We start from the raw sequence: 52,365 nt of genomic DNA, 5'->3' as shown, positions 1-52,365 counted from the left end.
AATCCACATTGCATGATCATAAAACCCATTTGTGCAATTGTAGAACAGGCTAGCTTTTGCTTTACATTCACTTGAATTAATTTAGTAAACTGAGCCACTATGGCTGTTAATCCACCTATGATTAATAGAACGTTATGAGTTTCTGAAACAAAAATAAGTGACGCAAATAGCGCAAGTAATATCCCAGAGCCATTTACAAAACCAGCATGCATTAGTGCAGATGCTGGCGTAGGCGATGTCATGGCAGAAAGCAACCACCTGTGAAATGGATAAATAGCAGACTGTATGATCGCTGCGATAATGATACAAATGGCTGCAATAAGTACCACATAATACGGTAACTCATTTAACTGAAGTATGATATCGCTCAAATAATAATTCTCTAATTGAAAAGCGAGCAAACACAATCCTGCAGCTAGAAAAACAGTGCCTGATACAAAGTAAGTTAAGGTAAACTTTGCAGCCGCTCTAGCTTCAGCCCATTGCTGGTCCACTCCTATTAATCGAGACATTAAAAAACCCATAAACAACCAGCTGGTGATAATTAAAGCAACATGATTAGACATCACAAATAGCATAACCGACAAGGTAAAACCTAAGCAAAGCAACTTGAACTTGCTCGCGTACCTAAAACCTGTTAGATAATTTTGAGAATAACTACTTATCAAGGCACTAAAAAAAGTCACAGTTGCCCAAATTAAAATGGTAAAACCATTAATTTTTAAAACATTGTGCAAATTCCACTCTGGTGTATCTGGAAAAAAGAATATTAGAACTCCTATATTAACAAGACATGAAAGCCATAAAACAACATTTAATACCCTTGAGAGATGCTGTGTACCTGTTGCAGGACCGTTTGCTTCAGAAATGATAGAAGCATCTGTGAGCAAATTGTTATTTGAGATCATAAGAAGATTTTAAAACATCAGTTCTATTATGCGTGCAAAGATTAAAAAACTTAAAGATAAATTTCAATTTATAATACATATAGATAACATAAATAAAAGTTATGCAAAAAGTTGGTCAATTGTTTCTTTAAATGTCCGTTCTGTGAACCAAAATAAAAGATAAATTTCTAATATCATGATATAAATTCCGCTTTCGCGAAAGCGATATAATTCAAAAACCATTTATAGAAACAGCTGTTAATTTACAAATTAATGGGTATAATTACCCAAATATCAATAGGTTACTAATAAAAAAGCGCGTTGTTATTCTTTCTTTTTATAATTTAGAACCACTAATCAAAATCCACAACAATGAAAGACGTGCAGCATACTGTCCTACTGCCTAATGAACTATTACTATCAGTAATTTGCTTTTATTAGGTAGTGTAGTTTCACCACAAATTATGCAAAGCAATTACTATAGCAACCATCAAAGCTCTAGCCATTCCTACGGTCTAGGATACTTATATAGCTCTTGATACGGTGGTATTAGGGTCAATCAAATAGGGAACATTTCACTTTCGCAATAGCGAAATCAAATTATAAATCAATACTACTAACCATCTCAAAAAACAATTATGAGTACTTATTTAAGAAACAATGCATGGAACAATCAAGGTACATTTGATAACTCAGACCTATTATGGTATGCAAAGGCTGTAGGAGCACTTCAATCGAGAGCCCTTGATGATGAAAGCAGCTGGTGGTTTTTTGCCGCTATGCATGGAGAATACATTGAAGAATCCACATTTCCAGGTTGGGGCACCATTCCTGGTCCGCCAGTGGTTCCTGTAGCTCCAGTTCCATCTGCATCCGTGCAGGGGAAATTCTGGAATCAATGTCAGCATCAAAGTTGGTATTTTGTGCCATGGCATAGAGGTTACTTAATCGCTTTAGAAGGTCATTTACGTAAAGCAGTGATTGATCTAGGAGGTCCTGATGATTGGGCACTACCCTATTGGAATTATTTAGGAGGTGATGGACAGTATAAAATACCACCAGCTTTTACCCAAAAGAACTTACCTGATGGCGCTGCAAATCCTTTGTATGTTAACGCGAGGTTTGGTCCTAAAGGAGATAGAAACATTTATATAGAAATACCACCTATATCTGGAGATTGCCAGAAAAACACCCTTTATACCGGTAGTAATTCACAAACGACTAGACCTGGATATGGTGGTCCTAAATCAGGTTTTTCTCATGGAGGTAATGTGAGCGGTAATCTAGAGAGCAATCCGCATAATAAAGTACACGTTCAAGTAGGTGGACAGGCAAATGATATATGGGGACTCATGTCGGATCCTGGTATAGCCGCTCTAGATCCTATATTTTACCTGCACCATGCAAATATTGATCGCATGTGGGCTGCGTGGAATGCATTAGGAAACAGCAACCCTACAGACCCTAACTGGTTAAAAGGTCCTACAGCCTCAGGAGATAGAAAATTCATGATGCCTATGGTAGATGGCACGACATGGAATTTTACACCTGCTGAAGTGGATAGCCTTTCTAAACTGGATTACACTTATGAAGGCTTAGATACAGAATCAGAACCTTTACTGGCTGATGCTTTGACAAAAAGATTTACTAAATTAGGAATCAACACCGATAATCTTACAATTGATGCTGCCATGGATAAAGGAGAAACGTCTGAATTAATAGGAGCAAATGAAAAAGCACTCCATCTACAATCTGATGGTGTGAAAGCCAATGTCAAATTAAGTAAGCAACCTTTAAAAACAGTACGTAACAGTTTAAAAAGCGCGTCTATTTCTAGTATTCCAGATCATATCTATTTACAAATAGAAAACGTAAAAGGAAATATAGATGCAAACATGCTATCAGTGTCAGTAAACGACACTTATGTAGATCATGTTTCCTTATTCGGTTTGCGCAATGCCTCAAAGGCAGATGGTCACCATGGCGGTGAAGGATTAACCTTTATATTAAACATCACAGATGTTTTTGATGATTTACATATCAATGATGCCTTAGATATTAATGAACTAGATGTTAAAATCGTACCAGATAATGATATTGCAGCGAGTCACGACATCACTATAGGTCGTGTAAGTATTTATCGAGAACAACAAGGATCATGAGAAATACCGCAACAGTAAGAAATAACATCAGTATTTCTATTATAATGATAAGTGTGTTGCTTTGGGTAGTATTACTTTTTAATCCAGGCAACATCATGACCGTAGAGCATTGTCACATTTCTATGGGTGGCTATTCTAGTGCGTCCCTACAAATGATCTTACAAATGAACCCTATCTCAGACATGATGATAGGATGGTCTCTTATGGTCTTTGCCATGATGTTACCTAAGTTGATCGTACCTATTCAGCACATCTACGACCGTAGTTTTAAGAACAAACGCTTGTTCTTATCTATCCTATTTGTTTTAGGTTATGCCATCGTATGGATATCAGTAGGTTTTATTATGAATGCCATTATCATAGGAGCAAATTTGTGGTATCCTATGTCCTATTTTCCCGCACTGCTTATAGGTGTGATAGCAGTAGTATGGCAGTTTTCACCGATTAAGCAACGCTTTTTAAACCGCAGTCATAATCATAAATCTATCGCTGCGTTTGGTTTACCAGCAGTGCGTGATGCTTTCACTTTTGGTGCAGAGCATGGCGCGTGGTGTGTAGGATCTGGATGGGCACTCATGCTATTTCCTATGCTCCTACCTCAAGGTCATAACATAGCGATGTTATTAGTTACATTCATAATGGTAGGAGAACATATGGATCATCCGCGCATCCCGAGTTGGAAAGTTGACTTTCGATTAAAACTATTTAAAATATTTATCGCTCAAACAAGAATGCGGTTGCGATAACACATAATTCATTTGCATTTTTTACAGCCACTATCATAATAACAGTATCATTTGAAAACTTGAGCACTTAAATTAAGTATAAATTATAGATAGGTGTTAATATTTAGATATCAATAAGTTAATGTATAAATGCTAGATATTGTATTAACTTATTTTAAATTTAAGCTCTAGATCAAGCAGAAAGTCTTTAAACTAAGTCTCTCATTTCCCAGAGATTTGAACCATCCTATCTTTTTTAAGTAGGGTGGTTTTTTGGTTTTATTTGTTCGCTTTCGCGAAAGCGGAAACACATCATACCACTTCCTAAAAATAAAACCAAAGAACATATAAACATCCAACTTTAAATTAACGCTAAATCCCAATAACAAATATCACAGCTACTACGCCACTATTTCAATTGATCAAGCTACAAACTATGGCGGTAAATACCCAATTTTATATAATAGGTAAGAATAAGCGCACGTATTACAAGTTCTTTTTATAGATTTAAAACATAAGAACGCCTAAAGATTACGGTTTCCCGTAAAAGAAGTTGGAAGTTAGCTTTTAAATTGGGTGTTCTTAAGTAGAGATTTAAATACGTTTATCCAGTATTGAGAAGTGGATAACGTATTTGATTGAGATGATATAACTAGTTGTGTGCCATTTGACCAAAACCGAGAATTGAATGAAAATATTTGATATTACCATTAAAAATTTCAGAGGAATTTCTGAATTAGAAAAATTAAAAGTTGGAGAAATAAACTCATTCGTTGGTAAAAATGATGCAGGTAAATCAAATATTCTAAAAGCACTAAATACATTTTTCAATGAAAAATTTGACACTAACGATATATTTAAAGGAATTCAAGAAGGATGCAAGACAGAAATAGCTTTAAGATTTGAGCCAAGTGAAGAAGTCAATTCACTAGCATTAGATTCAGATGGTAAAATTCATCTTAAAAAAACCTTTGAATTTAATTCTAAAGGAAGAGTCGTAAAAACGGTTACGTATATCTGCAATGATTTGAATAGTCCAGACTATTCAAATTGTTGGGGAATCAAAGAATCAGAAATTAACGCTTATTGTTCATCGTTAGGAATTGATTACTCACGTTCAGGACGTGGTGTTACTAACCTTTCAAAAATTGAGTTAATTAACGATAATACGACTGATTTGGGTCGTGTTGAAAAAGAACACGAAGCGTCTGACTTTTTGAAAAATATTAAAAAACAATATGATTTTGTCGAGCTACCTGTGTATTCCTTATTTGATGCAGAACAAGATTTAAACATTGGTTCAACAACATTTCAGAATCAATTCAAACCAATCGCTACAGATTCTTTAAACAATAGTGCAAATCTCAAAAATCAAATAGAAACTAATCTGAAAACAGATTTAGAAACTGAATTTTCAACCATCACGACATTAATGCAGAAAAACGTCCCTGATTTGGAACGAATTAACACTTCGCCTGTTTGTAACTGGGGAAATCTTGTTAAGTTTGACCTGTCTTTAAAGTTCCGTTCAGATAATTTTGATATTCCTATTTCCAATAAAGGGACTGGTTTTAAAAGATTATTGATGGTTGCTTATTTTGAGTATCTAGCTCAAAAAAACACTAAAAAATATCAGATATTTGGTATTGAAGAACCTGAAACATTTCTTCATCCTGAATTACAACAAGATTTACTTACTTCAATAATTGAACTGTCAGATAATAGTCAATTTTTTATAACAACACATTCACCTGTCTTTGCAGGCTCAACAAGAGATTCAAATATTGTAGTTGTAAAGAAAGAAAACGAAGTATCAAATTATTATAATTTCGAGAATGAGCACGAAATATTAGATATAGTAATTAAAGAATTAGGTATAAAACCTAACTATAATCTACTAAATGACAACTACCGAAAAGCAGTTTTTGTCGAAGGAAGTGGAGATGTCAAATTTTGGGAAATTGCATTTGAAAAAATTAATGGAAGTTTACCAGAAGATTTACTTTTTATTCCTTGTGGAGGTGACCAAGTGGACTTTTTTGTAAACGCTAGTTTATGTCAAAAAATAAATAGAAGATTTGTTGTCATTTTAGATTCCGACAAAGGAGCAGTTGATTATGAAAATAAATTGGCAAATAAAGCAAGCTTAATAGAAAAGGTCGAAAACCTTGGAGGAGAAGTTTTGATTTTACACAAAAGAGAAATTGAAAATTATTACTCAAGAGATGCTATTCAAAGAATTTTAGGAAATACTTTTCAATTACCAGCTGAATTTCAAATTGAAGATTATTCAGATATAAAAGAAGAGATAAAAACACATATAGTTGGAGTAAACTTTAAAGCAAAAAACAATCTAAATGTGTTTAACGAAATGACTAGGGATGAATGGATTCAATCCGCAGTTTCTGTGGATGGTACAACAGATATAGAATCAATAATTAATACAGTAATTGAATAAAAAAACGGCACACAACAATGGCTATAAGTAATTGCTTGTTCTCGCCTACTTCTGAAAATCCTCGCGGATTTTCAGTTTGGTGTGTACTTGCAAAGCTAAGTGCTAAACCACGCAACTACTCATAGCCGAGACCGTCGTACACCATTTAAGAAAACGCAGAGTTGAATCAAGAAATTAAAATATCACGCTCGGACTTAATCGCAAAATGCGACCAATATCTGAATGGAGAAATTGAAGAAAAAGATTTTGAAAATTATGCGTGGAATTTAATAACCGAAGAACATTTTGATTGGGAAGATGATGTAATATCTGACATTATTTATCAATGGGACAGTCCAGAAATTAACTTTCCGATTACGAAACAAAACATAAGACTTTGGAAACATCAATTGAAAACTGATGAGGATTTATTGGCGGATTATAATTTGTGGAACGTACATATCGACCGACAAAAAAAGATTTGCGAAAAGTATGAGTCTAATTGGAACCCAATCAATAAAAAACTGAAAATCGGAATTGGTTCTGACCTGAATGCTGACCCAATTCACGGATTGAGACATCCAAAGGAAAAAGGAATTACAGGTTGGTACATTTGGACAGGAGAATATTCGGAATCTGATGAACTTTTCCGACCAATGTGTGCGGAACATTTACTTCAAATCCGACCTGAATTAATTAAATATTTCGGACTTGATGTTGGCTATCGCTTTTTAATTGACAAAAACGGATACGAAGATGTTTGGTTTGACGAAAAAATAAAAATAACGGAATGAAAAAAAGATGTACAACAATGGCTATAAGTAATTGCTTGTTCTAGCCTATTTCTAAAAATCCTCGTGAATTTTCAGTTTGGTGTGTACTTGAAAAATTAAGTGCTAACCCACGCAACTATTCATAGCCGAAATCGCTATACTGCATTAAGAAACCATAAACATTTAATGAATAGATCCTACTATAAAAACTCAATATCAGAATTCATATCTGAAGATAATAACTCAATTCTTGGAAAGTTAAGTTTTAACCATTCCAATAGACAATTAGAAGATCTTCAAAAAAACGCTTGGGTTAAACAAATCGAAATTTTAAAAGATCAATTATCTGGATTAGAGGGTAAAATTTACTTTGAATTTGCAATCCCTCGAATGGGAAAAAGAGTCGACAATATTGTAATTATAAAAAATTCAATATTTGTAATAGAATTTAAAGTAGGAGATGGCGGATATGAAAACTATGCACAAACTCAAGTATTAGATTATACATTAGATTTGAAAAACTTTCATGAAGGAAGTCATAAGGCAGAATTGATCCCTGTTTTAGTAGCTACTAAAGGAACGGATGAAAATTGCAACATTCAAAATGTTTTAGATCACAACGAAGTAGTAAAATCAAATAAAAATAATTTAAGATATTTTCTGCACCAGTTTACAGAAAATACAACAAATACATTTGATTTTATAAGCTGGGAACAATCTATATACAAACCTACTCCAACAATAGTAGAAGCTGCACAAGCTCTTTATAAAGGTCATAACGTTGAAGAAATATCAAGATCTGATTCTGGAGCTATAAATTTATCAAAAACAGCAAGTTGCTTAAATAGAATTATTGAAGATTCTAAATTGAATCAGAAAAGAACTATTTGTTTTGTGACTGGTGTTCCAGGTGCAGGTAAAACATTAGCAGGATTAAATATTGCAAATGACCGAATAAAAGCTGATGAAGATGAACATGCAGTTTTTTTGTCAGGAAATGGTCCATTAGTAGAGGTTTTAAGAGAAGCATTAGTTAGAGATTTGGTCTTGAATTCTAAAATTGAGGGAACACCTATCAAAAAGGAAGATGCTAAACGAAAAACAAATGCTTTTATACAAAACATTCACCATTTTAGAGATGAATATTTAAAACACCTAGTTGAGCCAACTGAAAAAGTGGTTGTTTTTGACGAAGCTCAACGAGCTTGGAATAAAAAACAAGTAAGTTCCTTTATGAAAAGGAAGAAAGGTATTGAAGATTTCGAAATGTCTGAACCGGAATTCTTAATTGATGTAATGAATAGACACCAAGACTGGTGCACGATCGTTTGTTTAATAGGTGGTGGACAAGAAATTAATACTGGTGAAGCCGGTCTAGAAGAATGGATAAACTCATTTCAAAGAAAATTCAAAGACTGGAATGTTCATTATTCAAATTTAATTACAGATAGTAAAAATTATATTAAAACAGTAGAGCAAAGAAACTGGTTAGTTGAAAATGCTAAATCTGAACCTGAATTACATTTATCCGTTTCTGTAAGATCATTTAGATCAGAGAAACTTTCAGCTTTTGTGCACGAATTGCTAGAGTTAAATATTGAAAAAACAATGCTACTGTACTCGGAAATTAAAAATGACTTCCCTATACTAATAACAAGAGATTTGTCAAAAGCAAAAAGTTGGATTAGAAATAGAGCTAAAGGTAGTGAAAGAACTGGTTTAATTGCTTCTTCTGGTGCTCGTAGGTTAAGACCATTAGGAATTGATGTAAAAAACGAAATATCCGCACCAAATTGGTTTCTGAATTATAAAGAAGATATTAGGTCATCTTATTTTTTAGAAGAAATCGCAACAGAGTTTGACATTCAGGGCTTAGAAATAGATTGGTCTTGTTTAGCTTGGGGAGCGAACTTTCATTTAAAAGACAACTCTTGGAAGTATCAAAGTTTTAAAGGAACTAAGTGGATGAATATTAATCAAGAAATTAGCAAAGAATATTTAAAGAATACCTATAGAGTTTTATTAACAAGAGCAAGACAAGGGATGATAATTTATATCCCAAACGGTTCAGAAATTGATCATACTAGACCAAATGAATTTTATGATGAAACTTGGAAGTATTTTAAAGACATAGGAATTGAAGAAATATAAAAATGGTCTAAAACATAGTACTGAGGTAAAAGCAACCTTTTTGTTCACCTCATTTGGAGACTATTTTTTGAGGCTTAGAAGTCAGTAATTTGATTTCTAAGCTTTTTATTTTAACATATTTTATAATTAATCTCATCATATAAATACCAATCTATTCTACCTTTAGAACTTTAGACCTATACATCTTACACATGAAAAAAGCTGTCTTCTTTGATATGAATGAAACTTTATTGAACCTAAGTCTTCTGGAGAAGCAGTTTGATAAACATTTTGAAGATAAGTACGCGCTTAAGTATTGGTTTACCAAATTATTGCATAGTTCTACCGTGATGGGAATTATGGGAGTTTATAAAGATTTTGGTGAGCTAGCGGCTGTAGCATTAGAACAACTGTTTTATGAGAATGAGTTGGCTTTAAGTCAAGAAACTAAAAACGAAATTTTAGGCGCTTTCAAAAAATTACCAGCCTATGATGATGTGCGACCTGCGCTGGAATTGCTCAGAGCAAATGACATACGTGTCGTGGCGCTATCTAATTCTTCTCTAGAGATGATTAAGGAACAACTTTCTAATGCAAGCATTATGGATCTTTTTGATTCTTATTATTCTGTAGATGATGTGAGCAAATACAAGCCCTTTGAAGATATTTACCTTTCTGTTGCGCAACAAGAAAACCTCACACTAGAAGACATCTTTATGGTAGCGACACACGATTGGGATTTATTCGGAGCCAAAAAAGCTGGTCTCAGCACGGCTTACATCAGTAGAAAAAGAGAAATCTACCATCCATTCTACACTCCAGCAAACTTTACCGCTACTGATATGACAGATTTAATGCGACAAATATTCAACTTTAAAAGTTAGTCCTTTCTTTCTCTTCCTACTGCAAGGGTTTTTTCTAATCTTCATATATCCTACTCCATTCCTATTATTTATAAGTAAGTTGTTGTATCTCGCTTTCGCGAAAGCGAAACAATACCATCCATTATTCTATTCACTAAAGGCAACGTTTATTAAAAGGTTGACTCATTATTAAATAGTAAAATTTATGTTTAAGTATTATGATTTTGTTGCTTTTGCAAAAGCGGAACAAAAAATTAAAGAGAATAAATCAAGAAAACAATAACTTTACCATTGAACACTAACCTAATTTCTCATGGCTATAAATTATACATTTGGATTACCACAACTTCACAATTTTGCTGAGTTCATCTATTATCAAGGTCTTTTTTTACCGCACGAGATAGATAGAATCATCGATTTTTGGGAGGATGATAAAACGATCAAAGCCACGTTAAGTGGTGATAAAAAGTACAATGATGCATTACGTAAAAGCTCGGTTATGTTTATTGATAACACACATGAGAACGATTGGATTTATAGCAAATTAGGAGCTTTGGCTATCAATTGTAATCAAGAACGCTTCCATTTTGATTTGTTAGGTTTTCATCAAGAGTTGCAACTCACTAAGTATTCTGAAGGGAATTTTTTTGACTGGCACCTGGATTTTGGAGCTGGAGAAATCTCAAATAGAAAATTGAGCATGACTATACAACTATCTGATGAAGAAGAATATGAAGGTGGCGATTTACAGTTCATGATTAATAATGAAATTGTGAATGCCCCTAGAAAAAAAGGAACTATAGTTATATTCCCTTCTTTTATCATGCACCGCGTCACTCCTATTACTAAAGGGACCAGACAAAGCATCGTAGGTTGGGTTTCTGGACCACCGTATCGTTAAATCTTTAGATCAATTGATTTACACAAAGAACATCATTGATAAAATAGTCGCTCTTAAAAATAATGATCTAGCAATGCGTGATCGTTTATTAAAAGAGGGAAAGCTATTTGACGGCTATAACAAAGAAATGGAAGAGCTGCATATTTCTAATGCTCATAGGCTCAACGAGATTATTGATCAATATGGATTTCCAAGCCTCGAAAAAGTAGGTAAAGAAGCTAGTAAAGCTGCATGGCTAGTTGTACAGCACGCCATAAGTTTACCTAGCTTTATGAAAAAATATCGTGATATGATCATGTCTACTAAAGACTTAGGGCAACATTCTAGAGAACAACTCGCATACCTAAGCGATCGTATAGCGGTTTATGAAGAACGACCACAATTATATGGGACACAATTTGATTGGGATAACGCTGGCAAATTGAGCCCGCAAGTGTACGACGATCTTGTTAAAGTAAATAAGAGGAGAAAGAGCATAGGATGGAACTCTCTAGAAGAACAAACGCAAATAATTAGATTACAAGCTCAGAGAGATAACAACCACTGCCCTACTGATCTTGAATCGCATAGACACCAGATCAAATTATGGAAATATAAAGTAGGCTGGTTAATTAAGCCTTAGTCTTTCTTTGAGCTAGTTTTTTAAAAATTCTTTACTCTTTTTATCTAGTACCGCGAGAAACTCCAGCTCATTACCATAATTGAGCAAGTTGAAATCAAAGCTTTTTGATTCTACATAGCGTATGAACTCTTCTACTCGATGCTCTGGAATGTTGAAGTTATTTACCAGAAAAGAAGAACCTAGGTAATATTTAATAGATTTTGCCGGTACTTCAGGAACTCCAGCAGCTTCTTTATCTGGCACTTCTGACCTAAAAAGAGGAATTAATAATTGATCCACAACATTTGTTAAGTTCAAACTATTAACAACTTGCGCAGACTGTGATTGCACGCCTATTTCTTCAATTTGTTCCTTGTTATTTCCGCCAAAGTCTTTGATATCTTTCTTTACTCCAAAGTAAGCTGCGTTGGAATTTAAAACATAAGGCTTGGATCTAGTTACATCTTGCTTTAAGTCTCCAGTCAATTTGTTGGCGGAAACGATGATTACCTCGTCTAGTTTTTCAATTTCTTCAATTAAGAATACAAATAACTTTTTAGAATCTAATTGTGCTTGATTGATACGTAAATCGAAGTTTTTGTACTCTATAGCTCTTACCTCGATTAAATCATTCAACGCCACTTCAAGTGTGAACGCGCCTTTAGCATCCGTAAGAGTTCCTTTATTAGAATCAGTATTATAAATGGTGATACCATAAACATCACTTCCTTCTACTATGATTTTACCATCGACCTTGGTTCTAGTAATATCTTGAGCAAATGAGGTAAAACTTAAACAACAAGAAATAAATAGACAGATATTTTTCATGGGCTTCATTTTCTTTAAAGATAATCTCAAACTGGAACAACTGTTAGAATCAAATAGATAACTTTCTGTTAAATAAAGTGCTATAACTAGGGACTATGTGAGCATTGAAAAGGTCTTGTTAAAGCTTTTCTATCGGTCTTAATAAACCCTATTTTTGTATTCCATAACTAATGATATGACGCAAAAAGCAAGAAGTATAAATTTTATTAAAAAAGTCTTAGATCATCAACCAGCAGGATGGATTGATATCACAACACATAGATTAGACATTTACAATGAGAAACTGGCCAAAACCCAGTTTCTTGAATATTTTGAAAATTTATACAACGATGATGTAGCAGACCTTGCCGCACTAGAAAATCTTCCTACGGCCTACGACTACATAAGATTAGGTCATCCTTTATCCTGTGTCCTAGAATGGGGAATTGCAAAACAGTACGACATCAACGCAGAAAACGTGATCAGTTTTGCCTCGCAAACTGTGCCTGTTTTAGCCGTACTTAGAGCTAATTTATTCTTGAATAAAAGAACCCAAATTAATTATTTAGGTGAACTCCCTAAATCTTTTAAAGATGAGTTAGTTAAAGAAGTTTACGGCTATGATTTTGAGTTAAATAAAGTATCCAGTATAACTGATATAAAAGAATTTGATGGTAGCACAATTTTTATAGCTCACAAGGATCAAATAGATGCTGTAGAATTAAATTCTAAGGTAGATTTTTCTATAAGTCTCCATGATCGATTAGGAAGTATTCTTGTCATCAATAGCAAGGATAAAAATGATTACGTAGCCGATATTCAACATGTGCGAAGAAGAGAAACAGTTGCCATGACACCAGCAGACTCTCTTACAGCGTTACAAGAATTTATAGGTGAAACTGTTGATTCTAAAGATGAAAACTTAGATAGTAATAAAGAAAGTGTTCTAGCCTCTATAAAAGAAATAACTGGGACACAAATCAATCCATTAGTAGGTTCTAGTGGTTTATCTGTTCAATACGCGATCATGATGGGATTGATTCACGACGCACAAGAAAACCATCAAGGAAAAGCCATAAAATTTATTGTGCCACCTAATTGTTATGGAGGTACAAACGATCAAGCTAGACGCGTAGCTGCCTGCTTAGATCATATAGAAATTGTAGATTTACCTGTGGATGGTGATAATGATATGGTGCAAAGTATTGATCGTGTTTTAGAACAGATCGCACAGCAGGACGCCATACCCTACATTATTGCAGAGATACCGACTAATCCACGTGTGGAAGTTCCAGATCTAGTAAAATTAAAAGAAGTACTAAGTAGAGAACGTAAAACAGTCGCAGGTGAGACAGCAATAGATCCTGTATTTATATTAGATCAAACATTTTGTCCTAATGTGCACTTTCTAGGAGAAAATAAAATGCTTAGCACAGTAAGAACTATTGCTTATGCTAGTGGTTCAAAATTCCCTAGTGGTGGCCGTTGTACCGCAGGATACTGTGTAGGAAACAATAAGACGCAACGATTGATGGATAAAATCGCGTTGCACTTAGAACTTTGTGATAATGAAGCTACACAACTTCAATATGAGATACTTGCCGAGCAACTGCCTTCAATGAATCAACGTATTGCAGATGCGTATACTAACACTCGTGAGTTTGTTACATTCATTGAAGAAACCTTGCCTAGTGCCAAAATCAATTTTGTATCAGAACAACTAGCTGAAGAAGGCTTCACTCCTTCTGTATTTTCTCTAGATCTTCCTACTAAAGGAAACACTGAAGAAGAAAAGGAACAGTACAAAAGAGAGCTTAATCTTAAGTTGATTAACCTCATGATCAAAGAGATCCCTGATGAAAGTAAGTTTTGTGTGAGCTATGGCCAGTTAAAAGGCTGTTACTGGACTATTCCAGCCACATCTACACAAGGAACTACTAAGGAAGGTGATAAGGATTACATCGTACGAGCTTCTCTTTCACCAGATCTTGATTTAGAAAAACATAAAGAAGTTTTTAGAGACTTTGTAAAAAGTATTTAATACAGTACTTATCATTAAATTAAAAGCTCTTAAAAGACTAGTTACTTTTAAGAGCTTTTTTATTGTTGTTATGATCTCGCTTTCGCGAAAGCGGATTTCAAAAATTCTATGTGCTAGACAAGCCACAACCTATAGGACTACCATCAGGAATACTAGGCAACGGCTTTACTTTGAATAGTTCTGGATGTGCGTTGAAGTGCTGTATTTGAGATAAGAGTTCTCTTTCAAAGGCTTTTCTTTTGCTTAAATCGTTTTCTATCTTATCGAGTTGTTTTCTTGCAGCAGCCTTAACTTGAACAATTGTTCTAGTGCTCGCGATTAAATTCATGAGGTGAGTTAAAAACAGCTCTTGACTTCTTTGATTAATGGCCGTAACATAAGAATCGTCAGCATTTCTATCAGTAAATACTTGATCGGCTACATGAGAAAGAATTACGTCTAGTGTCATTGCAGCGCTATCAGGATCTGCATTATTTTGTTTATGTAAAGCATTTTGAGTAGCAATTCTATTCACACGTTGTGGATGAAATAGTAAATCCAAAGTCATGTCTACACTAGTCGCAGCCGCTGTTAATGCATCAAATGTAACGCCGGTTTGTGATTTAAAACTTTCTCTAGTTCTACCATAACCATAAGCTCGTGGAGGAAATAAATCCAATACATTCTGTGGAATTTTAAGCGTGGATGGATCAATAGATTTTAGAATTGCGCGCAAAGCTTCTTGTTGTTTACCAGTAGCAACCTTCTTAAACTCAGCATTTGTTCCATCTTTTGTTTCATACTCATATGCTACTCCACCTATTAACTTTACGGCTGCTTCTACCTGGTAGCGATGGGCAAAATAAACTGGTACAAAAACATCTTCTAAAACACTCAAAGGTTCACCAGACTTGATATTATGAATAGAGAATTGATTCATAGCGATCTCTCTTACTTTTAAAATATGATGTAATTCTTCTGTAGGACTAGCGCCATTATCCCAAAGATGTGCACTTGCATTTGCTCCACCTGTAGCTCTGGCATCGCTGTCTGAAATGAATTTGTGATTAGCTGTAGTTGCTTTTTTAATGATTGATTTTAAATAAGAATCTTCGGTTTGCTTGCCCACTGGATTCCCATAAGAATATTGCACGGTTAAATTATCCCAGCTTCCTATTCCTACAGCATAGGCATCTTTTAAAGAGATTTTACCATCTACAATATCATACTTAGGATGTGGATAATCCATAACACTCGCACGGCTTTCAGTACTTGCAGCAAAATTATGCGCAAAACCTAAGGTATGTCCTACTTCGTGAGCACCTAGCTGTCTTATTCTTGCTAGTGCCATTTCCATCATCGCATCATGATTATCATCATTTTCTTTAAATGGATCTTTTAACAAACCTTGGGCGATCATAAAATCCTGACGGATGCGCAAACTTCCTAGACTTACATGACCTTTAATGATCTCACCAGTTCGTGGATCTACAACACTACCACCATAACTCCAGCCTCGCGTACTGCGATGTACCCATTGAATGACATTGTAACGCACATCCATAGGGTCGGCATCTTCTGGTAACATTTTTACTTGAAACGCATTTGAATATCCAGCATCTTCAAAAGCTTGATTCCACCAGCCTGCGCCTTCTAGTAACGCACTTCTTACTGGTTCTGGTGTACCTCGATCTAGGTAATATATAATTGGTTCTACCGCATCACTGACAGCAGCTTGCGGATTTTTCTTTTCTAATCTGTGACGTGTAATAAATCGCTTTTGAATAGGCTCATAAACTGGCACACTGTAATCCATATAACTTCTATAAAACGATCCGCTACGAGGATGAAATACTCTTGGTTCATAATTACTGTCTGGCAACTCCACAAAACTATGGTGCTGAATAACCGTGATACTGCTAGCATCTGGCGCAACGCTGCGTACTTCTCTACCAGTAGGCGTTCCTGTAAACGTGAGCATGGCTTCAAACTCGGTGTTTTTAGGAAAACTCTTGGTGTTTTCCATCCATATCGTACTACGCGATTTGTCCAATTTGTAGGATCCTTGTTTACGGTCTTTTAAACGTTTTGCAACTCCGTGAGCATCTTGCATCAAGAATGGAGTCAAATCGATTATAAAATTATCGTTTTTCTTTTCTTTAATTTCAAAACCAAATAAAACAGATCGTGCAAAAGCTTGTTCTACAGAGGTTTTTTCGTCTGGATTTGTGGAACTCGCACGATAACCTAGATTAGGTTGCATTAATAATAACTTATTCCCGCTTTTAATCCATTTTACTACAACTCCATCACCTAATTGTCCTCGGTCTAATCCTAAATCATTAGACCCTACACCACTAGTTAAAGAATGAACATAAAGAAATTCTTTGTTCAAGTCTTGGACCTCTAGAAGAATAGTTCCTTTATCTTCATTATAGATAAAATCGTAATAGCCTGTAAATGGTTGAGATGATGATGTGGATTGCGCTTTCGCGAAAGCGGAAACCAACAAAAACAACCAAAAAATGTGGTAGAAACTTTTCATGTGCTAATTTTAAAAAACGAAAGGTAGCGGATTCTTACAAGAATTAAAATAATTCAAACGCAACCTTTTAATATTACTTGCATCTATTGAATAAATGACCCAGCCATGAAAAAGTTACTTTTCTTATTTTCATTAACACTCATTGTAATTTCTTGTAATACTGATGATGATACCAATAACGCACCACAAGGAATTGAAGGTAACTGGGAATTAGTTGCAATTCTAGCCGATCCAGGCGATGGTAGCGGCACTTACCAACCAGCGACTGGAAAAACACTCCAATTTCTATCAACTGGAGTGGTAAATTGCAATGTAAGTTTTTGTTTTGGTAGTTTAACACAAGCAACAACGACAGGCACTTATGACACAACCAACACCACGATAGATGTAGATAATTGCACAGGTACATATGCACTCAATGGGAACATGCTTGAAGTAAATCACTTTTGCATTGAACCTTGCGGAGAGCGTTATGTCAGAGTCAATTAATCTTTACGGTATTTGGTAGTCGCCTCAAAAATATGATCTAGAATATCTATGTCAACTTGCTCAAGCGATAAGCCACGTCTTTTCATAACGACATCGGCAACTTCATAAGCTTTGTTAGTTTTATAAGTCATGTTTCCTTGTGGTCCACCCCAATTAAATGATGGGATAAAATTACGTGGGTAACCAGCGCCGTAAATATTTGCGCTTACTCCTATCACCGTACCTGTGTTGAACATGGTGTTGATACCACATTTAGAATGATCGCCCATCATGAGACCACAAAATTGAAGACCAGTTTTTGCAAAACGGCCTGTTTCATAGCTCCATAACTTTACTTCGGCATAGTTGTTTTTTAAGTTACTGGTATTGGTATCTGCTCCTAGATTACACCATTCTCCTAGAACTGAGTTTCCTAAGAAACCTTCATGACCTTTATTAGAAAAGCCAAAAATAACAGAGTTGCTAACCTCACCGCCTATTTTAGAATGTGGTCCTACCGTAGTTGGTCCGTAGACTTTTGTTCCTAATTTAGTCGCACTATGATCACAAAGTGCAAAAGCACCGCGTATGATAGATCCTTCCATCACTTCGGCGTTTTTACCTATATAAATGGCACCTGTAGAGGCATTTAATGTGGCAAATTGCAGCTTTGCTCCTTCTTCAATGAAAATACGATCTTCATTAATGTAGTTAACAGAATCAGGAATAGGTTGACTTTTTCTTCCTTTGGTAATTAAATTAAAATCGGCTTCAAGCGCTTTACCGTTTTTTGCAAAAATGTCCCAGGTAAAATCAATACCGTCCACTTCTTCTTCTAAAAAAAGAACTTGCTCAAGTTCTATCGTAGGTGTATGCAATTTATTCACTCGGTAAGCGATAATCTCATTTCCAGCCAGCAATTTTTGTTCTGGTTTCAAATTCTTGATCGCTTTACATAATGCAGCTGTGGCAAAAACATTTCCTGCAATAACGATATTATCATCAGTTTCCACCAATGGATATTTAGTCTGCAGGTACCCTTCTGTTTGAAAGCTTACTTTTTCACCGAGTAATTTTTCCCATTTCTCTCGTAGTGTTAAGATTCCACAACGCAGCTCACAAGTAGGTCGTGTATATGTAAATGGTAATAAAGTGGTGTGTTTATTAAAGTCTGCTAGGATGAAGTTCATTTCTGATCAATTTGAAATTCAAAGGTCGTAAAAGAATAACCAAAACAAATATATTTGAGTAAAATTTAAAGAGGTTCTTGCCATATGCCTAAAAATCGATTACTGCCTGTTGCCATAGGATTATTAGTTCTTCAAATTCTGTTTTATTATGGCTTGCGATATTTTCCTGCGACAGTAGAATCTTTATACAGCACCGGAATTTATCCTTATATCGCAAAAGCGATGCGGTTTGGTCTTGGGTGGATTCCGTTCTCGTTTGGTGATATCGTTTATTCGGCTTCTATCATCATGATTATAAGATGGTTGTGGATTAGTAAAAAGGATTTGATCTCGCTTTCGCGAAAGCGTTACACACAACTATTTCTTTCCTTAAATATAATTATCGTGCTTTTTCACTGCATGTGGGGTTTTAATTATTACCGTGAACCATTGCATGAAGTTCTTGATTTAGATAGTGAGTATACCACCGAAGAACTGGAAACTGTCGTACGTCAACTGGTTTATACTTCAAATAAATTGCATGGTCAATTGCAGCCTGTGGATTCTTTACCAGTTGTTTTCAGCCGATCACAGTCAGAGCTTTTTGATCTTGCACCGCAAGGGTTTGAAAATATAGATCACATATATCCTGCATTGAGTTATGGAAATGCCAGTATCAAAAAATCTTTACTCACGATGCCATTATCATACATGGGATACAGCGGTTATTTGAATCCGCTTACTGGCGAGGCGCATACTAACGCATGGATCAATAATTATAAAACGCCAGTACTTACGTTGCATGAAATGTCCCATCAGCTGGGTTTTGCCAAAGAAAATGAGGCTAATTTCATTGCCATTATTTCAGGAATGAATCATGATGATCTTTATTTTCAATACAGTGCGTCCATTTTTGCACTGCGTTATTGTATTAATGATTTGTACAGACGTGATCCTAAAAAGTATGAAAGCATTAGACCATTAATTTATGACGGTATTTTTAAAAATTATCAGGAACTAAGAGATTTCTGGAAGCAATATGAAGGTGTTATTGAAGATGTTTCTCAAGTTACTTATAACGCTTATCTGAAAGCAAACAATCAACCTGGCGGAATGCAAACCTATAGTTATGTGGTAGCGTTATTAGTGAATTATTATAAATAATTGTTTAAACACATTAAAGAAAAGCTTTTAAATTAACCACTTAGTACTTCAATGGTTTCCATTAAGAAAACCTTCACAATTAAGTCGGGAATGATATTCCTATCTTTATCAAATAAATTTTAATTACATGAAAAGAATACTCTCTCTCATGCTTTTGGCTTGCTTTTCCTTGCAGGCACAAGTGTATTTCCCTAACAATGATGACATTAGTGCGGTAAGTCATATAACTCGCGTTATAAAAAATGCCAATATTGTTACGAGTCCGGGAAAAATGATCACTAATGGTACGATTATTATCAAAAATGGTAAGATTGAAGCCATAGGTAACAATGTGACCATTCCTAAAAACGCTGTAGTAGAAGATGCAGGCGGTAATTATATCTATCCATCCTTTATTGAGTCCTACGGTAATGTAGCAATGAAAACACCTCCAAGAGCTCCAGGAAGCAATGTTGCACAATATGACGAAGGTCGTAAAGGTTATTACTGGAATGACCACATCAGAGCTGAGCAAAGTGCTATGGATTTTTATGAATACAATGAGAAAGAAGCAAAAAAATTAATCGATGCTGGTTTTGGAACTGTTCAAACCCATTTGCATGATGGTATTGCTCGAGGAAGTGGTATGCTTATAGCTCTTGACAATGAGGGAACAAATGCAGATCGTATAATAAAACAAGAAAGCGGTAATTTCTTTTCCCTTTCTAAAAGCCGTCAATCTAGACAGTCCTACCCTACTTCTTTAATGGGAACTCTAGCTCTTTTACGTCAGTCACATTTTGATGCAGACTGGTATGCAAATGGTCATTCTAAAACCAAAGACCTCTCTCTAGAAGCTTTAAATGCTAAGAAAAATTTAGTTCAAATAATAGAGGCTGGAAATAAGAAAAATGTTTTAAGAGTTGATAAATTAGGTGACCGTGTAGGCAAGCAATTTGTTATCGTAGGTGGTGAAGATGCTTATGAAATGATTGATGATATAAAAGCTACAAATGCTTCTCTTATTGTACCTGTAAACTTTCCGGCTGCTTATGATGTTTCTAATCCTAACTTAGAATGGTTTGTTAATCTAGGTGACATGCGAGAATGGAAACAAGCTCCTGGAAATTTAATGATGCTTTCTAAAGCTGGAATCACATATGCTATTACAACTAAGGATTTGAAATCTCCAGCAGAATTAATGAAGAACCTTAAAAGAGCTATTGAATACGGTCTTACGGAAGATCAAGCGCTTGCTGCATTAACTACTACTCCAGCAAGCATCTTACAGGTAAGTAACATGGTAGGTACTTTAGAAAAAGGAAAGCTGGCAAATTTTATTATGACTTCAGATAAATTATTTGAAGATGATACTGTTATTTATGAGAATTGGGTAAAAGGATCTAAGCACGTATTAAAAGATAGAACTACTAAAGATATCGATGGTGACTATGCTACCATTATTAACGGCACCTCTTACGATTTTTCTATTAAAGGAAAAGGTAAAAAAGTTACCGTTAAAATTGATAGCACTACATTAGGATCAAAAATTACTTATGATGGTGACTGGATCAATATTGTAACTACTCAAAAAGACGCTGAAGATAAAGCTTACACACGTTTCTTAGCAACTGCAACTATGGATAAACTATCGGGAACTGCTTACTTAGCAAACGGTAGCGAAGTGCCTTTTACAGCTGCAAAGTCTGACGACTCAAAAGATAAATCAAAATCAGAAGATAATAATGACAAAGAGGCTGCAATGGCCGCAATGGGAACTATGACATTTCCTAACATAGGATATGGTAGTGTGGAAAAACCTCAAGAAGAAACAGTTTTATATCGCAATGCAACCGTATGGACTAATGAAGAAGAAGGAATCTTAGAAAATACAGACGTACTTGTAAAAGATGGAAAAATTTCTAAAATCGGTAAGAACTTAAGTGCAGGAAGTGCACGTGTTGTAGATGCAACAGGTAAGCACTTAACCTCTGGAATAGTAGATGAGCATTCTCATATAGCTATCGATAATGGTGTAAATGAAGCAGGACACAACTCTACTGCAGAGGTTACAATAGAAGACGTAGTTGATCATGAAGATATCAATATTTACAGAGATCTTGCTGGTGGAGTTACTACCTCTCAACTATTGCATGGAAGTGCAAATCCTATAGGTGGACGTAGTGCAATCATTAAACTAAAATGGGGCTATAAGGCAGATGAGATGATTTATGACAACTCTCCTAAGTTTATAAAATTTGCATTAGGTGAAAACGTTAAGCAATCTCGTTATCAATATGGTGTGCGTTTCCCACAAACTAGAATGGGTGTAGAACAAGTTTTTGAAGACTACTTCTCAAGAGCTAGAGAATATGCTAACTCAAAAGGGAAGAGCGATTTCAGATATGATGAAGAGATGGAAGTGCTTTTGGAAATTCTAGAAAGCGAGCGTTTTGTTTCTTGTCACTCTTACGTACAAAGTGAGATCAATATGTTAATGAAGGTGGCAGAGAAACACGGTTTCCGTATCAACACTTTTACACACATTTTAGAAGGTTATAAAGTAGCAGATAAAATGGCAGAGCATGGTGTAGGTGGTTCTACCTTTAGTGACTGGTGGGCATATAAATATGAGGTGAACGATGCAATTCCTTATAATGGTGCGATCATGCATTCACAAGGAGTAACTGTAGCCTTCAACTCTGATGACGCTGAAATGTCTAGACGATTGAATCAAGAAGCTGCAAAAGCAGTAAAATATGGTGGCGTTAGTGAAGAAGAAGCATGGAAATTTGTGACTCTTAACCCAGCAAAATTATTACATATTGATGACCGTACAGGAAGTATCAAAAAAGGTAAAGATGCAGATTTGGTGCTATGGAATACTAATCCGTTGAGCGTTACCGCAAAGCCAGAAATCACCATGATAGATGGAATTGTATTTTTTGAGCTGGAACGTGACTTACGCTTTCGCGAAAGCATACAAAAAGAAAGACAACAACTGGTTAACGAGATGATCCTTGCAAAAAACAAAGGAATGAAAACGCAAACACCGAAGAAAAAAGACAAAGGTCTCTATGAATGCGAAACTATTCACTGGTAAAATGAAGACAATGAAAAAATTATTATATACAATTTGTGCCTTATTTGCCTTAAATGCAACAGCACAACAGACACCAGCACCAGAACAAACTGGAGTTTATACTATTATGAATGCTACGGCTCATATAGGTAATGGAGATGTTATTGAAAACTCAGTGATCGTGATTGAGAACGGTAAAATTAGTGCTATAGCAGATGCCACTACCGTACGCATGGACATTAAAGGAGAAAAAATAGATGCTTATGGAATGCATGTGTATCCTGGTATAATTGCGATGAATACTACTTTAGGACTTGTTGAAGTAGATGCCGTAAATGCTAGTGATGATGAGCGTGAGATAGGAACTTACAATCCGCATATACGATCTATAATAGCCTATAATGCAGAAAGTCGCGTTGTGGAGTCTATGAGGCCTAATGGTGTATTGATTGCGCAGGTAGTACCTCGTGGAGGAAGAATTTCTGGTAAATCTAGCGTAGTACAGTTAGATGCATGGAACTGGGAAGACGCTGCCATACGTACAGATGATGGAATACACATCAACTGGCCATCAAGCTTCAGAAGATCTGGTTCATGGAGAAATCCTGGGCCTATAGAACCTAGTAAAGATTATGCTGAACAAGTGGCTGAGTTGACGGACTTCTTAAATAGCGCAAAAGCATACAGCGCAACACCTAATCCGGTAGGACTTAACTTAAAGTATGCTGCTTTAAAAGACGCTATTAATGGTGACGATAACATTTATATTCATGTAGATGGTGAAAAAGGTATTAGAGATGTTTTAACTTTTGTAAAAGAGAATAGTATTAAAAAACCTGTTATAGTAGGTGGTCGTGAAGGTGATAAAGTTGCTGCAGAATTGGTAGCTATGAACGTTCCTGTACTTGCTAGTCGTGTACATGATCTTCCTGCCCGAGAAGATGAAGATTATGATATGCCCTATAAGTTTCCAAAGCTTCTTGCTGACAAAGGTGTGATGGTAGCTCTAGAAAATTCTGGAAGTATGGAGAGACATCAAGCTCGTAATTTCCCTTTTTACGCCGGTACCGTTGCTGGTTATGGAATGGATATGGAAAAAGCGCTGATGATGATTACTTTAACTCCTGCAAAAATTCTAGGAATCGATAAAGATTACGGTTCACTTGAGCAAGGTAAAAGCGCTACTCTATTTATTTCTAGAGGAAATGCATTAGATATGAGAGGTAATCAGTTGACAAGAGCATTTATCGATGGTAGAGATATTTCTTTAAATTCTCATCAAACGGAACTTTATGAGCGTTATATGAATAAATATGATGCTGAGATAAAACGATAAATATTTAATCACTATTTTTAAAAAGCTCGTTTATTCAAACGAGCTTTTTTTATCTTAATTTATTACTCTTATGAATTACGTTGTTAAAAATGAAGAACTTGTATTTGATGAATTTCTCAAAATTTATAAGGCAGAAGTAACTCACGACAGTTTTAATAGTGAAACTTCTATCACTTCTACTCGACTGGCTTTAGATCGTGGTAATGCCATTGCTGTATTATTATATGAAAAAGATACCGATAGTTTTTTATTTATAAAACAGTACCGCTACCCTAGTTCAAGACACAATCATCCATGGATGCTAGAAATTCCTGCTGGCGCTGTGGACAAGGATGAATCAGCAAATGAAGCAGCTATACGAGAGGTTCAAGAAGAGATAGGTTATCAAGTTGATGATCTAGAGTTTATTGTAGAGTATTTCCCATCGCCAGGAATGCTATCTGAGCAAATTAGTATTTTCTATGGTGAAGTAACAACTGAACAAAAAACCTCCAAAGGTGGCGGCTCTGATGTCGAGAAAGAGGACATACAATTGGTTAAAATACCTAGATCTGAAATTAAGGATAAGTTAAAGAAGCATCATTTTCAAAATTCCATAAGTATAATCAGCTTGCAATGGTACTTACTTAATAAATGAAACTAGAATTTTAATTTTTAGGGTAACTTTTGTAGTACGTAAAACATTAAAGCTCCGGTTATATAACAAACTACGTCCCAAACATCTGCAGTATAACGTTCATGATGATTAGGTAAATAAATTTCAAAGTAAACAGAATAAAGCAAGGTTAAACTTATCAAGCTTATAATGCTCAATCTTATTGAGAAATCTTTTTTCAAATACCACAAAGCATTTAAACAGATGAAGGCTACTATAGGAATAACTAAAAGATCGTTTAAATAATTAAATATAAATGAGTTAGCAGAATGTTCAATAAACTTTAATACTTGAACTGTAGCATACAAAATCAAGCAAACGATAAATGCTATGTGTAAATATTTTAATGGACGGTCTTGCATTAGGTGGCGAGTACAGCAATGAGCCAAGCTAGAAACATTCCTATAGCCATTACAACAGTCCAGATCGCATTGAAAAATTGATAAGAAGCACGCACAGCAAGGTATCGATGGTTTTCCCATCTATAAGTAAACGACTTTTTTGAAGCGTCTTTCTTTTTAGTAGCAGGAATAGCATCAACTTGTTGATTTTCCTTCTTTACATTATCTTTTTCTTCCTGAGAATTGTGTACCATCTATTTGATAATTACCTGCCTTTTTAAAAACTCTAATTTGACCTAAAATACAAAAGGAAAACACAATTGTTTATTAATTATACAAACGCTTTTCTTAATGCAAGTTTAAAGTTGATCTATAAAAGCTCTAAATTAATATTTAAGTATCATTCGTTCCTTTGAGGCGCTTAATGTGATAGTAATTACATTATCAAATAGTTAACGATCTAACTATTTAAAATTCTTATTCATCCAGAAGATTAATTTCAACCTCATTTGCAGGTTGATTTGCTATAACAATCATTCCTGGAGTAGTCAGAGACATAGTCACTAAATCTTTAGGTCCAGGTGATTTTATTTTAAAAAAATAAGAATTTATTTTTCCTGGCTCTAAAGTAGGTTTCATAACAGAATAACCTCCAGAAGGCTTTTCTCCTGTTGCCACTACTAGAACACACTGACTATTAAAATCAACTTTAGGTATCGTAATTTTAGGGGTTTTTGTCGCATTAAATACTTTAAAAAATGATTCTAAATTTTCTTGTGAATTTATAATCATAGAAGTTTCTTCCATAATATTAGTATTGCTGTCCTCCATATAAATCATAAATTCCTCGGTATTTGATTTAAGTGTGAGATCTTTCATTCCCTTTTTGCAGTTACAAGCACTTAGACTAATTACCATTAGTGCTAGCAAGCACAGTTTCGTATAATTTCTCATATTGTGGTATTATTTTAAATATGTCGTATTGTTCCGCTTTCGCGAAAGCGGAATTCTTAAATCGATCAAGAACCTGATCATCTTTCAAAATCTCAATGGCCTTTGTAGCCATTCCTTTTAAATCGCCTACAGCACACGTATAACCTGAAACTCCATCTTCATTCACCTCAGGTAAACCTCCAGTATCTGTGGATATTACAGGAGTGCGATTTGCCATGGCTTCTAAAGCTGCAAGTCCAAAACTTTCTTTCTCAGATGGTAGTAAAAATAAATCAGAAAAGCATAAAATACGATCAATCTCTGTGCTGTTTCCTACCCATTTAATCTTGAGCTTCAATCCTGCTTCATTTGCATACTCTTCAGCAGCAAATCGCTCAGGACCATCGCCTACCATAATTAAAATAGACGGAATTTCCTTTTCAATTTTTTCAAAAACCTTGACAACGTCCATGATACGTTTCACCGGTCGCATATTACTGATATGGGTTATAATACGTTCCTGAGGAAAGGCCATAATCGTACGGTCACAGTCCTTAAACTCTGTCTTGTATTGAGACATATCAATGAAGTTAGGTACTACATCTATATGCTTTGTAATATCAAATAATTCTAAGGTATCTCTTTTCAAACTAGCTGATACTGAAGTAACCACATCACTATGATTGATACTGAAGGTTACAGATGGCTTATACACAGGATGATTTCCTACTAATGTAATATCAGTACCGTGAAGCGTTGTCACCATAGGTAAGGTAATCCCATGATCTTTAAGCATTTGTTGAGCCATATAGCCAGCATAAGCATGTGGTATAGCATAATGCACATGCAGCAGCTCTATGTTATATTCCTTAACTACGTTTACTAATTTGCTAGATAGTGCCAGATCGTAAGGTTGATAATGAAACAGCGGATATTCTTCCACATTTACCTCATGAAAGAATATATTTCTGGAAAGCAACTCTAGACGCACCGGTTGCTTGTAAGTGACAAAATGAACTTCGTGTCCTCTTTCAGCAAGTGCGGTACCGAGCATGGTAGCCACTACTCCACTTCCTCCAAAGGTAGGATAACAAACTATAGCTAGTTTCATTAATTTAATTTTTATTCTATGATCGAGTCATAGATAATTTGCTGAATGTTAGTTCTAATATTTTCTTCTATTAAAAATCTGTTGCTAGCATCAGGATGTACTCTGTTAGATAGAAATACGTAAACTATTTCTTCTTTTGGGTCTGCCCAAGTATATGCACCAGTAAATCCACTGTGACCAAAGCTACTGCGATCAACACAACCGCATGTAGGTCCAGAATCTTCTAATTGTGGTTTATCAAATCCTACTCCACGTCTAACATCGTTTTCACAAAAGTAACAAGTGTTAAATTTATCAATAGTTTCTTTTTTGAAATACGTTCTACCTCCATATGAGCCACCTTGTAGGTACATTTGCATGATTTTGGCAATATCATTAGTGGTAGAAAAGATACCTGCATGACCACCTATTCCACCTTGCATAGCTGCACCTTGATCATGAACATAACCATGTAATAATTGATTTCTGAAGGTTTTATCATCTTCGGTAGGAATGATTTCTTTCTTAGGAAATTTACTTAAAGGTAAATATCCGGTACGATTCATTCCTAAGGAATTATAAAAGTGATTTTGGGTGAGTTCATCTAAATTTTTATTATAATATTTTTCAATATACTTTTTCAAAAGGTAATATGGTAAATCACTGTATTTGTACTCTAATTTATCTCTTAATTCACTCTCCTTTATTTGATTAAAGATACTGTCTTGAACTGTAGCATTAGTAAACAGTCTTTCAGCCACTGGAATATTAAAATTTGATTGAGGTCTAGAGCTGTAGAATAATGGCGAAGGTTTATTTGATATTGAGTCTAAAGTAGCAACATAAAAAGGTATCCATGGTTTAAGTCTCCCATAATGAGAAAGCATTTCTTTAACTGTGATTTGCTCTTTATTAGTTCTTTTAAGGTCTGCGTCCAGTTTTGAAATAACATCGTCCAAAGAAATGACATTATTCTCTTCTAGTTCCATTACTAACGGTAAGGTGGCTAGAATCTTAGTCACTGATGCGATATCGTATACATCATTACTTTTTACAGTATCCTTTTGATCATAGGTATGGTATCCATATGTTTTATCTAGAATTACTTTTCCTTTTCTGGCTACAAGAATTTGCATTCCTGGAGCACCTTTACCATTGATAGTATGCATGGCTATACTATCTATTTTTGATACCATTCTTGAATCAAAACCTACGCTAGATGGATTTGCACCGTAACTAAGTCTTTTAATATTGTTGATTTTGAGTCCGTCATTTACCTGAAATAGTCCAGAACTAACTGGCAACCTTCCTACCGCATCAAGTGCCCCAAAAATAATCTGAGCGCTCACCTTCTGACTCCAGTCGCTATTTTGATAAGACATTATAATACCTTCTAAGTTTTCTATAGTCTTAAGTTGATCCAGCATGTACGGTCTGACAAAACCATCAAAAATCACATCGTGCTTTCTAGCGATTTCATAAAGCCACGTAAGCTCTCTTTCTTTTAATTTGTATGATTTCCATGGGTTATCATTACTTCTATGAAATCCTATTATAACTGTATTATAAGATTCTAAGCTTTTAAGAAGTATATCTAGCTTATCTCCTTGTACTTGATCTACTCTTGTATATTTATTTAACTGATTTAAAAATGCAGCTCCAGAGTCATCACCTAATTCTACATAAGCAATTTTTTTAGTTTCTAAATTCTTGATAGGAAGGATCTCGCTTTTATTTTTTAAAACAGTAACCGCAGCAGATATAGCATTTTCATAAACCACATCATCCTTCTCTGTATTGAGGTCTTTAATTAACTGTGGGATTTGTACTGGCTCATAACTGTGAAGCCCAACCAAATATTTAGACATCAAGATCTTTTTAACCGAATGCTCTAGTCTCTCCTCTGTTAGTTCTCCAGCAGTAATAGCTGCTTCTATTTTTACTATAGATTTGGGAACATCCTCAGATATTAATAAAACGTCATTTCCTGCTTTAAAAGCTTGTAAATCTATCTCGCCTGGAGCGCTAAAGTTACTGGCTCCTTTCATATTTAACGCATCTGTAAAAATCAACCCATTAAAACCTAATCTTGTTTTTAATAAATCTGTAACCACTTTTTCACTAATACTAGTAGGATATCCAGCTCTAGGCTCCAGACTAGGAATATTTAAATGTGCCACCATCACACTAGCCATTCCTTTGTCAATTAGTCTTTTATATGGATATAATTCTACGCTATCTATGCGCTCTGCACTAAAATCTACGGTAGGTAATGTTTTGTGACTGTCGGTATCTGTATCTCCATGACCTGGAAAATGTTTTGCACAAGCGAGCGTTCCCGTACTTTGCATACCATTCATAAATGCACCTGCTTTATCAGTAACATTATTCATGTCTTCTCCAAAACTTCTATTTCCTATAATAGGATTCAGCGGATTTGTATTAATATCAACATCTGGTGCAAAATTGATGTGAACTCCTAACCGTTTACAATGTTCTCCTATACGTTTACCTACTTCATAACTAGATTGCTTACCTGGCGTCGCTCCTAGCGTCATGTTCCAAGGAAAAGCATACGTACTGTCAAGTCTCATTGCAAGTCCCCATTCTGCATCCATTGCAATGAGCATTTTAGTCTTGGACTTTTCTTGCAGTTCATTTGTTAGATATGCTTGTTGCACTGGTCCACCTTTAGAGAAGATGATTCCGCCTATTTTGTGATCTGTAACTAGTTTTCTCACCTTATCGACATGTGCTTTTCCCTTATTTGAAAATAAGTCCACCATGAATAACTGGCCTATTTTTTCTTTTTGAGATAAACTATTGTAAACACTATCCACCCATTTTTTTTGAGCAATAGAATCAGTTGTGATTAAAGGAGTGTTGCTATTTAATTGTGCTTGTAATGTGTATGCTTTCGCGAAAGCGAAAACTACAAAAAGCCTAAAAGCATATTTAAATTTCATATTATTTTTCCTGCATTTTCATATAGGAACCAACAATCGTTCCTTAATCGAAAGATACCGAAAAGTAAAGGCATGGCATAAAAAAACCAGCCTAATTTAGACTGGTTTGTGAACTGATTTATGAACTATTTAAAGTAGACTTAAACTCAATTAATTATTATAACAATTATTGAATCTATTGGAACTTAAAAAGCTATAGGAGGCACCTTGACACCTATTGTAACGCGTAGGATGACCGTTACTATTTTTGTATTTAACACTATTTGTTTGATTTTCTACCAAATAATCCCATGTTTCTGGATAGTAAGCTGTCAAATAGCTTTCATAGAAATCACTTTCTTTGTTAGCTGTAGCGATCTCTTTAGTAAAAAAGTTAATTATATCATTTTTATAGATAGAATCATCTAAAAGCGCATCTTTACCTTTTTCATCATAAACTAATATGGTGTTTACAACTGCTTTATTCTTACCGGTACCGCTTGCTATAACTGTAAATTTTTCATTAATGCCATCAATTAAGGCAACGTTTTTCCAAATTAATAACTCTTCTAATTCAGCATCTTCGGTAACCTGAGCCTCATTCCATCGATTGAAATTATCAAACATAACTTGCCTTGTAATAAAAGAATTGGAATGGTTATTAAAATTAATTTGTGTGAAGTTTTCTTTTACATTATTAGTCAATACAGGAATTTGCTTTTCAGTGAACTTTGTTTTGATATTTTTATCTTTATCAGAAGAACCGATTTGCGACGTAGGAGCACAAGAGGTTATAAAAATCATTAAGATTAAAAGGTTTGATAGCGTTTTCATAGCAGATTGATTTTTTATATTACATTAATATATACATCAAATTTCACGCCATTTAGTGGTTTAATACTAATATTTAAGTGTTTTTATGTAAAAAATCGAATTCAATAGTAAAAAATAAGACCCCAAATGATTATTTCATACATTATTAAGATGAAAATACAATTAATTTTAATGAAACCAAAACTTATCTGCCTATACTGTACCAATAGCTACAAAGAGAAAGATCAACTTTTAGAACAATGTATGAATGAAAGTAATTTAAAAAAATCTCGAATGCCAGCTTTCACTCGCAGGAACTTCCCAATTTTCTTTATACTCTCCTACAGTCTCAACAAGATTATTGAAAACTATAGTATTAGGTGATACCGACTTTGCCTTAGCCATTTTTTTAAAGTCTGATAACTCTTTATGAGCAACGTACTGCCCATTTTTAAAAGTAACGTTCATTTTGTCCATCAAATCGATCTTAAACGCTTTTTCAACCGACTGAATAAAACGTACACTAGCATCTATAGAACAACCTGTCGCACCAGCATTAGACTGGTCTAATCCTATTACAATAAACCTATTATAAGGATATTCTACGCCAGCAACCAGATCTTTACCATGTGCTGTCCACTGCTGTAAAAAATTATCCATTTGAGGTTTCAACTCATTAAGTTCATCGGTTGTAAATGGCCTATTAGCTTGATAAATCCATACTCGAGACTCATCTGGAAGATCTTTAAAATTTGCGTGCATAATTTATTGTTTAAAAACTATATGTGAAATTAGTAACTAATTTAAAATGTAATAATTAGATTAAAAGTTTTTTCTAACCATTACTCCTGCAAAGAAAAATCCAAAAATGGACATCCATAAAAAATAGAATCCATAATAATCAAAATTTAAATCTGACCAGTCAAAGACTACATCTGAAAGATAAACAACAACCGTGTTTAAAAATCCCATTAATAGACCTGTGATTATTCTTGTTTTTAAATTGACCGCTTTAAAGTCAGTCAATTTCTTTAAAAATGCAGACATAACATAAGTTTGAAATGATGGAACTGCTATTTCTATTAAGTTTTAGTTGAACTTAAGCCTTATTGTTGTAAAACCTATAAGGAACATTACGACAAACATTAAAACGTAAGCAGGCAATCCATAGTCGCTACCTTCAAGTAATAAAGATGATAAAAACCAAAAGAAACAAGTTAATGTGGCTAACAAAAATCCGTAGATAACTCTGGTTTTAACAGGCACTTTGTTGAAATCAAAAAAAAAATCATTTCTCTCTATTCTTTTTAGACTTTCTCATGGACCACCATATCACTACTGCAATCAAAATCCCGAACATTGTAAAGTCTATAATAAACTTCACAAAATTAAAACCGGTATTCTCAGTAAGCTGGTAAAAAATAGACATTAGAATTGCATAAACAAGACCACCGAAAGATCCTGAAAGCACTATACTCTTATAATCTATCTTTTCTTTCAATTAGTCTTCCTTTATATCAATACGATCTAGTACTAGCATATTACGATATTCACCTATACGAGGATCGTAAATATCTAATTCCATTGCAGTGAATTGATAAGTTGTTTTTCCTTTAACAGCTTCTTCTAGCAATTGATCATTATCAACATAAGTGAGCCACAACACATTGCGCTTGCGTCCATTTTCATCTTTAATTTCAAAAGACTTGAACTTGTCGTTTTCTACTTTAGTTATTTTACCTGTAAAGATAATGTTCTCCTCTTCATAAAAGTCAGATTCCATTTCATCCTCAATTTCATCAGCAAATAACATGAAAAGTGGTATTGCTTCTGGACAAGTGCCAGCAAGCTTAATACCTACTTGCTCACCTAGCTTTTCGGCATTATTACCTTCTAGAAAGTTAGCTCCTTTCTTATCAAAGTATTTTTTGTTTTTTGAGTAAGCGGTAAGCATACAAGTACCCAATTCTAATTCTGCTTGTTCCTTGCTTGTAATTTCTCCTTTGGACTTTAAACATTCACATACTTTGTCTGAAAGTTCTGCAACGACGTCATCATCAAATTTTTGAGCGTTAACAATGGAACTGGTAATAAATGCGATAAATAGGATGGTTAGTTTTTTCATTATAGGTCTTCTGCGTTTGCGATTAATTCTGCTATATCTAGTACTTCTATTTTTTCTTCTTTTTCTGCAGCTTTTACTCCATCTGTCATCATGGTGTTACAGAAAGGACAACCTGCTGCTATAATATCGGCACCTGTGTCTATTGCCTCATCAGTACGTTCTATGTTGATATCTTTATTCCCTGGTTCTGGCTCTTTGAACATTTGAGCACCACCAGCACCACAACATAATCCATTACGACGACTACGTTTCATTTCAACTAGCGCTACATCTAATTTTTCTAGTAGTTCTCTAGGTGCTTCATATTCATTATTTGCTCTACCTAAATAACAAGGATCATGATAGGTTATCTTTTTTCCTTTAAATTTTCCACCTTCAATTTTAAGACGGCCATCAGCAATCAATGACTTTAAAAATTGCGTGTGGTGCACTACTTCATAATTACCACCTAATTCTGGGTATTCATTCTTCAACGTATTGAAACAATGAGGACAAGCGGTCACTATATTTTTAATTTCATAACCGTTCAATACCTCGATATTCATCATGGCTTGCATCTGGAAGAGAAACTCATTTCCAGCACGTTTTGCTGGATCACCGGTACAACTTTCCTCTGCTCCTAAAACAGCAAACTCCACTCCTGCTTTGTTGAGTAGTTTTACAAATGCTTTTGTAATCTTTTTTGCCCTATCATCAAAGCTTCCACTACATCCTACCCAAAATAAAACCTCAGGCTGTTTTCCTTGTGCAATAAATTCTGCCGCTGTTGGTACTACTAAATTGTTACTCATATTTATTTAATTGAGAACTCTATAACTAGAATTCAGAATTGCTATTTTTTGTAATTTAAAGTTGGTTTAATTCCGCTTTCGCGAAAGCGGGACAATTCACCTACTCATGGTTTTTAAACACCTCTATAGTGACTTCTTTCTCTACAAGATGTGTGAACTCCCCTGTATAACGCGTTGCTCTTACCATGTGATTATCAATCCAGTGGTAATTGCCACCTCTAGGTTTTCCCATTAAAAGGCTGTGGTATTTAAAACCGTGTTTTTGAAGCCAGTTCTCTGTCACCTCACGGTGCTCTTCAGTTCTAGAAGTAAAAAAACAAATTACATGACCATCTTCATACCACTCGTTTAATGTTTTTAACGCATCTGGAAAGGGTTTACAAGTAGCCATTCTCTCTGGCTCTTCATTAGGAACATCATCTGTAATGGTTCCATCTATATCAATGAGGTAATTTTTAATACCTTCTTGAAGCATCGGGCTGGCTTTTGTTCCATCCTCATTTAACGCTTCTCTATATTGTTCTTCACTCATAATTACTCGTTTGCCCAGTTAAGACGATCCATTTGATTATAAGGCCATGGAGCACCATTGTTCTCGATATTACCCATGGTTACATTTAACTCACTAGGTGCTGCACTGTTTTCTAACACTAAATACCTTCTCATTTCCATTATAATACTCAATGGATCGATGCCTATAGGACATGCTTCTACACAGGCATTACAAGTGGTACAAGCCCAAAGTTCTTCTGTAGTGATGTAGTCATTTAATAATGTTTTACCATCGTCTTTCCACTCACCTTCTTTGTTTATAATTGAGCCTACTTCTTCTAACCTGTCTCGCGTATCGATCATTATCTTACGTGGACTTAATTTTTTACCAGTAATATTTGCAGGACATTCTGATGTACAACGGCCACATTCTGTACAAGTATAAGCGTTAAGCAACTGTACTTGATTTAAATCAAAGATATCTGCAGCTCCTAAAGATGCTGGATCTTCTTCCATTTCATTAGGGTCTGGTGCTGCAAAAGGATCTGCATCTGGATCCATCATCATTTTTACTTCTTTAGTCACAGCTTCCATATTTGTAAACTTACCTTGTGGTGTAAGTTTTGCAAAATATACATTAGGAAAAGCTAGCATAATATGTAAATGCTTAGACCAGTACAAGTAATTAAGAAAGACTAAGATACCAGCTATGTGCAACCACCAGGCGGTTCTTTCTATGGCTATCAAAGTACCGTCTGCCATAGATTCAAATGGTATAGCTACAAATTGTGAAACTGGAAATGAACCAAAAATCTCTCCTGCATGTGCATAACCTTCTACTCCTCTAGTTTGTAAAATAAAATCTGTAGCATTCATAATAAGAAATAAACTCATTAACACTACTTCAAAATAAAGAATATAATTAGCATCATTTTTAGGCCAGCCTTTTAATTCACCCATAGTAAAACGCTTGATATTCAAAGCGTTTCTTCTTATCCAAAAGACAACTACAGTAATTAAAACAAGAAGAGCGAGAATCTCAAAAGTTGCGATTAAGAAATCATAAACACCACCTAAATATGGTGCAAAAATTCTATGGCTTCCTGTAATACCATCTATGATAATTTCAAGTACCTCAATATTGATAATCACAAATCCTACATATACGATAATATGTAAAAAGCCGGCGATAGGTCTTTTAACCATTTTAGATTGACCTAAGGCTATACGAGCCATTTGTGCAAAGCGTTCTCCTTTGCGGTCAGATCGATCTACTTCTTTCCCTAATTTTACATTACGGATAATTTTTTTAATGTTGCTTGCAAAGTATCCTATTCCTGCAACAAGGAGTAAAATAAAAATGATGTTAGGTATATATTCCATGGGTAATTATTGGTCTCTATCTTCAGGTTTTTCATATTCTCCAGGTCTTTTTCCAAAAACGGAGAAGTGAACATAACGTTTAGGATTTAACTTAATGTCTTGCATAAGCATCTCTGCTTGTCTAGTCGTTCTTTCTAGGTTTTCATACAACTTATCGTCAGTCATTAATTTACCTAGGCTACCTTTTCCAGAAGCGATATCATCTAGAACTACATTAAATTTAGAAATAGCACTTTCTAATTCTTTAACAGTTCCAGCTATTTCTACCTGAGCAAGAGTATCTGAAATTGCAGCAAAGTTTTTAGTAGTCGTATCAAGATTAGTAATTGTTCTATCCAGTTGCTCTCTGTTATCCGATAGTAAGGAGTTTGCATTTCTAGAAAGACCTCTTATTTCAACTAGCGTTTTATTTACTTCATCCAGACTTTGAGTTATTGCTAATCTAGTTTTAGGATTGAGAGTTTTATTAACAGCTGTTAGAACTGAATCTGCACTAACGACCATATTTTCAATTTTATCCTTGAGAGGTATAAATTCTTTCATGACCTGGCTTTGTAAACCTTCATCAATGTCAGATTTTAATGTGTCGCCATCTACGGCTGCTCTAGCACTACTTTCGTAATTAGGTACGATGGCTAGTGCCTTTCCTCCTATAAGTCCAGTACTATAAACTGACGCAGTACTTTCTGAAGAAAACTTGAAGGACTCATCTACATGAAATTTAACTAGGAGACGTCCAGAACTATCTAAAAAATCAATGTTATCAATATTACCTATGCGTAAACCATTTACTGTAACAGGAGCTGATGAAGTTAATCCTTCTACATTATCATAAACCGCATAAAATGTTCTATCATCATTGAGCAGATTGCGCCCTTTTAAATATTGATATCCAAAAATAAAAAGTGCTATTGCTCCTACAGTGAGCAAACCGACTTTGATTTCTTTTGAGATTTTCATAATTACGTTTTTCTTGCGAATGTAAAGATAAGACAAGCTACATTTATTGCAACTAACATTTCTTTAGTAATTATTACAACCTGCGACGCACACCATTCTCATAAACCACTATAAAGGCTGATTTGTAACCTTTTGCGACAGCCTTAGTTTTTAAATCTGAGGCTTCTTTAAGTGAAGAAAAGCTACCGGTAAAATAACGGTATATACGACCTTCCTTTTCTCTAGAAATCTGTGGTAACTTATTAAAATTGTAAGATTTAGGCTCTAATTTATTGCTACTTGCGCTTATTTGTACTTTGTAAATAGCATTTTCCTTAATAGGCTCTATCGCGATGGCACTACTATTAATTTCTTCTACCTCAAACAAGTTAATATCTCTATTTTGTTGGTATCTCAGTATAGCGTCATATATAGAATTTGCAACTTTTTTCTGTCCATTACTACTACGCAAGAAATCACGTTCTTCTTTATTTGTTAAAAAACCAGTTTCAATAAGCACACTAGGCATATAAGAAAGACGTAAAACAGCTAGACCAGCTTGTTTTACACCTCTATTCTTACGCCTCAAGTCCTTTTCAAAGTTAGTTTGCACCATAGCACCCATTTCTATGCTGTTATCCAGATACTCCTCTTGCACCATTAAATTAGTTGCAAAACTAGAAGGATCATTTAAATCAAAACCAGTGTATTTTTCTTGATAATTCTCCTCTAACTCGATCACAGAGTTTTCTCTTTTTACGACCTCAAGATTTGCGGCATTATTATGTAGTCCTAGTACAAAAGTCTCATTTCCTTTGGCACTTGTTGCAGCGGCGGCGTTACAGTGCACTGATACAAAAAAATCTGCCTTCGCTTTATTTGCAATTGCAGCTCTTTGATCCAGACCTATAAAAACATCTGTAGTACGCGTGTAAATTACTTTTATGTTATCATGCGCTTCTAGTTTCTTACCTAGAAGTTTCACTACTTTAAGCGCGATATCTTTCTCTGCGGTTTTGGCCACATATTTACCAGGGTCTTTACCACCATGGCCAGCATCTAGAACTACCGTAAACATTTTCTTTTGATTCATTTTTGTAGAATCGATGGGTATATTTGCCACTGAAAAAAGAGGAAACGCTAGTAAGGCAATAATAAGATATATCTTCGTTTTCATATACAAACTGTATGTTGTGAATGTGTTGTTTATTAGTTCGCTTTCGCGAAAGCGGATTTATTACAATCCACTTAAAATTTATATGTAGTTTTGACGTTTCAAAAACTAGACCATACTAACAACGAAAATAGTTTATCCTAGATTGCATTCACTGATTAAGTATATAATTTTGTTCATACTGTTTTTAACAGTTGCTCCACTGGTTACAGCCCAAGAAACACCGTCTAAAGGAACTCCTATACCTGCTGAAAACCAACCTACAACTCAAGAACAAGAAGAGGTAAAAGAAATCCCACAGAAAGTAGAAATACCTCTTACTGCTGTAGATACAACTAAGAATGATTCTATAAAAAAGCCAAAATCTTTTTTAGAGTACCGCATAGAGTCTACCGCCAAGGATTATAAACGCATCGATAGAAAGAATAATACCATAACTTTATATAATGAGGCAAAAATCGTTTATGGTGATATAACAATCGAAGCAGGTAAAATTGTCATTAATAATAATACAGGTGACGTTTTTGCTTATGGTATCACCTTGGATTCTTTGGGTTACACGCAAAAACCTGTTTTCTCACAAGGAACTAATGTGGTTAAACCAGATTCAATAATTTTTAATAAAGATTCTCAAAAAGCACTTACGTACAATTCAGAAACGACGCAAGGAGAATTTAACGTTCTTGCCGAAACAACTAAGAAAGTTAATGATTCAGTTTTCTACATGGAAAACGCAAGATTCACAACTTCTAAAGATCCTAAGAATCCAGAATATTATTTCTATGCTAGAAAAATAAAATTTGTACCTAAGAAGAAGATTGTTACAGGATTAGTAAATATGTATATCGCAGACGTTCCTACTCCACTAGGATTGCCCTTTGCTTTTTTTCCTATGACTAACGAGCGCAAAAGTGGCGTGATTCTTCCTAGCTTCGGTAACAATAATAATCAAGGTTATTTTTTACAAAATGGTGGTTATTATTTTGCAGTGAACGACTATCTTGATCTCACATTACTAGGTGATTATTTTACTAATGGCAGCTATGGTGCGAGAGTTGAGAGCAATTATAAGGTACGTTATAAGTATAACGGTAGTTTCAGGTTTTTATACGAGAATCAATTACAAAGTGAACGTGGATTTTCTGATTTTGCTCAAACATCTCGCTATAATATCAACTGGCAGCATTCTCAAGATCCCAAATCAAACCCTAATTCAAGATTTAGTGCCAGCGTTAATTTAGGTAGTAGCCAGTTCTTTAGGCAGTCGTTTAATCAAGTAAATCAAAGTGCTACACTTGTCAATAATCTAAGTAGTTCTATTTCCTATTCAAAAACATTTCCTGGCGAGCCACAAGTAAATATTAATGCAAGTGCCACTCACAATCAAAATACAAATACTAATGTGGTAAATCTTACTTTACCTACTTTACAAGCAAGTGTTTCTCGAGTTTTTCCTTTTGCTCCAAAGGAAGGCACTAAAAAAGGAGCTTTGCAGAATATTAATTTGCAATACAATTTAAGGGGTGAAAATAGAATCACCACAACAGATGAGGATTTTTTAAGTGACAACATGTTTGATAATGCAATCATGGGTTTACAGCATAGTATACCGGTCGCGACTAATTTTAAGGTAGGATATTTTAGTGTAAGTGCAAATGCTAATTTTGAAGAAAACTGGGTTTTTGAAACCTTTAGACAAACTCTTGAAGAAAATGATAACGGTGTCTTTAACACAGTAAGAGATACCATAAGTGGTTTTGCAGCATATAGAACATACAGCTATGGTGCTAGTATAGGTACTACCATTTATGGTAGCTGGAAATCAAAGAATCCTAAATCAAAAGTTCAAGCCGTAAGACATATCATTAGGCCTAACATAAGCTACTCTGCAAACCCTAGTTTTGATCAGTACTACGATAGATTAGTAACAGAGCAAGGACTAGATGCACCAGGAACAGAAGAACAGTTTTACAGTCGTTTTGAGGGAACTTTATTCGGTGCTCCAGGACGTGTATTTTCTAGTAGTATAAATTTAGGAGTTCAAAATAATATAGAAGCAAAAGTAAGGGAACGGGATTCTACAAAAACTGAACTTAAAAAAGTACAAATTCTTAAAACACTTTCTTTTAATACCGCTTATAATCTGGCTGGTGATTCATTAAACTGGAGTCCTTTACAAGTGAGAGGTGTGATTCCCATTACTAAAAATATTGATCTCAATTTAGACGCAAACTTTGATCCTTATGCGCTAGATAATAATAACAATCGCATCAATACCTTTAATATCAATAATGGTGGTAGTCTATTCCGTCTTACTAGAGCTGGTTTCAGAACAAGTTTTAGACTAAGCAGTAAAGATTTTGAAAAAACTGAAGATAAAGAAGACAAGCAATCCCAAGAAAGAACTCTAGAAAATGGTGGTCGTGATGATGGTCTATTCGGTGAGTCTGTAGATTACAGCCGCGATCAAGGACAAAAAGTTGAAAAAACAGACGTAGATATCAAAAAAGACCGGTACCGTTTTAAAATACCTTGGAATTTGAATTTTGCTTATACCATGACATATATAAACGCACAGCGTCAAAATATGATCAATCAGCAAAGTTTGATGGTGAGTGGTGACGTAGAGCTTTCACCACGATGGTCTATAGGAGGAAATACTGGATATGATTTTGCTAATAAGGGAATTTCTTTTAGCACCATTAGATTTCAGAGAGATCTCGAGAGTTTTACAATGAGTTTTAACTGGACGCCTATCGGACCTCAGAACAGCTGGTTTTTCTTTATAGGTATCAAAGCAAGTGCGTTAAGTGATATTAAATGGGATCAACGCAGGCAACCAGATCCTACGTTTTAGTATTTACGCTTAATCAATTATTCTCTTTAATTGAGATTCTTGTGTTAGAATGTCTTTAAATGCCACTTGTCCCAAATGTTTTTAGAAAAATCAAACCTAAGCTCTTCATCCTTAATAGTCGCGCCCCATCTACCTATAATAGCTAATCTTGCATCATGTGATAAATTAACTGATGGAGAATGCAATGTAAGAGAGTGCCAGATCAGTAAATCACCTGCTTTTCCATAAAATGGTATAGGGTCAGAATCCATAGATTCTGTAAGTATTTCAAAAATCTGTCCTTGGCTTAAATCACCTTGCGCCATATAATGCGAGGGATTTTCTTTAAAATAATCCCAAGCTACTTTATGACTTTTCTCCCAGTACATCAAAGGTCCTCCTTTAGGAGTTACATCATTCAAGTAAAACACGCTATTTGCTAGTGTTCTAATTTTGTCATATACCGGGAAGTCCAGATGAGGCGTTCTAGCTCCTAGCCATTCGGCATCTATTTCTGGTCTTCTAGCAACAAGTTCGTTCTCACCAGTCCATTCTATCTGGTCATTAAAACATTGATATAATGCATTCATTTTTTTATGAATCGCAGGATGAGCATCATTTTTCAAATGAAATTCACTACTAGGACAGTTCATAATAGCATATTTCCATTCCTCGCTTGTTTTAGGATTTTTATGGTGGTTTAATGCCTGATTGCGCCAGGTACTTACTTCATCATCAGAAAAAAAATTACGAAGAATCAAAACTCCATTCTCCATAAAGTACTGTATTTGGTCTTTACTAAGCATAATTTACATAGGTTTAGTGGTAGTTGAAAAAGTTCCTTGGTCTTGAAAAGAGGAAAATAAATTATAACCATTGTACTCCATGATAGTCCACACAATTTGAATGGCAACTATCAATTTAATTTTCAGAGTTGACTTTTCTCGATGTTTTTCATTTTTTATTTTGAGTAGATCAGCATCGTAGTCTCCAAAGCTTCCATCAAAACATTGTTGAGATAACAAGAATTTCATACCTGATTTCATTAGTAATGAATCATGGGTGGACACATATAATCTTGATCTAAGACATCTAGCCGCAGTTGTAATGTCATTTGCTCTTTGGGCTCTTGTAGCCATGGCTTCTATCAACAGAATACTTAGCTTATCAGTTTTGATAATTCTTCTTCCATAATTACTTTGTGCTTCGACGAGATTCATAACTTTTGAAATTTTCTTATCAATATTTGCGCTGTAACGATCTAGTTGTATTGATATCTCTAGAACATCAGAAGTTTTTTCATGATGTATAAAAACACTATCTAAGAGATTTTTTTTATTAGCATAAAGGCCTTCAATCCATAATTCTTTTAATATCGACTTATACGCTGCGGCGTTATATTTATGTGATAGGTTGCCTGAACTTTCTACAAGATCTATGGCCAGTAAGGAGTGAAATATATCTTGTTCTACATAATCAATAACATCGACTTGCTTTAAGAATTTTGTTGTAAGAGTATTAAATTCTTCTTGCAAAAAATCTTTATTGAGCTTACAAATTTTTACTAAAGCAAGAATTGGAACAATTTGATCACAAGCTTGATCAGTTGATAAACTGTTTAACCAGTGATAGATATTACTTAAAGATTTTTTGTGTAAACTATTCATTAGTATCTTTTAATTCAAGGATTAATAAAAACAGCCCCAAAATTGTTGGGTGATAGACATCTTCAAAACTGTGTTGTTCTTTACTGGAGTAGTCCTCTTTATGTTGATTTTTTACCCAGTGTCTTCCAGGAATGAAGCCCTGTGGTTGCTGTATGTCTTTAATGGCGTTTGCTGAAAAAATATCTAATTCTGTAAAGGTCTTTCTCATACAATATTGATTGATCAATAGTTCTTGAACTAAATCCCAATCTTGCTCTATTAAACACAAAGAAAGAGTTGCGTCTATATACTCTTGTATTTGATCAAACTTTTCTTTTGTAATTAATTTCATATCATTTTCAGAAAAATTAGATAGATGAAATACTAAATGCGTTAAACCATAAAAATCTAAATTTTGTGCATAAGAATGACTAGGTAAATTTTCTAGAATTGAATCATGAAATAATCTTTGGTAACTAGGATATTCATTAGGTAACTGAGCAATTTCTGTATAATATTTCATATCCAGTTTATCCCAAGCGCTACGCTCTACTCTATCCATGTAATTTCTGCTCATTACAGTTTCTAGATCATACTTTACTTCTTCATAATTGATGCCTAAAGATTTAAGCGTTGCATAGGCTAGTGTTCTATGTGGAAATAGTCTCAACCTTCTTTTTGTATCAAAAAAAAATGAGCTATCCTTAATATTTTTGATCCACTTATCCTTTATTTCTATGAAGATAGGATGGTTACTTACCTTTTTTGATTTTTGTGCAAATCGTATTGCAAGTCCTAATTCAGTGAATGCTTTTCTAGTAATGTCAGGCTTTATTTCTTCTGGATGTATCCCTACATATTGCTTTTCATCAGGTGTGCAAAAATGTGAAATATTAGTATGTAACCAGTTTAAAATACCGTCTAGCATTAATTGCTGATCTTTCATATTTAATAAGGCATTCATAGAGTAAGTTTTAATTATTAAATAAAACAGGTTGTACCTAGAAAAGCTACAACCTGTTTGATATATCTAGTGCGATACGAAACCGTGCTGATAAACTATTGCTGCCATAACAATAGGTTTATTTTCATCACCATCTTTATGTGTTTTTTTGATAAGCATATCTGCAAACTCGTCTAGGTTTGTTACGCCTTCTTTTTTTAATTGAGATAAAATCTCTGCTTTGTTCATTTTAATTTCACTACTCATAATAAAAGTATTTTGGTTCTCCTACTCTATTGAAAAATTTAGGCTTTTCGGATTCCACCTATTGTATTTAAAAAAAAATGTAGCTACTCAATCGATGGATCGTTTTTAAATACATGTTAAATGTATACTGATAATCAATGGTTTAAAACAGTATAAATACTAGAATTTAAATTTGGGTAAAAACAGACATTTCATTAAAAAAACCAAAAGAATATGCGCTAGTACCGTTGTCGTTATTCCGACATGCTGGACTTCTTAAGGCTTATTTAATCATAGATCTTATAGATAAGGTTGTAATATAAATGGTGATTTCGCTTTCGCGAAAGCGATAATAATTCAATCTAACAACAGCCTTAGATCTTGTCATTTACAATAAAGCTCATAAATAAGCCTGCTTTAATTTAAAAAGGCTTGCAATGACACTTTATTGTACGATCTCCTTGTTTAATCTATTCAAGTCCACTATTCAACATTTCTAAGTGGTATCAAGAAGCTTAAAAGACTAGTTTCGAGTATTAAGTTTAATCTACTTAAAAATAGATAATTATGAAAAACACTTTACTCCTAATCAGTTTTATATGCATTCTTTTTGTGCCTTGTTCTTATGGTCAGAATGTGCCTATTCCATCTAGTTCTTTTAGCACTGCTGCAGATGTAATGAACTGGACTATTGCGCCTAATACGGTAACTGCATCATGGTTCAATGGTGGTTGTAAGGCATTGTTTGTAGATAATTTAGGTAATCCTAATGCAACGATCACTTCTCCTGTTTTTAGTTTAGGGGCAAGTGGTTTTTATGAACTAGAGCTAGAATACGGATTAATTTTTACAGGTAACGCAGGCACTTTTGAATTGATCGATTCTAATTCAACTTCGATTAGCGCAACTACCATTAATACCATAGCCGGAACATGTACAGACTGGCCTAATCCTAAAAATAGCACCTTGATTTTTTCGAACGTTACCGCAGGCAACTATCAGCTTAGAATCACAATACCTAGCAGTCAGTTCTTTTTAGCTGGTGCTCGTTTAGAAGTTTATAATCCCAAAATAGTGAGTGGTTCTATTAACGCAACCAGCTGCTCTAACCCTAATATGTTGAATAATTTTCCTATGAAAATTACTAACCTGAGCGATAATTCAAGTTACTTTACATCAACAATCAATGGTAATTATACTTTTCTTTTGCCCAATATAACTGGCAATTTTTTAATTGAACCAGTAAATAATGGTAATCTAATTGCTATTCCAAGCTCTATTAATCTAACTATAGACTCTACAACAAATTCGTATTTAAACAATGATTTTTGTCTTACGAGCAATACGACTGGTATAGATGTGAGCGCTCAATTAGTAAGCCAGACACTAGCTAGACCAGGATTTAATGCAGACTATGAACTTATTTATATGAATCATGGGAATGTTACCACTGGCAATGAATCTATAGTATTAAACTTTGATGCGACTAAAATGACTTTCCTATCAGCCTCCATAACTCCATCCAGTGTAACAAGTAATTCCATTACCTGGACTTATAGCAATCTAACGCCATTGGAAATAAGAAGCATCACGATGTCATTTAATATTTTTACGCCGCCTACTGTTAATTCAGGCGAAATATTAAATTTTACTGGAAACATCACACCAGCTGTAGATTTTGATCCTACTAATAATAATATTAATTTGAGTCAACCGGTAGTAAATGCATATGACCCAAATGATGTTTTGTGTATACAAGGTGATCAAATCACGCCTGCCCAAGTAGGTGATGAATTAACTTATAGAATCCGTTTTCAAAATACGGGCACTGCATCTGCAGTAAATATAATTGTTAAAACTGTATTAGACTCAGAATTAGACTGGAGCACGTTTGAGCCATTAACCGCATCACACGCATATACAACATCAATTATCAATGGAAATGAACTTACCTATACTTTTAATAATATCAATCTAGAAGATAGCACAACAAATGAACCAGCAAGTCATGGATGGATTTTCTATAGAATCAAATCAAGTACCACTGCATCAGTAGGCGATGATTTTGAAGCTACTGCAAACATTTTCTTTGATTATAACTTACCTATCACAACTAATACCTATAATACGGTCATTTATGATCCTTTATCAATAAATGATCGACCTACTGAAGGTATTGTGGCGTTATATCCTAACCCAGTAACAAATTACATAACTATAAATACACTACATGACACTAGCTATTCTCTATTTGATTTAAGTGGTAAGCTATTAAGGTACGATAGATTATCATCAGGATTAAACGAGGTAGACTTATCTCAATTATCAAATGGCTTGTATATATTAAAAAGTGTCAACCTATATGGAAAATCGTCCACTCATAAAATTTATAAACTATAGAAGTGATCATTTTGATCTCGCTTTCGCGAAAGCGGAATCTCCACCAATAACTTCACTATTTTAAGTGACCGAGTATAAAGTCTATAGTCGGATTATTATTAAGTTGAGCATCAAAGCTTTTTGCATGATGGGTTGCTGGTGATACCAGTCGTAATTCTTTCATTTTTTCTATGATATTATTATACTCTAAAGAGCATTTTCCTAATATCATATTGTCAAATGAAGTATTAGACTTGTGTAAATCATATACCTTTTTCAAGCCAGAAAGGTATAATGCGTCTTTAGTAAAACCACCGCCACGATGTGTACGAAGGGTTATATTAAAAGCTCGATCTCTATCAAGTTTGTACTGACCATGTATCAAATCAAAGGTGTCTGCAAATGAATATCCTTTAATTAGAGAATCTGTTGCTATGACTCTATAAGCAAGTTCTTTTAAACGACTAAGGGTCAGATTACCACTCATATATTCTGACATCACTGCAAGACCTTCCTGAGTTTCTACATTATTAGGAAAACCATTGCTAAAGATTTTGAGAGGTTGCTCGATAGCATTAAATGTTGTGACAAGGTGTACACCTATTTCATGATGAGCCAGCACATTAAGCTCGTGTTGAGAGTATAAATGTCCTTTTTTAAGAATAAGCGACTTGTCTTTATTTGAAACCATAGCCGCAGCACTCATTGCACTACTTGTTTTTATATCAAAGTCAAAGTCATACAGTTCTCTATACTTTATGAAAAAAGCCTCTGCCTCTTCAGTACTTAAAACAGCCTGGTGTTTGATTTCTGTAAGCGGCTCATCTTTAAAATGTAATATGAACTTAGCATTTTCTACCATTTTTTCTGTTGGTGTACCAAAAAAGCGTAAACTATTAAAGTAGAATTTACTGCTAGGCTCACGTATGGTCTCAATACACTGCACGAGACCACTGTATGTATAGATGATATCCTTATATAACGACCGTATATCATCATCTTCAATGCGTTCTAGTCGCTGACTAAAGAACATGCGATGCAACTTGTAAGGCTTGAATTTAAGTTTACGATATTTAAATTGGGGCTCGTGTATATATTTAGATTTGAAAAACTCTTTACGTTCCTGTGAGATATTAAGCGGATTGATATAGGCAAGTAATTCGAGATTTTTTACAATGCGATGAATATTTGCATCTATATCAAGAACATCTTGAAATTTTGATAGATCTATGTCAGGAGAATTTTTAGGCATCATGTCTGTCATAAAAGCGATGAGCATGAGCTTTTATATAATAGCGGAACATGTCTTCTATAGAATGAACAACTTCTGGATAAATTCTACCTGTTAACTCGTCGCAATAGATCTTGGAAACTTCTGTTGCAAGAACTAGTGTATTTAGTGAATTAGAAGTAACGTACTTTAAGAAGAAACCATTTCCTTGAAAAACATCGTTGATAGAACAAGCTACTTTTTGATCAATGGGTAATGGCATATCGTTAAGGATTTCCTGCCATTGTTTTATGGCTACACTAAACTTGTCATTATCTACATTAGAAGTTCCTATATTAAAAACTGGTACCTCGCGATCCCATCGTTTCCAATTGTATGAGTGTAAATCGTAGAAAACACAACTGCCAAAAAGTTCTTCTAACTTTACCAGTAAAGTTAGTACTACTTTATAAAAATTTTCATGTTTAGTTAATGCCCTTACCTTTTGTTTTTCAGTTAGTGGTACTTTCCACAATTTTTTACCCCAAGCAGTATCATATAAGGCAGTTTTAGGGTGTCTGTTTAAATCGTATTCAAACCTACTATCGTGCGCAATTAAAGTGATAGGTAATCCTGAAATCATTTGTCCAGTGCATGGGTCTTCTTCATACCATCTTTCATGCTCTGTGTGATGACAGTTCTCCCAAAGATCTTTAGGGAAATGATGGCCATTATGTATCGCTGCACAAGCATATGGAACATAATCATCTATTTTTATGGAAAAGGAATAATCCTCCACTACCGCATGAAACGCTTCTTCTCTCTCAATGCGTTCAATGATTTCTAAAATGGACAATTTAAGCATCTACTATGGTACTTTTAAGTTTATTGCGACGTTCTAATGACTTGATACGATCTTGAACGACATTCTCAAAATAATCTATAATTTTAGATTGGATTTTAACTTTAGATGCCTTGTTAATTTGTACAATGCCTCCTGGTGACATTACATTAACCTCTACCAGCATGCCATTAATCACATCTATTCCCACAAAGTATAATCCATCCTTAATTAGCTTTGGGCCTATTTTTTTACAAAGGTTTTTTTCTGCTTTTGTAAGTTGATGACGCTGGAAAGTTCCTCCTGCACTAATATTAGATCTATGATCCTCATCTCCAGGTACTCGTCGTACAGCTCCTATAGGTTCTCCATTTAATAATAATATACGAGAGTCACCTTTATCTGCTCCTTCTATGTAATCTTGTAAAATTACATAATTTGTAGAACCGTCTTTATTATCAATGTAAAAATCAAGCAAGGAATTTACATTGCCCATTGCAGTTTTTTCTATCATGATAACACCGCTACCACCATAACCGTTCAATGGTTTCATGATCATTTTATCTCGTGGATTTTCTTTAATGACGCTTTTAAGATATTGCTTATTTTTAGAAACATGGGTTGCAGGAATAATCTCATTGTTAGGATCATCAAAACAAGCCGTATATAATTTATTATTTGCTTCTCTTAATCCTTCAATATCATTTACGATAAACACATCATCTTTTACAGAATCTAAAAAATTAAGCGCAATAGGATCTAATGGTGGATTTGCTCTCATCATGATTATATCAAAACCAGCTAGCGGTAGCATCTTCTCTTTGAGCTGGGCTTGCTTATAGAAAGATTTCATTTGAGCTGGTACTTTATCCATTTTCTTAATCACTTTAGAAAAAGCATAGGCAATACTATTTCTTATGGTAAGATTTGCAGGTGTAGCTATAGCCACTTTATGACCACGTTTAATACACTCATGAATTATGGTTAAGGTAGAATCAGTTTCTGCCTTGATTTCTTCCCATGGATACATGATAAAACAAATGTTCATCTCTTAATTTTTTGGTTGATTAAGTACGCAAACTAAGAAGAAAATATGATAGATACCAGAGTAGTTATAGAATAATAAGGCTTTTTTAACAGAGGTTTTAGCAAATAAATAGAAAAGTTAATTCCCTGTAACTATAATATTATCAATATAAAAGTATTCATTACCAGACCAGTTCTGAAAACGCACTTTTATAATGAGTGTAGATCCACTTAAACCTGTCTGTGTAACTGTATCATCTGGAAAAAATGGAGCACTCCCAGAATTACCACTTACATAATAAGGGATTAATGTATGATGTGTTGTACCATTACCATTAAAATCTGTAATTGTGGTAAAAGCGCCTCCATCGATAGAATAAGAAACATCCATATAATCATTTACCGCATTAGTGTCATCTGAACTGTGAAGCGATGGATTATATTCTAACTCTCCTATACCACTTAAATCAATGCTAAAAGATATATTACTATAACCACTTATATTTATAGATTGCGTATCAAATTCTATAGGTCCATTAGTATCATTAATTTCTAATTCTCCAGACCTTGTTTCCACGTAATCTGAAGAGGCTAGTGTACCATTCACATCATTCAGAGTCCATTGGGTAACAGAGGCAGGATAGTCTCCAGAATTTCCAGATCCATTAATTCCTGTGCCTGTTGAATAACTTTCAAAATCCTCTGAATATAATACTACAGGAGCTAAAGTTAGACAATTGATCTTTTGCCAGGTATTCTGTATTCCATCATAAATTTCTAAGCAGCGATCACCACTTGAATAAGTTACGAATAGCATGGTTCCCTCACTCGCTGGAGTAACGATAACAGTACTACGTTGTGCTTCTGTAACCACAGGAATGGATAATCCTCCATAATTAATGGTACTTTGAGCATTTATATCTAAAGCAGCCGCAACGTTAGGATCGTTAGTATTGATACCTACTTGGGCATTGATTGTCAAACTTATCAACAATAAAAAAGTAACTGTTATCTTCATTTTATTGAATTATAAAGTTGTCAAATCCTCCTATATCACCATCTCCGTTTTGAGTTACAAATAGTTCTAAACTAACGTTATTTGTTCCCATAGGAATAGGGATGTTTACGGTTCCCGATGCATTTAAATTAGAAGATCCATTTATTAATACAACTGTAGTTTGAGGTACTCCATCGAATATCACAGTATATTCTACGTCATCGCCGTTGTCGAACCCTATTACTTCATAATCAAAACTTATTTGTGTTTGTGTTCCGATAGAAACTGTTCCAAAAGTAATTGTTTCGCCAGTTGCCGAACCGCAATTACCATTTAAATCACGAACTCCAAAAAAATTATTTGTCATGGTAATTCCTGAAAATGGTGAAGAAACAATATCCCATGTATCAGGGGAATTAGTACATAAAGGTGTAGATAAAGTATATGTCCATGTATTATTTCCATCAAAATCTTGAACATAAGTTAATGGCGCATCATCATCATTAATAGTTACCGTGTTAGTTACATTAGTACCCAATTGTGCAAGAAAACCACCAGAGACATTCTGTAGATTTAAGATTAACGTTTCGTTTGCTGTATTCATATCATCATATGCATATAAATCTATCGTCTGACTCGTAACACCTGCTGGAAAAGTGACGGTAAAAGGATAACTCGCTATTGTCGTGCTCGCATAGTCGATATCAAAATCAACTCCAGCACCTGCTACGGTACTACTTGCTCCTATAGCAACTTCTACAGTAGTTGCAACCGTTGCTGAAGGGTTATTTAAATTAATTGTTATGGTATCAATATCATCTTCATTAATACTAAAAGTTGAAGTTGCAAACTCAACCACTGTAGCAACATCGTCATCATTTATTGTCAAATCGTGTGAGTCATTGGTACCTAATATAGCTGTTGCTATTCCTCCTGCTGGAGATGTTAACTCTATATTTAATAACTCGTCACTTGCATCGGGATCATTTAAAGAAGTAATGGTAAAACTTTCATTTGCCGTTTGTCCGGCAAGAAAGGTAACCGTGAATGGAAACGTTACAGGAGAACCATCATAATTAATCGTATAATCACCTGTTTCTACTGTGCTACTTGCGTTCAACGTTACTTGAACTGTTGTAGCTGTCACAGTTGATGGGTTAGTTATGGCTACATCAATTGTGCTGGAATTACCAGGAGTAAGTGGCTCTTCAACACTTGATGCGGTAGCAATAAATGCTACCTCAGTAGCAAATTCATCATCATCACTATAAACTATGTGATCATCTTGATTACCACTTAAAGCCGCACTGGATCCACCACTCACATTTTGAAGTACTAAATAGAGCACTTCGTCTATCGCATTTTCATTATCCTGAAGGACTGTGATAGTAATATTATTATATGCAGTATCTCCAGCTGGTATGGTAACTGTAAATGGTATTGAAGTTATATTAGTACCATCATTATCAATAGTATAATCTGTTCCTAAACTACCAAACGTGCTTGTATTTCCAGAATCAAACGCTACGTCTACGGTTGTTGCGATTGATGGATTAGGATTGGTAATCAAGATTGGTATAGTTCTAGAGGTTCCTTCTGGAATAGTGGTAGCGGCTCTATCAAATTCTACAAGTGTCTGTAAAAAAGATATTTCTTGATAAGTAGACAGCACCTCTACTCCAGGACTTGCTCCACTACTCGCTTGTGGAGTTACACCTAAAGCCACAAATTGATCTCCGTCATCAATAGTAGTTACATAATCAATAGAAGTTGCGCCAGCAATAGCTGCACTACCTGTTCCACTAATATCAGTAGCTCTATACCATTGAAATGTAGTTCCTGACTCAGCATCATTTTCAACATCTGTATAAGTATAACTACCTGCAAGCGTTTCTCCTACATCAGTAGTTCCAGAAAAACTAACGGAACTAGCAACTGGAAGTTGGTTCATACAGTACCAATTTATCCAACTAGTTTGAGTTGCATCCCATATTTGAACGCATCTTGTGGTTCCATCCAGAATATAAATCATCAAGCCGTCAGGAATCGGCGTAGCGATCGTAGCACGATCTGCTAGAGTCATGGTAGGCAATTTTAAACCTCCGTAAGTACCATCTGGTAATTGAGAGTTTATATCTAATGCTGCTGCAGGGTCGGGAGACGCAGTACCTATTCCTACTTGAGAGGTCATTAGAAAACCTGATAGTAAGATAATTAGAGTAAAGATTTTATTCATCAGAGAATGTTTAAAATCAAAAATATACTTTTGATTCTATAAATCTACTGATATTAGTTTAACGAATTGTAAATATCGTCAACAAGTATTTAACAATCTCTTAAGACGACACTTCGTCGAAATGATCGTCCCATTCTTTAACTTTTGGTTCACCAAATTTCCCTAAACTTTTTGCCACTACAGATGCAACAGTAGCATCACCGGTAACATTTACAGTGGTACGTAACATATCTAGTGGCCTATCTACTGCAAAAATTAAAGCAAGGGCAAGCGGT

General features: G+C 34.7%; 44 protein-coding genes. 16 read left to right on the top strand and 28 right to left on the bottom strand.

Annotation, left to right across the window (positions count from 1 at the left end; translation table 11 throughout):
• Positions 1 to 908, bottom strand: a 908-nt coding sequence (locus A9Q93_RS07785; protein ID WP_303686823.1) for a proton-conducting transporter membrane subunit, incomplete at its 3' end; no start/stop codon positions are given.
• Positions 909 to 1,525: 617 nt separating this feature from the next.
• Here A9Q93_RS07785 and A9Q93_RS07780 point away from each other — a divergent pair.
• The 8 genes from A9Q93_RS07780 to A9Q93_RS07745 all read left to right on the top strand — a co-directional run bounded on the left by A9Q93_RS07780 (position 1,526) and on the right by A9Q93_RS07745 (position 11,500).
• Entirely contained in the window at positions 1,526 to 3,049 is a 1,524-nt protein-coding gene (locus A9Q93_RS07780; protein ID WP_303686822.1) for a tyrosinase family protein, read from the top strand.
• Positions 3,046 to 3,795 (top strand): DUF2182 domain-containing protein, encoded by a 750-nt coding sequence (locus A9Q93_RS07775; protein ID WP_303686821.1) that lies wholly within the window; start codon positions 3,046 to 3,048, stop codon positions 3,793 to 3,795. The genes A9Q93_RS07780 and A9Q93_RS07775 overlap by 4 nt, the downstream gene beginning before the upstream one ends.
• A gap of 667 nt (positions 3,796 to 4,462) precedes the next feature.
• Positions 4,463 to 6,232 (top strand): ATP-dependent endonuclease, encoded by a 1,770-nt coding sequence (locus A9Q93_RS07770; RefSeq protein WP_303686820.1) that lies wholly within the window; start codon positions 4,463 to 4,465, stop codon positions 6,230 to 6,232.
• Between the two features lie 161 nt (positions 6,233 to 6,393).
• Positions 6,394 to 7,005, top strand: coding sequence for a hypothetical protein (locus tag A9Q93_RS07765; RefSeq protein ID WP_303686819.1), 612 nt, complete (start codon positions 6,394 to 6,396; stop codon positions 7,003 to 7,005).
• Between the two features lie 165 nt (positions 7,006 to 7,170).
• A complete protein-coding gene (locus A9Q93_RS07760; RefSeq protein ID WP_303686818.1) occupies positions 7,171 to 9,135 on the top strand; it encodes a DUF2075 domain-containing protein in 1,965 nt (654 codons plus the stop codon).
• A gap of 191 nt (positions 9,136 to 9,326) precedes the next feature.
• Positions 9,327 to 9,998, top strand: a complete 672-nt coding sequence (locus A9Q93_RS07755) for a haloacid dehalogenase type II (RefSeq protein WP_303686817.1) — start codon at positions 9,327 to 9,329, stop codon at positions 9,996 to 9,998.
• Between the two features lie 292 nt (positions 9,999 to 10,290).
• Complete coding sequence (locus tag A9Q93_RS07750; RefSeq protein WP_303686816.1) at positions 10,291 to 10,878, top strand: 2OG-Fe(II) oxygenase; 588 nt, start codon at positions 10,291 to 10,293, stop codon at positions 10,876 to 10,878.
• A 13-nt stretch (positions 10,879 to 10,891) separates the two neighbouring features.
• Complete coding sequence (locus A9Q93_RS07745; protein WP_303686815.1) at positions 10,892 to 11,500, top strand: DUF6624 domain-containing protein; 609 nt, start codon at positions 10,892 to 10,894, stop codon at positions 11,498 to 11,500.
• Positions 11,501 to 11,512: 12 nt separating this feature from the next.
• Here A9Q93_RS07745 and A9Q93_RS07740 read toward each other — a convergent pair whose 3' ends face one another.
• Positions 11,513 to 12,307: a carboxypeptidase-like regulatory domain-containing protein gene (locus tag A9Q93_RS07740; protein WP_303686814.1), complete on the bottom strand. Its 795-nt coding sequence runs from the start codon at positions 12,305 to 12,307 to the stop codon at positions 11,513 to 11,515.
• Positions 12,308 to 12,482: 175 nt separating this feature from the next.
• Here A9Q93_RS07740 and A9Q93_RS07735 point away from each other — a divergent pair, with 175 nt between their 5' ends.
• Positions 12,483 to 14,327 carry a PLP-dependent transferase gene (locus A9Q93_RS07735; protein WP_303686813.1) on the top strand — a complete coding sequence of 615 codons (1,845 nt, stop codon included), beginning with the start codon at positions 12,483 to 12,485 and terminating at the stop codon, positions 14,325 to 14,327.
• Between the two features lie 106 nt (positions 14,328 to 14,433).
• Here A9Q93_RS07735 and A9Q93_RS07730 read toward each other — a convergent pair whose 3' ends face one another.
• Positions 14,434 to 16,851 carry a zinc-dependent metalloprotease gene (locus tag A9Q93_RS07730; protein WP_303686812.1) on the bottom strand — a complete coding sequence of 806 codons (2,418 nt, stop codon included), beginning with the start codon at positions 16,849 to 16,851 and terminating at the stop codon, positions 14,434 to 14,436.
• A gap of 105 nt (positions 16,852 to 16,956) precedes the next feature.
• On the opposite strand from A9Q93_RS07730, the gene A9Q93_RS07725 reads away from it, so the two are divergent.
• Complete coding sequence (locus tag A9Q93_RS07725) at positions 16,957 to 17,340, top strand: hypothetical protein (protein ID WP_303686811.1); 384 nt, start codon at positions 16,957 to 16,959, stop codon at positions 17,338 to 17,340.
• Here A9Q93_RS07725 and A9Q93_RS07720 read toward each other — a convergent pair.
• Complete coding sequence (locus A9Q93_RS07720; RefSeq protein ID WP_303686810.1) at positions 17,337 to 18,509, bottom strand: GlmU family protein; 1,173 nt, start codon at positions 18,507 to 18,509, stop codon at positions 17,337 to 17,339. The genes A9Q93_RS07725 and A9Q93_RS07720 overlap by 4 nt on opposite strands.
• An 84-nt stretch (positions 18,510 to 18,593) precedes the next feature.
• On the opposite strand from A9Q93_RS07720, the gene A9Q93_RS07715 reads away from it, so the two are divergent.
• The 4 genes from A9Q93_RS07715 (at position 18,594) to A9Q93_RS07700 (ending at position 24,686) form a co-directional block, all read left to right on the top strand.
• The gene (locus A9Q93_RS07715) at positions 18,594 to 19,652 is read left to right on the top strand and encodes a DUF3810 domain-containing protein (RefSeq protein WP_303686809.1); all 1,059 of its coding nucleotides are present in this window, start codon (positions 18,594 to 18,596) and stop codon (positions 19,650 to 19,652) included.
• 127 nt (positions 19,653 to 19,779) lie between these two features.
• The gene (locus tag A9Q93_RS07710) at positions 19,780 to 22,734 is read left to right on the top strand and encodes an amidohydrolase family protein (RefSeq protein ID WP_303686808.1); all 2,955 of its coding nucleotides are present in this window, start codon (positions 19,780 to 19,782) and stop codon (positions 22,732 to 22,734) included.
• A 10-nt stretch (positions 22,735 to 22,744) separates the two neighbouring features.
• Positions 22,745 to 24,049 (top strand): amidohydrolase family protein, encoded by a 1,305-nt coding sequence (locus tag A9Q93_RS07705; protein ID WP_303686807.1) that lies wholly within the window; start codon positions 22,745 to 22,747, stop codon positions 24,047 to 24,049.
• Between the two features lie 70 nt (positions 24,050 to 24,119).
• On the top strand, positions 24,120 to 24,686 hold the full coding sequence (locus A9Q93_RS07700; protein ID WP_303686806.1) for an NUDIX domain-containing protein: 567 nt from the start codon (positions 24,120 to 24,122) through the stop codon (positions 24,684 to 24,686).
• Between the two features lie 379 nt (positions 24,687 to 25,065).
• Here the strand turns inward: A9Q93_RS07700 and A9Q93_RS07695 are convergent, their stop codons facing one another.
• From A9Q93_RS07695 to A9Q93_RS07630, 14 genes are all read right to left on the bottom strand, one after another.
• On the bottom strand, positions 25,066 to 25,299 hold the full coding sequence (locus tag A9Q93_RS07695; protein WP_303686805.1) for a hypothetical protein: 234 nt from the start codon (positions 25,297 to 25,299) through the stop codon (positions 25,066 to 25,068).
• A gap of 223 nt (positions 25,300 to 25,522) precedes the next feature.
• Positions 25,523 to 25,924 (bottom strand): protease complex subunit PrcB family protein, encoded by a 402-nt coding sequence (locus A9Q93_RS07690; RefSeq protein WP_303686804.1) that lies wholly within the window; start codon positions 25,922 to 25,924, stop codon positions 25,523 to 25,525.
• 28 nt (positions 25,925 to 25,952) lie between these two features.
• The gene (gene bshA / locus A9Q93_RS07685) at positions 25,953 to 27,089 is read right to left on the bottom strand and encodes an N-acetyl-alpha-D-glucosaminyl L-malate synthase BshA (RefSeq protein WP_303686803.1); all 1,137 of its coding nucleotides are present in this window, start codon (positions 27,087 to 27,089) and stop codon (positions 25,953 to 25,955) included.
• Positions 27,090 to 27,100: 11 nt separating this feature from the next.
• The gene (locus tag A9Q93_RS07680) at positions 27,101 to 30,034 is read right to left on the bottom strand and encodes a glycoside hydrolase family 3 N-terminal domain-containing protein (RefSeq protein ID WP_303686802.1); all 2,934 of its coding nucleotides are present in this window, start codon (positions 30,032 to 30,034) and stop codon (positions 27,101 to 27,103) included.
• A gap of 150 nt (positions 30,035 to 30,184) precedes the next feature.
• Positions 30,185 to 30,847 carry a hypothetical protein gene (locus A9Q93_RS07675; RefSeq protein ID WP_303686801.1) on the bottom strand — a complete coding sequence of 221 codons (663 nt, stop codon included), beginning with the start codon at positions 30,845 to 30,847 and terminating at the stop codon, positions 30,185 to 30,187.
• A gap of 258 nt (positions 30,848 to 31,105) precedes the next feature.
• Positions 31,106 to 31,588 carry an ABC transporter ATPase gene (locus tag A9Q93_RS07670; RefSeq protein WP_303686800.1) on the bottom strand — a complete coding sequence of 161 codons (483 nt, stop codon included), beginning with the start codon at positions 31,586 to 31,588 and terminating at the stop codon, positions 31,106 to 31,108.
• 60 nt (positions 31,589 to 31,648) lie between these two features.
• Positions 31,649 to 31,873, bottom strand: a complete 225-nt coding sequence (locus tag A9Q93_RS07665; protein WP_303686799.1) for a hypothetical protein — start codon at positions 31,871 to 31,873, stop codon at positions 31,649 to 31,651.
• A 241-nt stretch (positions 31,874 to 32,114) separates the two neighbouring features.
• Positions 32,115 to 32,327, bottom strand: a complete 213-nt coding sequence (locus A9Q93_RS07660) for a hypothetical protein (protein WP_303686798.1) — start codon at positions 32,325 to 32,327, stop codon at positions 32,115 to 32,117.
• The gene (locus A9Q93_RS07655; protein WP_303686797.1) at positions 32,328 to 32,951 is read right to left on the bottom strand and encodes a hypothetical protein; all 624 of its coding nucleotides are present in this window, start codon (positions 32,949 to 32,951) and stop codon (positions 32,328 to 32,330) included. It lies immediately after the preceding gene.
• Complete coding sequence (locus A9Q93_RS07650; protein WP_303686796.1) at positions 32,951 to 33,742, bottom strand: (Fe-S)-binding protein; 792 nt, start codon at positions 33,740 to 33,742, stop codon at positions 32,951 to 32,953. Before A9Q93_RS07650 ends, A9Q93_RS07655 begins: the two co-directional genes overlap by 1 nt.
• A gap of 100 nt (positions 33,743 to 33,842) precedes the next feature.
• Entirely contained in the window at positions 33,843 to 34,274 is a 432-nt protein-coding gene (locus A9Q93_RS07645) for a phosphoheptose isomerase (protein WP_303686795.1), read from the bottom strand.
• A 2-nt stretch (positions 34,275 to 34,276) separates the two neighbouring features.
• Positions 34,277 to 35,617 (bottom strand): (Fe-S)-binding protein, encoded by a 1,341-nt coding sequence (locus A9Q93_RS07640; RefSeq protein ID WP_303686794.1) that lies wholly within the window; start codon positions 35,615 to 35,617, stop codon positions 34,277 to 34,279.
• Between the two features lie 6 nt (positions 35,618 to 35,623).
• Positions 35,624 to 36,577, bottom strand: coding sequence for an MlaD family protein (locus tag A9Q93_RS07635; protein WP_303686792.1), 954 nt, complete (start codon positions 36,575 to 36,577; stop codon positions 35,624 to 35,626).
• Between the two features lie 73 nt (positions 36,578 to 36,650).
• The gene (locus tag A9Q93_RS07630) at positions 36,651 to 37,733 is read right to left on the bottom strand and encodes an N-acetylmuramoyl-L-alanine amidase (RefSeq protein ID WP_303686791.1); all 1,083 of its coding nucleotides are present in this window, start codon (positions 37,731 to 37,733) and stop codon (positions 36,651 to 36,653) included.
• Positions 37,734 to 37,902: 169 nt separating this feature from the next.
• Between A9Q93_RS07630 and A9Q93_RS07625 the strand changes: the two genes are divergently transcribed.
• Positions 37,903 to 40,587, top strand: a complete 2,685-nt coding sequence (locus A9Q93_RS07625) for a putative LPS assembly protein LptD (protein WP_303686790.1) — start codon at positions 37,903 to 37,905, stop codon at positions 40,585 to 40,587.
• 44 nt (positions 40,588 to 40,631) lie between these two features.
• Here A9Q93_RS07625 and A9Q93_RS07620 read toward each other — a convergent pair whose 3' ends face one another.
• The 4 genes from A9Q93_RS07620 to A9Q93_RS07605 form a co-directional block, all read right to left on the bottom strand.
• Positions 40,632 to 41,372 (bottom strand): phytanoyl-CoA dioxygenase family protein, encoded by a 741-nt coding sequence (locus A9Q93_RS07620; protein ID WP_303686789.1) that lies wholly within the window; start codon positions 41,370 to 41,372, stop codon positions 40,632 to 40,634.
• Positions 41,373 to 41,375: 3 nt separating this feature from the next.
• Entirely contained in the window at positions 41,376 to 42,233 is an 858-nt protein-coding gene (locus A9Q93_RS07615) for a hypothetical protein (protein WP_303686788.1), read from the bottom strand.
• Positions 42,226 to 43,176 (bottom strand): hypothetical protein, encoded by a 951-nt coding sequence (locus tag A9Q93_RS07610; protein ID WP_303686787.1) that lies wholly within the window; start codon positions 43,174 to 43,176, stop codon positions 42,226 to 42,228. The genes A9Q93_RS07615 and A9Q93_RS07610 overlap by 8 nt, the downstream gene beginning before the upstream one ends.
• 66 nt (positions 43,177 to 43,242) lie before the next feature.
• Complete coding sequence (locus A9Q93_RS07605; RefSeq protein ID WP_303686786.1) at positions 43,243 to 43,422, bottom strand: hypothetical protein; 180 nt, start codon at positions 43,420 to 43,422, stop codon at positions 43,243 to 43,245.
• Positions 43,423 to 43,968: 546 nt separating this feature from the next.
• Here A9Q93_RS07605 and A9Q93_RS07600 point away from each other — a divergent pair.
• A complete protein-coding gene (locus tag A9Q93_RS07600) occupies positions 43,969 to 45,801 on the top strand; it encodes a T9SS type A sorting domain-containing protein (protein WP_303686785.1) in 1,833 nt (610 codons plus the stop codon).
• A 55-nt stretch (positions 45,802 to 45,856) separates the two neighbouring features.
• Here A9Q93_RS07600 and A9Q93_RS07595 read toward each other — a convergent pair whose 3' ends face one another.
• The 6 genes from A9Q93_RS07595 to A9Q93_RS07570 all read right to left on the bottom strand — a co-directional run.
• A complete protein-coding gene (locus A9Q93_RS07595; RefSeq protein WP_303686784.1) occupies positions 45,857 to 47,059 on the bottom strand; it encodes a flavohemoglobin expression-modulating QEGLA motif protein in 1,203 nt (400 codons plus the stop codon).
• Positions 47,025 to 47,855, bottom strand: coding sequence for an N-formylglutamate amidohydrolase (locus tag A9Q93_RS07590; protein WP_303686783.1), 831 nt, complete (start codon positions 47,853 to 47,855; stop codon positions 47,025 to 47,027). Before A9Q93_RS07590 ends, A9Q93_RS07595 begins: the two co-directional genes overlap by 35 nt.
• A complete protein-coding gene (gene gshB / locus A9Q93_RS07585) occupies positions 47,848 to 48,879 on the bottom strand; it encodes a glutathione synthase (RefSeq protein ID WP_303686782.1) in 1,032 nt (343 codons plus the stop codon). Before gshB ends, A9Q93_RS07590 begins: the two co-directional genes overlap by 8 nt.
• 117 nt (positions 48,880 to 48,996) lie before the next feature.
• Complete coding sequence (locus A9Q93_RS07580; RefSeq protein ID WP_303686781.1) at positions 48,997 to 49,875, bottom strand: hypothetical protein; 879 nt, start codon at positions 49,873 to 49,875, stop codon at positions 48,997 to 48,999.
• A 1-nt stretch (position 49,876) separates the two neighbouring features.
• Positions 49,877 to 52,090 (bottom strand): hypothetical protein, encoded by a 2,214-nt coding sequence (locus tag A9Q93_RS07575; protein WP_303686780.1) that lies wholly within the window; start codon positions 52,088 to 52,090, stop codon positions 49,877 to 49,879.
• A 100-nt stretch (positions 52,091 to 52,190) separates the two neighbouring features.
• On the bottom strand, positions 52,191 to 52,365 hold a 175-nt coding region (locus tag A9Q93_RS07570), incomplete at its 5' end, for a cation:dicarboxylate symporter family transporter (RefSeq protein ID WP_303686824.1).

The sequence above is a fragment of the Nonlabens dokdonensis genome (genome assembly GCF_002162835.1).
Lineage (GTDB): Bacteria > Bacteroidota > Bacteroidia > Flavobacteriales > Flavobacteriaceae > Nonlabens > Nonlabens dokdonensis_B.
This window is presented reverse-complemented; position numbering and strand designations above follow the sequence as displayed.

Coding starts and splice junctions, on each gene's coding strand:
- A9Q93_RS07580 (WP_303686781.1), bottom strand. CDS start 49,875: ATGAAGATAACAGTTACTTTTTTATTGTTGATAAGTTTGACAATCAAT.
- A9Q93_RS07610 (WP_303686787.1), bottom strand. CDS start 43,176: ATGAATGCCTTATTAAATATGAAAGATCAGCAATTAATGCTAGACGGT.
- A9Q93_RS07590 (WP_303686783.1), bottom strand. CDS start 47,855: ATGCTTAAATTGTCCATTTTAGAAATCATTGAACGCATTGAGAGAGAA.
- A9Q93_RS07730 (WP_303686812.1), bottom strand. CDS start 16,851: ATGAAAAGTTTCTACCACATTTTTTGGTTGTTTTTGTTGGTTTCCGCT.
- A9Q93_RS07760 (WP_303686818.1), top strand. CDS start 7,171: ATGAATAGATCCTACTATAAAAACTCAATATCAGAATTCATATCTGAA.
- A9Q93_RS07725 (WP_303686811.1), top strand. CDS start 16,957: ATGAAAAAGTTACTTTTCTTATTTTCATTAACACTCATTGTAATTTCT.
- A9Q93_RS07650 (WP_303686796.1), bottom strand. CDS start 33,742: ATGAGTAACAATTTAGTAGTACCAACAGCGGCAGAATTTATTGCACAA.
- A9Q93_RS07700 (WP_303686806.1), top strand. CDS start 24,120: ATGAATTACGTTGTTAAAAATGAAGAACTTGTATTTGATGAATTTCTC.
- A9Q93_RS07750 (WP_303686816.1), top strand. CDS start 10,291: ATGGCTATAAATTATACATTTGGATTACCACAACTTCACAATTTTGCT.
- A9Q93_RS07755 (WP_303686817.1), top strand. CDS start 9,327: ATGAAAAAAGCTGTCTTCTTTGATATGAATGAAACTTTATTGAACCTA.
- A9Q93_RS07600 (WP_303686785.1), top strand. CDS start 43,969: ATGAAAAACACTTTACTCCTAATCAGTTTTATATGCATTCTTTTTGTG.
- A9Q93_RS07670 (WP_303686800.1), bottom strand. CDS start 31,588: ATGCACGCAAATTTTAAAGATCTTCCAGATGAGTCTCGAGTATGGATT.
- A9Q93_RS07645 (WP_303686795.1), bottom strand. CDS start 34,274: ATGAGTGAAGAACAATATAGAGAAGCGTTAAATGAGGATGGAACAAAA.
- A9Q93_RS07735 (WP_303686813.1), top strand. CDS start 12,483: ATGACGCAAAAAGCAAGAAGTATAAATTTTATTAAAAAAGTCTTAGAT.
- A9Q93_RS07630 (WP_303686791.1), bottom strand. CDS start 37,733: ATGAAAACGAAGATATATCTTATTATTGCCTTACTAGCGTTTCCTCTT.
- A9Q93_RS07770 (WP_303686820.1), top strand. CDS start 4,463: ATGAAAATATTTGATATTACCATTAAAAATTTCAGAGGAATTTCTGAA.
- A9Q93_RS07740 (WP_303686814.1), bottom strand. CDS start 12,307: ATGAAAAATATCTGTCTATTTATTTCTTGTTGTTTAAGTTTTACCTCA.
- A9Q93_RS07695 (WP_303686805.1), bottom strand. CDS start 25,299: ATGGTACACAATTCTCAGGAAGAAAAAGATAATGTAAAGAAGGAAAAT.
- A9Q93_RS07615 (WP_303686788.1), bottom strand. CDS start 42,233: ATGAATAGTTTACACAAAAAATCTTTAAGTAATATCTATCACTGGTTA.
- A9Q93_RS07640 (WP_303686794.1), bottom strand. CDS start 35,617: ATGGAATATATACCTAACATCATTTTTATTTTACTCCTTGTTGCAGGA.
- A9Q93_RS07715 (WP_303686809.1), top strand. CDS start 18,594: ATGCCTAAAAATCGATTACTGCCTGTTGCCATAGGATTATTAGTTCTT.
- A9Q93_RS07680 (WP_303686802.1), bottom strand. CDS start 30,034: ATGAAATTTAAATATGCTTTTAGGCTTTTTGTAGTTTTCGCTTTCGCG.
- A9Q93_RS07620 (WP_303686789.1), bottom strand. CDS start 41,372: ATGCTTAGTAAAGACCAAATACAGTACTTTATGGAGAATGGAGTTTTG.
- A9Q93_RS07575 (WP_303686780.1), bottom strand. CDS start 52,090: ATGAATAAAATCTTTACTCTAATTATCTTACTATCAGGTTTTCTAATG.
- A9Q93_RS07710 (WP_303686808.1), top strand. CDS start 19,780: ATGAAAAGAATACTCTCTCTCATGCTTTTGGCTTGCTTTTCCTTGCAG.
- A9Q93_RS07720 (WP_303686810.1), bottom strand. CDS start 18,509: ATGAACTTCATCCTAGCAGACTTTAATAAACACACCACTTTATTACCA.
- A9Q93_RS07665 (WP_303686799.1), bottom strand. CDS start 31,873: ATGTCTGCATTTTTAAAGAAATTGACTGACTTTAAAGCGGTCAATTTA.
- A9Q93_RS07655 (WP_303686797.1), bottom strand. CDS start 32,951: ATGAAAAAACTAACCATCCTATTTATCGCATTTATTACCAGTTCCATT.
- gshB (WP_303686782.1), bottom strand. CDS start 48,879: ATGAACATTTGTTTTATCATGTATCCATGGGAAGAAATCAAGGCAGAA.
- A9Q93_RS07775 (WP_303686821.1), top strand. CDS start 3,046: ATGAGAAATACCGCAACAGTAAGAAATAACATCAGTATTTCTATTATA.
- A9Q93_RS07675 (WP_303686801.1), bottom strand. CDS start 30,847: ATGAAAACGCTATCAAACCTTTTAATCTTAATGATTTTTATAACCTCT.
- bshA (WP_303686803.1), bottom strand. CDS start 27,089: ATGAAACTAGCTATAGTTTGTTATCCTACCTTTGGAGGAAGTGGAGTA.
- A9Q93_RS07780 (WP_303686822.1), top strand. CDS start 1,526: ATGAGTACTTATTTAAGAAACAATGCATGGAACAATCAAGGTACATTT.
- A9Q93_RS07605 (WP_303686786.1), bottom strand. CDS start 43,422: ATGAGTAGTGAAATTAAAATGAACAAAGCAGAGATTTTATCTCAATTA.
- A9Q93_RS07705 (WP_303686807.1), top strand. CDS start 22,745: ATGAAAAAATTATTATATACAATTTGTGCCTTATTTGCCTTAAATGCA.
- A9Q93_RS07595 (WP_303686784.1), bottom strand. CDS start 47,059: ATGCTCATCGCTTTTATGACAGACATGATGCCTAAAAATTCTCCTGAC.
- A9Q93_RS07690 (WP_303686804.1), bottom strand. CDS start 25,924: ATGAAAGATCTCACACTTAAATCAAATACCGAGGAATTTATGATTTAT.
- A9Q93_RS07635 (WP_303686792.1), bottom strand. CDS start 36,577: ATGAAAATCTCAAAAGAAATCAAAGTCGGTTTGCTCACTGTAGGAGCA.